At 68.2% G+C, this 57671-nt stretch carries 53 protein-coding genes and 1 pseudogene (1 of these 54 running past the window's edge); 53 read left to right on the plus strand and 1 reads right to left on the minus strand.

The annotated features are described in order from the left end of the window. The 53 genes and pseudogenes from VFU06_06930 to ligD all read left to right on the plus strand — a co-directional run. Nucleotides 1-831: NADH-quinone oxidoreductase subunit D (locus VFU06_06930; protein HEU5209128.1), on the plus strand; the 831-nt coding region annotated here is incomplete at its 5' end. 61 nt (nucleotides 832-892) lie between these two features. After that, a complete protein-coding gene (locus VFU06_06935) occupies nucleotides 893-1573 on the plus strand; it encodes an NAD(P)H-dependent oxidoreductase subunit E (protein HEU5209129.1) in 681 nt (226 codons plus the stop codon). Beyond that, a complete protein-coding gene (nuoF, locus tag VFU06_06940) occupies nucleotides 1574-2872 on the plus strand; it encodes an NADH-quinone oxidoreductase subunit NuoF (protein ID HEU5209130.1) in 1299 nt (432 codons plus the stop codon). A 5-nt stretch (nucleotides 2873-2877) separates the two neighbouring features. Further along, entirely contained in the window at nucleotides 2878-4479 is a 1602-nt protein-coding gene (locus tag VFU06_06945; protein HEU5209131.1) for a 2Fe-2S iron-sulfur cluster-binding protein, read from the plus strand. After that, complete coding sequence (nuoH, locus tag VFU06_06950; protein ID HEU5209132.1) at nucleotides 4479-5786, plus strand: NADH-quinone oxidoreductase subunit NuoH; 1308 nt, start codon at nucleotides 4479-4481, stop codon at nucleotides 5784-5786. The genes VFU06_06945 and nuoH overlap by 1 nt, the downstream gene beginning before the upstream one ends. Continuing rightward, nucleotides 5777-6274, plus strand: a complete 498-nt coding sequence (locus VFU06_06955; protein ID HEU5209133.1) for an NADH-quinone oxidoreductase subunit I — start codon at nucleotides 5777-5779, stop codon at nucleotides 6272-6274. Before nuoH ends, VFU06_06955 begins: the two co-directional genes overlap by 10 nt. After that, the gene (locus VFU06_06960) at nucleotides 6271-6786 is read left to right on the plus strand and encodes an NADH-quinone oxidoreductase subunit J (GenBank protein HEU5209134.1); all 516 of its coding nucleotides are present in this window, start codon (nucleotides 6271-6273) and stop codon (nucleotides 6784-6786) included. The genes VFU06_06955 and VFU06_06960 overlap by 4 nt, the downstream gene beginning before the upstream one ends. A 1-nt stretch (nucleotide 6787) precedes the next feature. After that, nucleotides 6788-7081 (plus strand): NADH-quinone oxidoreductase subunit NuoK, encoded by a 294-nt coding sequence (nuoK, locus tag VFU06_06965; GenBank protein HEU5209135.1) that lies wholly within the window; start codon nucleotides 6788-6790, stop codon nucleotides 7079-7081. Nucleotide 7082: 1 nt separating this feature from the next. Further along, nucleotides 7083-9110, plus strand: a complete 2028-nt coding sequence (gene nuoL, locus VFU06_06970) for an NADH-quinone oxidoreductase subunit L (GenBank protein ID HEU5209136.1) — start codon at nucleotides 7083-7085, stop codon at nucleotides 9108-9110. 1 nt (nucleotide 9111) lies between these two features. Beyond that, the gene (locus VFU06_06975) at nucleotides 9112-10686 is read left to right on the plus strand and encodes an NADH-quinone oxidoreductase subunit M (GenBank protein ID HEU5209137.1); all 1575 of its coding nucleotides are present in this window, start codon (nucleotides 9112-9114) and stop codon (nucleotides 10684-10686) included. A gap of 18 nt (nucleotides 10687-10704) precedes the next feature. Next, nucleotides 10705-12213, plus strand: a complete 1509-nt coding sequence (locus tag VFU06_06980) for an NADH-quinone oxidoreductase subunit N (protein HEU5209138.1) — start codon at nucleotides 10705-10707, stop codon at nucleotides 12211-12213. Between the two features lie 168 nt (nucleotides 12214-12381). Beyond that, nucleotides 12382-14709, plus strand: coding sequence for a hypothetical protein (locus tag VFU06_06985; protein ID HEU5209139.1), 2328 nt, complete (start codon nucleotides 12382-12384; stop codon nucleotides 14707-14709). A gap of 15 nt (nucleotides 14710-14724) precedes the next feature. After that, nucleotides 14725-17469, plus strand: a complete 2745-nt coding sequence (locus VFU06_06990; protein HEU5209140.1) for a UPF0182 family protein — start codon at nucleotides 14725-14727, stop codon at nucleotides 17467-17469. Between the two features lie 29 nt (nucleotides 17470-17498). Beyond that, nucleotides 17499-18455 (plus strand): carbamate kinase, encoded by a 957-nt coding sequence (locus tag VFU06_06995; protein HEU5209141.1) that lies wholly within the window; start codon nucleotides 17499-17501, stop codon nucleotides 18453-18455. A gap of 85 nt (nucleotides 18456-18540) precedes the next feature. Beyond that, on the plus strand, nucleotides 18541-19680 hold the full coding sequence (sucC, locus tag VFU06_07000; protein HEU5209142.1) for an ADP-forming succinate--CoA ligase subunit beta: 1140 nt from the start codon (nucleotides 18541-18543) through the stop codon (nucleotides 19678-19680). Nucleotide 19681: 1 nt separating this feature from the next. Then, nucleotides 19682-20563: a succinate--CoA ligase subunit alpha gene (gene sucD / locus VFU06_07005; GenBank protein ID HEU5209143.1), complete on the plus strand. Its 882-nt coding sequence runs from the start codon at nucleotides 19682-19684 to the stop codon at nucleotides 20561-20563. Between the two features lie 5 nt (nucleotides 20564-20568). Next, nucleotides 20569-21459 carry a CBS domain-containing protein gene (locus tag VFU06_07010; GenBank protein HEU5209144.1) on the plus strand — a complete coding sequence of 297 codons (891 nt, stop codon included), beginning with the start codon at nucleotides 20569-20571 and terminating at the stop codon, nucleotides 21457-21459. Between the two features lie 5 nt (nucleotides 21460-21464). Further along, nucleotides 21465-21893 (plus strand): nucleoside-diphosphate kinase, encoded by a 429-nt coding sequence (gene ndk / locus VFU06_07015; protein HEU5209145.1) that lies wholly within the window; start codon nucleotides 21465-21467, stop codon nucleotides 21891-21893. A 269-nt stretch (nucleotides 21894-22162) separates the two neighbouring features. Then, entirely contained in the window at nucleotides 22163-22672 is a 510-nt protein-coding gene (locus VFU06_07020) for a DUF177 domain-containing protein (GenBank protein HEU5209146.1), read from the plus strand. 18 nt (nucleotides 22673-22690) lie between these two features. Then, nucleotides 22691-22873, plus strand: coding sequence for a 50S ribosomal protein L32 (gene rpmF / locus VFU06_07025; protein HEU5209147.1), 183 nt, complete (start codon nucleotides 22691-22693; stop codon nucleotides 22871-22873). Nucleotides 22874-22884: 11 nt separating this feature from the next. Next, a complete protein-coding gene (gene plsX, locus VFU06_07030) occupies nucleotides 22885-23877 on the plus strand; it encodes a phosphate acyltransferase PlsX (GenBank protein HEU5209148.1) in 993 nt (330 codons plus the stop codon). Between the two features lie 30 nt (nucleotides 23878-23907). After that, nucleotides 23908-24900 carry a beta-ketoacyl-ACP synthase III gene (locus tag VFU06_07035; GenBank protein HEU5209149.1) on the plus strand — a complete coding sequence of 331 codons (993 nt, stop codon included), beginning with the start codon at nucleotides 23908-23910 and terminating at the stop codon, nucleotides 24898-24900. After that, complete coding sequence (fabD, locus tag VFU06_07040; protein ID HEU5209150.1) at nucleotides 24894-25811, plus strand: ACP S-malonyltransferase; 918 nt, start codon at nucleotides 24894-24896, stop codon at nucleotides 25809-25811. Before VFU06_07035 ends, fabD begins: the two co-directional genes overlap by 7 nt. Continuing rightward, nucleotides 25808-26551 carry a 3-oxoacyl-[acyl-carrier-protein] reductase gene (gene fabG / locus VFU06_07045; GenBank protein ID HEU5209151.1) on the plus strand — a complete coding sequence of 248 codons (744 nt, stop codon included), beginning with the start codon at nucleotides 25808-25810 and terminating at the stop codon, nucleotides 26549-26551. The genes fabD and fabG overlap by 4 nt, the downstream gene beginning before the upstream one ends. 20 nt (nucleotides 26552-26571) lie before the next feature. Continuing rightward, nucleotides 26572-26811: an acyl carrier protein gene (locus tag VFU06_07050; protein HEU5209152.1), complete on the plus strand. Its 240-nt coding sequence runs from the start codon at nucleotides 26572-26574 to the stop codon at nucleotides 26809-26811. A gap of 19 nt (nucleotides 26812-26830) precedes the next feature. Continuing rightward, nucleotides 26831-28096, plus strand: coding sequence for a beta-ketoacyl-ACP synthase II (gene fabF, locus VFU06_07055; protein ID HEU5209153.1), 1266 nt, complete (start codon nucleotides 26831-26833; stop codon nucleotides 28094-28096). A gap of 141 nt (nucleotides 28097-28237) precedes the next feature. Continuing rightward, nucleotides 28238-29377, plus strand: coding sequence for an aminofutalosine synthase MqnE (gene mqnE, locus VFU06_07060; GenBank protein ID HEU5209154.1), 1140 nt, complete (start codon nucleotides 28238-28240; stop codon nucleotides 29375-29377). Beyond that, nucleotides 29371-30708 carry a cyclic dehypoxanthinyl futalosine synthase gene (gene mqnC / locus VFU06_07065; protein HEU5209155.1) on the plus strand — a complete coding sequence of 446 codons (1338 nt, stop codon included), beginning with the start codon at nucleotides 29371-29373 and terminating at the stop codon, nucleotides 30706-30708. Before mqnE ends, mqnC begins: the two co-directional genes overlap by 7 nt. Further along, complete coding sequence (purE, locus tag VFU06_07070) at nucleotides 30708-31115, plus strand: 5-(carboxyamino)imidazole ribonucleotide mutase (GenBank protein ID HEU5209156.1); 408 nt, start codon at nucleotides 30708-30710, stop codon at nucleotides 31113-31115. Before mqnC ends, purE begins: the two co-directional genes overlap by 1 nt. 4 nt (nucleotides 31116-31119) lie before the next feature. Next, a complete protein-coding gene (gene ispF, locus VFU06_07075; protein ID HEU5209157.1) occupies nucleotides 31120-31617 on the plus strand; it encodes a 2-C-methyl-D-erythritol 2,4-cyclodiphosphate synthase in 498 nt (165 codons plus the stop codon). Between the two features lie 73 nt (nucleotides 31618-31690). Continuing rightward, nucleotides 31691-32251 carry a DedA family protein gene (locus VFU06_07080; protein ID HEU5209158.1) on the plus strand — a complete coding sequence of 187 codons (561 nt, stop codon included), beginning with the start codon at nucleotides 31691-31693 and terminating at the stop codon, nucleotides 32249-32251. Nucleotides 32252-32268: 17 nt separating this feature from the next. Then, nucleotides 32269-33132, plus strand: a pseudogene (xerD, locus tag VFU06_07085) (site-specific tyrosine recombinase XerD). A 1-nt stretch (nucleotide 33133) separates the two neighbouring features. Then, on the plus strand, nucleotides 33134-33712 hold the full coding sequence (locus VFU06_07090; GenBank protein ID HEU5209159.1) for an aminodeoxychorismate/anthranilate synthase component II: 579 nt from the start codon (nucleotides 33134-33136) through the stop codon (nucleotides 33710-33712). A gap of 5 nt (nucleotides 33713-33717) precedes the next feature. Beyond that, a complete protein-coding gene (locus VFU06_07095) occupies nucleotides 33718-35217 on the plus strand; it encodes a hypothetical protein (protein ID HEU5209160.1) in 1500 nt (499 codons plus the stop codon). 195 nt (nucleotides 35218-35412) lie between these two features. Then, the gene (gene kdsB, locus VFU06_07100; GenBank protein ID HEU5209161.1) at nucleotides 35413-36195 is read left to right on the plus strand and encodes a 3-deoxy-manno-octulosonate cytidylyltransferase; all 783 of its coding nucleotides are present in this window, start codon (nucleotides 35413-35415) and stop codon (nucleotides 36193-36195) included. A 3-nt stretch (nucleotides 36196-36198) separates the two neighbouring features. Further along, nucleotides 36199-37875: a CTP synthase gene (locus VFU06_07105; protein HEU5209162.1), complete on the plus strand. Its 1677-nt coding sequence runs from the start codon at nucleotides 36199-36201 to the stop codon at nucleotides 37873-37875. After that, the gene (kdsA, locus tag VFU06_07110; protein ID HEU5209163.1) at nucleotides 37872-38714 is read left to right on the plus strand and encodes a 3-deoxy-8-phosphooctulonate synthase; all 843 of its coding nucleotides are present in this window, start codon (nucleotides 37872-37874) and stop codon (nucleotides 38712-38714) included. The genes VFU06_07105 and kdsA overlap by 4 nt, the downstream gene beginning before the upstream one ends. Further along, a complete protein-coding gene (locus VFU06_07115) occupies nucleotides 38707-39291 on the plus strand; it encodes an HAD hydrolase family protein (GenBank protein ID HEU5209164.1) in 585 nt (194 codons plus the stop codon). Before kdsA ends, VFU06_07115 begins: the two co-directional genes overlap by 8 nt. After that, nucleotides 39288-40307, plus strand: coding sequence for a KpsF/GutQ family sugar-phosphate isomerase (locus VFU06_07120; protein ID HEU5209165.1), 1020 nt, complete (start codon nucleotides 39288-39290; stop codon nucleotides 40305-40307). Before VFU06_07115 ends, VFU06_07120 begins: the two co-directional genes overlap by 4 nt. Before the next feature lie 8 nt (nucleotides 40308-40315). Further along, nucleotides 40316-40855, plus strand: a complete 540-nt coding sequence (gene lptC, locus VFU06_07125) for an LPS export ABC transporter periplasmic protein LptC (protein ID HEU5209166.1) — start codon at nucleotides 40316-40318, stop codon at nucleotides 40853-40855. Beyond that, nucleotides 40855-42333: a hypothetical protein gene (locus tag VFU06_07130; GenBank protein ID HEU5209167.1), complete on the plus strand. Its 1479-nt coding sequence runs from the start codon at nucleotides 40855-40857 to the stop codon at nucleotides 42331-42333. The genes lptC and VFU06_07130 overlap by 1 nt, the downstream gene beginning before the upstream one ends. Further along, entirely contained in the window at nucleotides 42330-43544 is a 1215-nt protein-coding gene (lptB, locus tag VFU06_07135) for an LPS export ABC transporter ATP-binding protein (protein HEU5209168.1), read from the plus strand. The genes VFU06_07130 and lptB overlap by 4 nt, the downstream gene beginning before the upstream one ends. 5 nt (nucleotides 43545-43549) lie before the next feature. Next, nucleotides 43550-45010: an RNA polymerase factor sigma-54 gene (gene rpoN, locus VFU06_07140; GenBank protein ID HEU5209169.1), complete on the plus strand. Its 1461-nt coding sequence runs from the start codon at nucleotides 43550-43552 to the stop codon at nucleotides 45008-45010. Nucleotides 45011-45061: 51 nt separating this feature from the next. Beyond that, the gene (locus VFU06_07145; GenBank protein ID HEU5209170.1) at nucleotides 45062-46078 is read left to right on the plus strand and encodes a glycosyltransferase family 2 protein; all 1017 of its coding nucleotides are present in this window, start codon (nucleotides 45062-45064) and stop codon (nucleotides 46076-46078) included. Continuing rightward, nucleotides 46075-47244 carry a UDP-N-acetylglucosamine 2-epimerase (non-hydrolyzing) gene (gene wecB, locus VFU06_07150; GenBank protein HEU5209171.1) on the plus strand — a complete coding sequence of 390 codons (1170 nt, stop codon included), beginning with the start codon at nucleotides 46075-46077 and terminating at the stop codon, nucleotides 47242-47244. Before VFU06_07145 ends, wecB begins: the two co-directional genes overlap by 4 nt. After that, on the plus strand, nucleotides 47241-48350 hold the full coding sequence (locus VFU06_07155; protein HEU5209172.1) for a glycosyltransferase family 4 protein: 1110 nt from the start codon (nucleotides 47241-47243) through the stop codon (nucleotides 48348-48350). Before wecB ends, VFU06_07155 begins: the two co-directional genes overlap by 4 nt. After that, complete coding sequence (locus VFU06_07160; protein ID HEU5209173.1) at nucleotides 48347-50857, plus strand: YfhO family protein; 2511 nt, start codon at nucleotides 48347-48349, stop codon at nucleotides 50855-50857. Before VFU06_07155 ends, VFU06_07160 begins: the two co-directional genes overlap by 4 nt. 6 nt (nucleotides 50858-50863) lie before the next feature. Next, on the plus strand, nucleotides 50864-51562 hold the full coding sequence (locus VFU06_07165; GenBank protein HEU5209174.1) for a class I SAM-dependent methyltransferase: 699 nt from the start codon (nucleotides 50864-50866) through the stop codon (nucleotides 51560-51562). After that, nucleotides 51559-52593: a lysylphosphatidylglycerol synthase domain-containing protein gene (locus VFU06_07170; GenBank protein HEU5209175.1), complete on the plus strand. Its 1035-nt coding sequence runs from the start codon at nucleotides 51559-51561 to the stop codon at nucleotides 52591-52593. The genes VFU06_07165 and VFU06_07170 overlap by 4 nt, the downstream gene beginning before the upstream one ends. Further along, the gene (locus VFU06_07175) at nucleotides 52593-53324 is read left to right on the plus strand and encodes a polyprenol monophosphomannose synthase (protein HEU5209176.1); all 732 of its coding nucleotides are present in this window, start codon (nucleotides 52593-52595) and stop codon (nucleotides 53322-53324) included. The genes VFU06_07170 and VFU06_07175 overlap by 1 nt, the downstream gene beginning before the upstream one ends. Continuing rightward, the gene (locus tag VFU06_07180; GenBank protein HEU5209177.1) at nucleotides 53325-53915 is read left to right on the plus strand and encodes a hypothetical protein; all 591 of its coding nucleotides are present in this window, start codon (nucleotides 53325-53327) and stop codon (nucleotides 53913-53915) included. After that, complete coding sequence (locus tag VFU06_07185; GenBank protein ID HEU5209178.1) at nucleotides 53912-54604, plus strand: lysophospholipid acyltransferase family protein; 693 nt, start codon at nucleotides 53912-53914, stop codon at nucleotides 54602-54604. The genes VFU06_07180 and VFU06_07185 overlap by 4 nt, the downstream gene beginning before the upstream one ends. A 530-nt stretch (nucleotides 54605-55134) precedes the next feature. After that, a complete protein-coding gene (gene ligD / locus VFU06_07190) occupies nucleotides 55135-57084 on the plus strand; it encodes a DNA ligase D (protein ID HEU5209179.1) in 1950 nt (649 codons plus the stop codon). A 6-nt stretch (nucleotides 57085-57090) separates the two neighbouring features. Here the strand turns inward: ligD and VFU06_07195 are convergent, their stop codons facing one another. After that, a protein-coding gene (locus VFU06_07195) for a tetratricopeptide repeat protein (protein HEU5209180.1) crosses the window boundary here: on the minus strand, nucleotides 57091-57671 show its 3' portion. The gene runs 223 nt beyond the window's last position; 581 of the gene's 804 nt are visible here — the last part of the coding sequence; its start codon lies beyond the right edge, outside the window; the stop codon is at nucleotides 57091-57093.

Genomic DNA, 57671 nt, shown 5'->3' on the forward strand with positions numbered 1-57671 from the left:
GGCACCACCGCGATCGACGTCGGTGCATTCACGCCCTTCCTGTATGCGTTCCAGGAGCGCGAGCGGATCTACGATCTGCACGAGGCGCTGACGGGTGCCCGCATCACGACGTCCTCGACGCGCATCGGCGGCATGATGGCCGACCTGCCGGACGGGTGGACGGACGCGCTGCGCCACTTCGTGAACACGCTGCCGAAGACGCTGGACGAGATCGAGACGCTGCTGACGCACAACAACCTCTGGGTCGGTCGCAACCGTGACATCGGTGTGATCAGCGCGGAGGACGCGGTGAACTACGGGCTGACCGGTCCGAACCTGCGTGCTTCGGGCGTGCCGTACGACGTGCGCAGGGATCGCCCGTACTACGACTACGAGACGTACGAGTTCGACGTACCGGTCGGCGAGCACGGCGACAGCTACGACCGTTACCTGTGCCGCATGGAAGAGATGCGGCAGTCGCTGCGTATCCTGGAGCAGGCGCTCGACCGGCTGCCTGGTGGGCCGATCAACGTGGATGATCCGCGCGTGATCCTGCCGGGCAAGACGGACCTGATGAGCGACATGGAGTCGATGATCCATCACTTCAAGCTGGTGATGGAGGGGGTCAAGGCTCCGGTCGGCGAGAGCTGGTTCAGTGTGGAGAGCAGCAAGGGCGAGCTGGGCATGTACGTGGTCAGCGACGGCGGCAGCAAGCCGGTCCGCTGGCGCGTGCGGGGACCCAGCTTCATCAACATCTCGGCGCTGCCGAAGATGGTCGAGGGCGAGCTGCTCGCGGACGTCATTGCGGTGAACGCGTCGCTCGACATCGTGCTGGGCGAAATCGACCGGTAGTCAATTGAACGGCGGGCCGGGGCCATGGGCCCGGGCCCGGGCCGGGTGAAAGACGGGAGTAATGGCGGAATCCAAGACAGAACTGCGGGGCGGCAACGACGGCTGGGCGGGGGAGCGCGGCGACTTCGCGCACCTTCCCGAGGCCGACGTGCGCGGCACGTCGTACGTGGGCGTGCGGCCGCCGGAGGGGCGCGCCGCGGGGGGCGCCTGCTCGTACCCGTATCAGCTTGCCGAGAAGCAGCCGGACGCGCCGCTCTTCGAGGGGCCGTACCGGGAGCGCCTCGAGAAGATCAAGTCGCGCTACCCGGATGCGCAGGGCGCGCTGCTGCCGACGCTGAACCTGGCGCAGGAGATCCACGGCTGGCTCTCGCCCGCCGACATGGACCGCGTGGCCGAGGAGCTGGGTCTCTCGCCCGTCTACGTGCGCGGTGTCGCGACCTTCTACACGATGTACAACAAGGCGCCGGTCGGCACGTACCTCGTGCAGGTCTGCACCAACGTGTGCTGCAACATCTGCGGCGCCGACGAGGTGATGGAGGCGTTCCTCGAGCAGACCGGCACCGAGCCCGGAGAAATCTCCGCCGACGGGCAGTTCACGTGCATCCCGGCGGAGTGCCTCGGGGCGTGCGGGTTCCCGACGGTGGTGCAGGTCAACGAGCGCTACTTCGAGAACGTCACGCCGGACGACGTGCCTGCGATCCTCGAGCGGCTGCGCCGTGAGGCGCCGAAGCAGGAGCGCTGAATGGCATACCCGTACAAGCACGAGCGCGAGACGCGCGTCCTGACGGAAGCCTTCGGCGACCCGGCGGCGCGGACCATCGAAGGGTGGAAGAAGTACGGCGGCTACGAGGCGCTCCGGCAGGCGCTCGGCATGGCGCCGAACGACGTGATCGAGGTCGTGAAGGCGAGCGGCCTGCGTGGCCGCGGCGGTGCGGGGTTCCCGACGGGTGTGAAGTGGTCGTTCATGCCCAGGGACGACAGCCGCCAGCCGCACTACCTGCTGATCAACGCGGACGAGTCGGAGCCGGGTGCGTTCAAGGACCGCGAGCTGCTGCGCTGGACGCCGCACCAGGTGATCGAAGGCGCACTGATCGGTGCGCACGCGATCCGGGCGAAGCACGTCTACATCTACATGCGCGGCGAGTTCTTCGAGCCGGCCCAGATCGTGGGACGCGCGATCGAGGAGGCGTACGAGGCGGGCTTCGCGGGGCCGGACATGATGGGCTCCGGGATCGGCATCGACATCACGCTGCACCTCGGCGCCGGTGCCTACATCTGCGGCGAAGAGACCGGGCTGATGAACTCGCTCGAGGGGCGCCGCGGCCAACCGCGCATCAAGCCGCCGTTCCCGGCGGTGATGGGTGCGTTCTCGCGACCCACGACGATCAACAACGTCGAGACCGTCTCGGCCGTGCCGCACATCATGCGGCGCGGTGCGGAGTGGTACCGCAGCATCGGCACGGAGAAGAGCCCCGGGACGAAGCTGTTCAACGTGAGCGGTCACGTCGTACGGCGCGGCAACTACGAGCTCCCGCTCGGCTTCCCGATGAAGGACCTGATCTACGACGTGTGCGGCGGGATCCGCGACGGTCGCGAGCTGAAGGCCGTCATCCCGGGCGGCAGCTCGGTGCCGATCCTCGCGGCGAGCGAGTGCGACATCAACCTCGACTACGAGAGCGTCGCGGCCGCGGGCTCGATGCTCGGCACGGCGTCGGTCATCGTGATGGACGATCGCACGGACATCGTCAAGGCCGTGCGTCGCATGGTCGAGTTCTACTCCCACGAGTCGTGCGGGCAGTGCACGCCGTGCCGCGAAGGTACGGAGTGGACGGCGAAGATCATGCGCCGGATCGAGGCGGGGGAGGGCACGGCGGACGATCTCGACACGCTGCTCGAGGTCGGCCGCAACATGACGGGCACGACGATCTGCGTGCTGAGCGACTCGTGCGCGGCACCGGTTGCCAGCTCGATCGCGAAGTTCCGCGATGAATACATGGCGCGTATCCGGCGCGAAGTGCCGGCCGGCGCGCTCACGGTGTGATGACGATGGCGAACGAGCAGACGGAAAACGTAACCTGCCGCATCAACGGCATCGAGGTGACGGTCCCCAGGGGGACGCGCATCATCGAGGCCGCGGAGCAGGCCGGCATCGGGATCGCGCACTACTGCTACCATCCGGGGCTGTCGGCGCCCGCGATGTGCCGCATGTGCCTGGTCGAGATCGAGGGTGTGCCCAAGCTGCAGCCGGCGTGCGTGTCGACGGTCGCCGAGGGCAACAACATCCTGACCGAGAGCGAGCGCGCACGCGAGTCGCGCAAGGGCACGCTCGAGTTCTATCTGATCAACCACCCGCTCGACTGCCCGGTCTGCGACAAGTCGGGCGAGTGCAGGCTGCAGGACTTCGTGCACGCGGAAGGGCCGAAGCACGGCCGCCTGCGCGATGCCAAGGTCATCTTCGGGCAGGACGACTTCGGCGGGAACATCCTGTACGACGGCGACCGCTGCATCATGTGCACGCGCTGCGTGCGCTTCATGCGCGAGGTCGCGCAGGACGACCTGCTCGGCGTCGTGCAGCGCGGCCATCGCTCGGTGATCGACACGTTCTTCGAGCAGGGCCTCGACGACAGTCCGTTCCACACGAACATCGTCGACATCTGCCCCGTGGGCGCGCTGCTCGACAAGGACTTCCTGCACAAGGCGCGCGTCTGGGATCTGGACCACGCGCCGTCCATCTGCCCGAATTGCTCGCAGGGCTGCAACATCCGGATCGACACGCGTGACAACCTGGTCCAGCGGCTGCGCCCGCGCGCGAACCCGGACGTCAACTCGTACTGGATGTGCGACTACGGCCGCCACAGCTACGAGTGGATGAACGGCACCGACCGGATCGAGGCACCGCTCGTGCGCGACGGGGAGCGCCTGGTCGCGCAGAACTGGCAGCCGGCGATGCTGGCACTGCTGGACCGTCTGAAGCAGCGCGCGGGCAGCGTGCGCATTGTCGGCTCGCCCATGCTGTCCAACGAGGACAACGGCCTGCTCGCGCGGCTCGGAAGCCTGCTCGGTGCCGCGGCGCCGGTCTACCGCTCCGCGCGCGCCGAGGACGAGGTCGTGCTGCCGGGCTTCCCGAAGCTGGCGCGCCGTCGCGAGCTGGCGGCCAACGGCCGCGGCCTGAGCGCGCTCGGCTTCGAGCGCGTCGGCGATGATCGCGCGCAGGGTGGCCTCACCAGCGCGGACGTGCTGATCGTGCTCGGCGACGAGCTGGCCGACCTGCCGGCGGACTTCGGCAGGGACGCGTCGCTCTTCGTCTACCTGGGCCACCGCCTGCACCCGGCCGCGCGCAACGCGCACTTCGTGCTGCCCGTCTCCACGTTCGCGGAACAGGAGGGCACATTCACGAACTTCGAGGGGCGCGTGCAGCGCTTCTGGCCGGCGCTCCAGCCGCCGCCGCTGGCGCGCCCCGCCTGGCAGGTGCTCGGCGTGCTGCTGGCGGGCCTCGATGACGGGCCCGCGCCGGCGGACGCGGCCAACGCCTTCCTGCGCGTCGGCTCCTTCTTCGAGCCCTTCGCAGGACTCACCTACGAGATGATCGGCACGCGCGGCGCGCTCATGAACGAGCCGGTCGCGATCGGCGCGGGCGGAGGCGACTGATGCACGAGTACGCACCCATGTCGCAGACGGCGTGGTGGATCATCACCGTGGTGAAGATCCTGGTCGTTTTCGTCGCCATCCTGATCATCGTCGCGATGTTGACGCTGCTGGAGCGCAAGATCGCCGGCTGGATCCAGGACCGGCTCGGGCCCAACCGGGTCGGCCCGACCGGCCTGCTGCAGCCGATCGCCGACGGGCTCAAGAACATCCTGAAGGAAGAGACACTGCCGGCGCAGGCGAACAAGATCTTCTTCGTGCTGGCACCGATGATCTCGATCATGCCCGCGGCGATCACGTTCGCCGTGGTGCCCTTCGCGGCGCCGCTGCCCACGCCGTGGGGACTGGTCGACATGATCCTCGCCGACCTGCCCATCGGCATTCTCTACATCCTGGCGCTGACCGGGCTGGGCGTGTACGGCATCGTGATGGCCGGCTGGGCTTCGAACAGCAAGTACTCGCTGCTCGGCGGCATGCGCGCGAGCGCGCAGATGGTGAGCTACGAGGTCTCGCTCGGCCTCAGCCTGATACCCGTGTTCATCCTCGCCGGCAACGTCACGCTGACGCAGATCGTGTGGGACCAGCAGGCGGGACTCGGGCTCTGGTATGCACTGCCGCTCGGTCTCTCCTTCTTCATGTTCGTGATCGCGTCCTTCGCGGAAACGAACCGGCTGCCGTTCGACATGGCGGAGGCCGAGTCGGAGCTGGTGACCGGCTACCACACGGAATACTCGTCGATGAAGTTCTCGATGTTCTTCATCGCCGAGTACTCCAACATGGTGACCGCGTCCGCCCTCATGGCGACGCTGTTCCTGGGCGGCTGGGACATCCCGTTCCTGTCGTTCGACAACATGCGGATCATCGCGCCGGGGGTGGTCGAGGGTGCGCAGCCTGCCGTCTGGAAGACGCTGCTCACGTTCCTGTCGTTCGCGATCAAGACGTTCTTCTTCATCGTGCTCTTCATGTGGGTGCGCTGGACCGTGCCGCGGTTCCGCTACGACCAGATCATGCATTTGGGCTGGAAGGTCCTCCTGCCGGTCGCGCTCGCGTACATCGTGATCATGGCGGCTGCCGTGCTCACGCTGGACAGCCTCGGGATCGAGTACGGCTTCGGCTACGGCGTGATCCTGACGATCGTGAACCTGATTCCGACGGGCATCTTTCTTTGGATCATCGACCGCGACCGCGTGATCGCCGGCTCCGCCGGCCCGGGTCTCGAGGGCAAGCGGCGGCCGGGCATGCCGGTGGGCGTGACCGCGACCGCAGTGCGGCCCGCGGCGGAAGCGGCTGAGGAGGCAGCATGGCGATAGGCGTGAAGACGATGCGCCGGCCGACGGCCAACACGTCGTACCTGCGCGCAACCCTGAAGGGCATGGCGCTCACGTTCCGGCACCTGGTGAACCCGAACAAGGTCACCATCGAGTATCCGGACGTGAAGCCGCCGCTCTCGGACCGCTGGCGCGGGACGCACCGCATGGCGGTGCACGCGGATGGCCGGCCGAAGTGCGTGGCGTGCGGGCTGTGCCCGACGATCTGCCCGGCGAACTGCATCCGACTGGTTCCCGGCGAGGACGACCAGGGCAACCGCTACCCGGTCGTCTACGAGATCGACGAGTTCCGCTGCATCTTCTGCGGCATGTGCCAGGAGGTCTGCCCGGTGGAGGCGATCCATGTCGGGCAGGACTACGAGAACGCCGAGTATACCCGTGAGCGCTTCGTCTACGACCTGGACCGCCTGATGGCGCAGGACCATCCGTACTCGTCCCTGTGGGACCCGGCAGACCCGGCGGGCCAATGATCGAGCTGCTCTGGTGGGTATTCGCGGCACTCGCGATCGGCGGCGGCATTGCCATGCTGATGAGCAGGACGCCGGTCGCGAGTCTGCTCTTTCTCGTGCTCACGTTCTTCAGCCTCTCGGCGATCTACGTGCTGCTCGGCGCGTACTTCATCGCCGCACTGCAGGTGATCGTGTACGCCGGCGCCATCATGGTGCTGTTCCTCTTCACGATCATGCTGCTCAACCTCGGCCACGACTACCGCAACGACCTGCGGGGCGCGGGCTGGATCATTGTCGCGTTCACCGCGGCGGGCGTCGGCGCATGGGCCGTGTCGCGTGCGTTCGGCCTCGAGGGCGCACTGGTCGACCGCGGCGGTGCGGAGCGCATCGATGCCGCCGTGACCGAGCTGAACGCGGTCGGCGCCATCGCGATGCCGCTGTTCCGCGACTACATCGTGCCGTTCGAGCTCACGTCGATCCTGCTGCTCGTCGCCATCATCGGCGCGGTGCTGCTGGCCAAGCGGAGGGTCTGAGATGATCACCCAGTCACTCTGGCTGAGTGCGATCCTGTTTTCACTCGGTGTCGCGGGCGTGGTCTTCCGGCGCAACGCGATCATCCTGTTCATGTGCGTCGAGCTGATGCTGAACGCGGTGAACCTCGCGTTCGTGGCGATCTCCCGCAGTGTCGGCATCGACGGCCAGATCTTCGTGTTCTTCGTGATGGCGGTCGCCGCGGCGGAGGCCGCCGTCGGGCTCGCGATCGTGATCTCGGTGTTCCGTCACACCGAGAGCGTCGACACCCGGGACTTCAACCTGCTGCGGTGGTAGCGTGAACGAGTTCCAACCCACGCTTCTCTGGGCGATCCCGCTCCTGCCGCTGCTCGGCTGCCTCATCAACATGGTGGCAGCGTTCGGTGCACCGGAGCGCAAGTCGATTCCCACGCTGGTCGGGCCGACCGTGGTGGGGCTCGCCTTCGTGATTGCCGTCGTCAACTTCGTTGGCATGCTCGGCGCGGACCTGCACGCGCCCGTGGTCGAGCGTTACTTCCAGTGGATGTCGGTCGGCAGCCTGCAGATCGACGCCGCACTGCAGCTCGACCAGCTGTCGATCGTGATGACGCTGATCATCACGGGTGTCGGCTTCCTGATCCACGTCTTCAGCATCGGCTACATGAAGGCGGACCCCGGGTACGCGCGCTACTTCTCGTACCTGAACCTGTTCGTCTTCTTCATGCTCGTGCTGGTGCTCGGCTCCAGCTACCCGCTGATGTTCGTCGGTTGGGAAGGCGTCGGACTCTGCAGCTATCTGCTGATCGGCTTCTGGTTCCGCGACCGGGAAAAGGCGGACGCGGGCAAGAAGGCGTTCATCGTGAACCGGATCGGCGACGTCGGGTTCCTGATCGCGATGTTCATGCTGTTCAGCAACCTGGGCACGCTGGACTTCATTCCGATCTTCGACGCCGCGCCCGCGACGTTCGCGTACGGCGGCGCGGTCGTGACCGCCATCACGCTGTTCTTCTTCATTGGCGCCGTCGGCAAGAGCGCGCAGATCCCGCTGTACGTCTGGCTGCCGGACGCCATGGCCGGTCCGACGCCGGTCTCGGCGCTGATCCACGCCGCGACCATGGTGACGGCGGGCGTCTACCTGGTCGCCCGGTCGAGCGTGCTGTTCGCGCTGTCGCCCGTCTCGCAGATCACGGTCGCGGGGATCGGTGCGCTCACCGCGCTGTTCGCCGCGACGATCGGGCTCGTGCAGACGGACATCAAGAAGGTGCTCGCGTACTCGACCGTCTCGCAGCTCGGGTACATGTTCATCGGCGTGGGCGTCGGCGCCTTCGCGGCCGGCATCTTCCACCTGATGACGCACGCCTTCTTCAAGGCGCTGCTGTTCCTGGGCTCCGGTGCGGTGATCCACGCGATGCACGAGGCGCTGCACCACACGCACAGCCAGGCCGATGCGCAGGACATGCGCAACATGGGCGGGCTCAAGAAGTACATGCCGATCACGTGGGTCACGATGTGGATCGGCACGCTCGCCATCGCCGGCATCTGGCCGTTTGCGGGCTTCTTCTCGAAGGACGAGATCATCTGGATGGCCGCCGCGCACGCGGTCGGTCCCTTCGAGACCTGGTTCCGCGTCATCTGGATCGTGGCGCTCATCGCCGCGATGCTGACCGCGTTCTACATGACGCGCCTGATGGTCATGACGTTCCACGGCGAGAACCGCACGGGCGAGCGCGAGCGTGGCTACCTGCGCGAGGTCCCGCCGGTGATGTGGGTGCCGCTCGCGGTCCTCGCCGTGCTCTCGATCGTGGGCGGCTGGATCAACGTGCCGGAGGCGATCGGCCACATGCCGGTGCTCGGCTGGATCCCGCACAGCGAGTGGCTGCACGACTGGCTGCACCCGCTGACGGAAACGGCCGACGGCATCATGGTGCAGAACGCCGGCGAGCTCGCCGAGCGGTCGCCGCTCGGCGGTGGCGCGGCGATGTGGGCCGCGGTCTCCTTCGCCCTTGCGACGGCCGTCGTCGTGCTGACGGCGCTCACGCTCGGCCGACGGCGCGTCTTGCCCGCGGACCAGGCTGAGGAGGCGACCGGGTTCCGCAGCGTCCTCTACAACAAGTGGTACGTGGACGAGATCTACGACGCGATCGTGGTGCGGCCGGTGCTCGCGCTGTCGCGGTTCTTTGCGCGCTGGATCGACCAGGGCGTGATCGACGGCGTGGCCAACGGCGCAGGCTACGCTTCGCGCGCATTGGGCTGGGTCAACTCGCGCATGCAGACCGGACTGGTCAATGGTTACGCGTTCATGATCGTCCTGGGCGCGCTGCTCCTCCTCGCCTTTATGCTGGGCTAGCATGCTGGAATCGATCGGGTATCCGGGCTGGGCGCTGACGGCGCTCATCGTCGTGCCGCTCCTCGGCATGGTGGCTGTACTGGCCGGCGACGAGGCGCGCGCGAAGCACACCGCCCTCGGCGTTACGCTGCTCACCGCGCTGATCTCGCTGCCGCTCTGGTTCGGCTTCAACGCGGCATCGGGCGGGATGCAGTTCGCCGTGAATGCACCGTGGATCCCCGGCTGGGGGATCTGGTACCGGCTGGGCGTGGACGGCATCAGTGTACTGCTGGTGCTCCTGCTCACCATGCTCATGCCGCTCGCCGTGCTCGGCAGCTATCGCTACATCACGCGGCGCGAGCGTGCCTTCTACGCCAACATGCTGCTGCTCGAGACGGGCGTCGTCGGTGCGTTCATGGCGATGGACCTGTTCCTGTTCTTCGTCTTCTTCGAGCTGATGCTGGTGCCGATGTACTTCATCATCGGCATCTGGGGCGGCCAGCGGCGCGTGTACGCGGCCATCAAGTTCTTCCTGTTCACCGGTATCGGCTCGCTGCTGATGCTGGTGGGCATCCTGTACCTGTTCTTCAAGCATCGGGCGCTGACCGGAGACGCGTCCTTCGCGTACTTCGACCTGCTGCGCGTGCCGCTCACGTTCACAGAGCAGTACTGGCTGTTCGGCGCGTTCGCACTGGCGTTCCTGATCAAGCTGCCGGTGTTCCCGTTCCACACGTGGCTGCCGGACGCACACGTGGAGGCGCCCACGCCGGGGTCGGTGCTGCTGGCGTCCGTGCTGCTGAAGCTGGGCGGCTACGGCTTCCTGCGCTTCCTGCTGCCGCTCTTCCCGCATGCGGCGACGCATCCCACGATCGTCGGGATCCTGATGTTCCTGGCGCTGATGGGCATCATCTACTGCGCGTGGGTCGCCGCGGTGCAGCCGGACGCGAAGAAGCTGATCGCCTACACGTCCGTTTCGCACATGGGCTTCGTGGTGCTCGGCATCTTCGCCCTCACAATCCAGGGCGCGCAGGGCGCGATGATCGTGATGCTGTCGCACGGGCTCTCGACGGGCGCGATGTTCCTCCTGCTCGGCATGCTCTACGAGCGGCGTCATACGCGCCTGATCGCCGACTTCGGTGGACTCGCCGCCGTGGCGCCGCTCATGGGCACCGCATTCATCATCACGGCCTTTGCGAGCATCGGGCTGCCGGGTACGAGCGGGTTCATCGGTGAGTTCCTGGCGCTGCTCGGGACGTTCCAGACGCATCCGTGGGTCGCGATCATTGCCGCGACCGGCGTCATCTTCGCCGCGTACTACATGCTGCCGATGGTCCAGCGCATCTGGTTCAACCGCCTCGACCGGAGCGAGAACGAGCGGCTGCCCGACCTGACCCCGCGCGAGATCGCCGTGCTCGCGCCGCTGATCGCGGGCATGATCTGGATGGGCGTCTACCCGAAGCCGTTCCTCGAGCGGACGGAGCAGACGCTCGTGCAGGTGCTGGAAACCGTGGAGATCCGTACGTCGCCGGGCATGGCGGCGCTCAACGTGCTGCCCCCGTCGCCGCAGGCCGGCGACCCGGGCGCGGCCGTGCAATAGGGCGGAGGACGATACACCGTGCAGGGGCTGACGCTTGATTTTGCGCGCCAGGCGGACTACGCGCTGGCGCTGCTCCCCGAGATCGTGCTCTCGGTCTGGGGAATGCTCGTGCTGATGGTCGACGTCTTCCAGAAGGGCTCGCGTTCCGGGCCATCCTGGCGGGGCCTCGGCTGGTTCACGCTCGTCGGGCTGGTGCTCGCCGCAGCGGCGAACTGGTGGCTGGGCGGAGTGAACGAGGCCAACCTGGCCGGCAGCATCGCACTCGACTCGTTCCGCACCTTCAGCAACTACATCTTCCTGGCGTCGGGCGCGTTCTTCGTGCTCATCGCCGACCGCTACCTCGACGAGGAGCGGATGCTGCTGGGCGAGATCTACGCGCTCATCCTGTTCGCCACCGTCGGCATGATGACGTTTGCCGGCACGCGCGACCTGATGATCATGTTCATCGCGCTCGAGCTGATGTCCGTCTCCGTGTACGTGCTCACGGCGGCGAACCGGCGCGACCCGCGCGGTGCGGAGGGCGCCCTCAAGTACTTCCTCCTCGGCGCCTTCGCGAGCGCGTTCTTCCTGTTCGGCATCGCGCTGGTCTACGGTGCGACGGGCACGACCAACCTGTCGGAGATCGCGGCGTCGATCGGCGTCGATGGCATCGGCGCGAGCCCGCTGCTGCTGCCGGCCATCGCGCTCATTGCCGTCGGCTTCGCGTTCAAGGTCTCGGCCGTACCGTTCCACATGTGGACGCCCGACGCCTACGAGGGTGCGCCCGTGCCGGTCACGACGTTCATGGCCGTGGGGGTCAAGTCCGCCGCGTTCGCGGCGTTCGTGCGCGTGTTCCTGACCGCGTTCCCGGGCGTCTACGACTCGTGGGACGTGCTGGCGATCTGGCTGGCCATCCTGACCATGGTCGGCGCGAACCTGACCGCGCTGGTGCAGGGCGACGTCAAGCGGATGCTCGCGTACTCCAGCGTCGCGCATGCCGGCTACCTGCTGGTCGGCCTCGCCGCGGCCAATGTGCTCGGGGCCGCCTCCGTGCTCTTCTACCTCGTCGTCTACACGTTCATGACCGCGGGGGCGTTCGCCGTGCTCATGGTCGTGGCCGGCAAGGGCGAGGGGCGCACGGGACTGGACTGGTTCAGCGGGCTCGGCTGGCGCTCACCCATGCTGGGCGCGGCGATGACGCTGTTCCTGCTGTCGCTGGCCGGCTTCCCGCTGACCGGCGGCTTCGTGGGCAAGGTGTTCATCCTGCGCGCGGCCATCGACCAGGGGCTGATCGGTCTTGCAGTCGCGCTGGTGCTCGCGTCCCTGATCTCCTACTACTACTACCTGCGCGTGGCGTGGTACATGTGGTTCCGGGAGCCGGATGGGGAGCCGCTCACGCTCACGATCTCGCCCGGGACCAGGGTCGCCATCGTCGCTGCAGTGATCGGCGTGCTCGTGCTCGGGATCTTCCCGGGCGCACTGCTCGATGCGGCCGAGCGGAGCGCCGCCGCACTGATGCACGTGCCGACCATGCTCGGCCGCAACTGAGGCGGACCGGCCGCAGCAGGGTGCGGCGTACGGGCAACGAGGAGGCGGCGGCCGCAGTCGGCGCCGCCTCGTTCGTTCCGGTGCGCAACGTCAGGGCAGGGCATGCACATTGCGGCCGTGTGACGGTCAGACGCCGCACGCCGCGGCACATTCCACAGGTGATTCTACATGGCCAGACCGGATACGATCGAGGTTGACAGCGATCTTCTCGCGCAGGCGGAGGCGGGGATCGAGCAGTACCTGGAGCGCATGCGCGCGAGCGGTGAGCTCGCCGAAAACTACTACGATGCCGCCCGCAGCAACGTCTTCCCGAACCTTCGGCAGTGGGTGACCGATTCCGACATCCGCAGGCTGTCGCCGAACCTGGCAGGCGGTGTGATGGACGCGGTGCGCGAAGGCCGCTGGGAGGAGCTGGTCAACGCGTTCGTGCGCGAGGTCAAGTTCGGCACCGGTGGCATCCGCTCGCTGATGGCGTTCCGCAAGGAGGACATCGAGCGCCTCGCCGCGGAGGGCGTCGATGCGCGCATCCTGAAGGGCCCGAACACGATCAACAACATCATCGTGCTCAAGTGCGCCTACGGCGTCGCACGCTACCTGGTCGACACGATCCGCGACCGCACGCCGCGCGTGGTCGTCGGCTTCGACAGCCGCATCCAGGGCGCCGCCTTTGCCCGCATCATTGCCGAAACGTTCCTCGCCGAGGGCGTCGAGGTATTCCTGTTCGACGAGGCGGTGCCGTACCCGGAGGTCACGTTCGCGATCCCCTCGATGAAGGCGGATGCGGGCGTGTTCATTTCAGCGAGTCACAACGACTACCGCTACAACGGCTTCAAGCTGTCGGGGCCCAACGGCTCGCAGTTCTCGCCCGAGGTGCGTGACCAGATCCTGGCGAAGTACATCGCGCCCGCGAAGCCGAAGGACATCCATCCCGTCGATCTCGACAGCGCCGACGAGGAAACGCTTTCGAATCTGCACTTCCTCGGTGGCAGCGAGCCGCTGCCGGACCACGAGTACTACGGTCGCGAGCTGGTCGACATGCACTCGCAGCACATCGCGCACATGCGCCGCTTCGTGCTGCGGCAACAGGAGCGTGACCCCGGGATCGCGCGCGACCTGAAGATCATCTATTCCGCGTTCAACGGCGCCGGCAGGCGGGCGATCCCGCGCCTGCTGAACGATCTCGGCTTCGAGACGATCTACCGCATCCGGAGCCTGGACACGCTGAACGGCCTGTTCCCCGCGTTCAAGAGCACGCCGGGCGAGGAGCAGCAGCCGGACCCGGGCGACTCGCGGGCTGCGGTGATCGCGCTGCGCGAGCTGGATGCCGAGGCGAAATCACCGCCGAAGGAGTGGGACCGCTATATCTCCTGGGATGATGCCGACCTGCTGGTCGCCACCGATCCCGATGCGGACCGCTCCGCCGTCATCGTGAAGCCGCCCGCAGGGCTGGTAACGGCGCTCGAGGGCAGACAGCGCCCCGGCATGCTGCGCTACAGCGACCGGCACGTGCTCGTCCCGGCCGACGACATGTGGACGCTGATCCTCTGGTACCGGATCAAGTTCGGTGCGATCAAGGATCCGGCGCGCAGCTTCATCGCGCTGAGTCATACGACGACGGACATGATCGCGCGTCTCGCCGAGCGTGAAGGCCTCGGCTGGCTCAAGACGTGGGTTGGTTTCGGCTGGCTGTCGGCGGGTGTCGCGCACGCGTGGCGCGGTGCGGAGCTGCCGTCGATCCGCGACGGGCGTCCCGTCGGTGCGGATCCCGACGAGCGCAGCAAGTGTCACCAGATCTTCTTCGACACGACGGGCATGGAGCCGGGCGGCCGCACGTTCAACGCGGCGACTCTGGAGCAGAGCAACGGCTTCTCGATCCTGGGCGGTCCGCCCGCGGGCTTCCCGGCCGACGACCGTGCACTCGGCACCGGCGGCCACGTGCGCGACAAGGACGGCACGTTCGCCACGCTGCTGACGACGGAGGTCGCCGCGTACGCGAAGGAGCAGGGCATCGACCTGATGACGCTGCTCGCGCGCGAGATCTACGCGGATCCGGATGTCGGCCTGTTCGTGAACTACTACGAGCCCGACCCGTTCGACGGCGAGTACCCCGGCCTGGCGGGCGACTCCAAGAAGAAGGCCATCCTCGACAAGTGCATTGCGCTCTACGAGCGTGCGCAGAAGGAGTCTGTCAGCATTGGCGGGCGCGACGTGACCGACACGCGCTACTACTGGACGGGCAAGTACGACGGCGCGAACTGGACCGGCTTCCCGGACGAGGGGCTCCGTTTCTACCTGGGCGACCGGCTGAGCTACATCACGGTGCGTCCATCGGGAACGAGCAACTCGCTGCGCTTCCACGTCCAGCTCTACGGCGGCCCGGTGGGCGAGGAGCAGGCGTGGGTGCGCCGGCTCGAGCTCGAAGCCGAGGCGATCGGCATGATCGACGACCTGCGCGCGACGCTGGGCGCACCACGGGAGGCAAACGCGCAGTACTGACGCGCGGAGCATCACATGCAGACGGCGAGCAGCGCCCGGCTCAGGCGCATTCGACGGAGCACGGTGCGCTGGCTGCTCATCGCGGCCGGCGCACTGCTGGTCACGCTGCTCGTCGGCAGTGCGGTCGTTCGGCTGTACACCGAGGTGCTGTGGTACTCGGCGCTCGGCCAGGCGGGTGCGCTCTGGACGCGCATCACGACGCAGCTCGTGGTGCGCGCGGTGACCGGCGCGATCGGCGCTGCGCTCGTGCTCGTCAACCTGCTGCACGTCGTGCGGCATCTCGGCCCGGTGCACCTGCGCCGGCGCTACGGCAATCTCGAGATCGCGGAGCAGGTGCCGCGGGCGCACGTTCGCATCGGCATCTTCCTCGTGTCCGTGCTGGCGGGCTGGTGGATCTCCGGGATCCAGTTCGGCAGCCGGGCTTCGCTCGCCGTGCTCGCGTGGCTGCGCAGCGACGCGTGGGGCGTGAGCGACCCGCTCTTCGGCAACGACTTCTCCTTCTACGTGTTCGGCCTGCCGGTCCTCGAGCAGTTCCTGGGCTACCTCATGCTCGTGCTCGTGTGGACCACGCTGCTCGCCGCACTCGGCTACACCCTGCTCGGCGCGATCCGCCTCCGTGAGAACCGGCTCGAGGTGGATGACGGTCCGCGCTTCCATTTCGCACTGCTGCTCGCGTCATTCATCGTCGTGCTCGGGGTGCACTACTGGATCGGCCGCTACGGCGTGTTGCTGAACGGCTCCGGCTTCGGCGGCACGGTCGGGTATGCCGACGTGCATGCGCGGTTACCGGCCCGCAGCATCATCGCCCTGTGCGCGCTGTTCGCGGCGGGCGCGATCGTCTACGGAGCGACGCGTCGCAACTGGCGTCCCGCGCTCGCCGCATCGGGTGTGTTGTTTCTCGCCAGCATCGTGGGCGGCGTCATCTATCCGGCTGCCGTCCAGAAGCTGCAGGTCGAGCCGAACCAGCTCGAGCGCGAGCGCATGTACATCGACTGGCTGATCGAGTATACGCGCAGAGGGTTCGGTCTCGACGAGATCGAGCGGCGCCCCTGGGACCCGGCACGGCGCGCCTCGGAGATGCAGCTCGCCGGCATCGACTGGCTCGGTGACGTGACGCTGTGGGACCGCGACCAGCTCCAGACCGCGTTCGCCGAAGAGACGCGTCGCCAGTATTACGAGTTCAGCGACGTCGACTTCGACCGCTACCGTTCGGAGGGGAGCCCGCGCCACGTTGCGATCGCGGTGCGCGAGTTCAAGCGGAGCGGCCTGCCGGCCGATCGTCAGACGTGGCGCAACATCCACCTGGCGCCGACCTACACGCACGGCATCGGCGCGGTCGTCACGCTCGCGAGCGAGGCCGCGCGGGGCAATCCGGTCTACTGGCTGACCAACGCGGACACGGTGGAACGCGACCGGCTTGCTCCTGCCGATCTGGAGCTGAGCGAGCCGCGCGTCTACTTCGGCGAGGGGATGGAGGAGTATGTCGTGCTCAATCCCGAAGCGGACACGGCCGGCCGCGTAGCGCCGCTCGAGGCCGTGAGCACCGGCATTCAGCTCGACTCCTTCCTGCGCATCCTCGCGTTCTCCTGGCGCTTCGGCGACAAGAACCTGCTGTTCTCGACCGAGCGCGACGAGCGCAGCCGGCTGCTCTTCCGCCGCCCCGTCGTGCAGCGCGTGCGCCAGCTCGCGCCGTTCCTGGCATGGGACGACGACGCATACCCGGTGATCCACCGCGGGCGTATCGTGTGGTTCATCGACGGATACTCCTCGACGGCGAACTTCCCGCTTTCCGAGGCGCTCCCGATGGGGACTGGCTCGACCCGCTACCTGCGCAGCAGTGCCAAGGCACTGGTGGACGCCGTGAGCGGTGAAGTCACGATCTACTCACTGGATCCGGACGAGCCGTTGCTGGCGACATACCGGCGCATCTTCCCCGGCATGGTGCAGCCGCTGTCGGCAATGCCCTCCGAGCTGCAGGCGCACCTGCGCTACCCGCCCGCCCTCGCTGCGGCGCAGGCAGACAAGCTCGCGCGCTTTCATGTCACGGAGGCGGACGTGTTCTACTCCGGGCAGAGCGCGTGGCAACGACCGGTGCAGGGCAGTGCGCAGGCGGGCCCGTACGAGCCGCTGTTCATGATGGCAGCACTGCCGGGGGCAACGCGCGCGGAGTTCCTGCTGAGCACGCCCTTCATTGCGGCGGACCGCCAGACCATGGCGGGACTGCTGCTGGTCCGGAACGATCCGCAGCACTACGGCGAAGCGCTGCTGCTGGAGCTGCCGAGCGCCGATGTCACGCGCGGTCCCAGCCAGATCATTGCACTGATCGAGCAGGACGCCGGTATCAGTGCGCAGTTCTCCCTGTGGCGCAGCCCCGGCGTCGACCTGCAGCTCGGCCAGCTGCGCGTCGTCCCGCTGGACAGCGCCGTCCTGCACGTCGTGCCGCTCTACCTGTCCGCTGCGGGTACCGCGCTGCCGCAGCTGCAGCGCGTCATCGTGAGCGATGGCGTCAGTGTGAACATGGAGCCCACGCTGGCGGCCGCGATCGCGGGACTCGGCGGCGGACGCAGCGTTGCGGCGCGCGCCACGCAGCAGCCGTCACAGCCGGCGCTGCCCGCACCCTGGGCAGCCGAGGCGCTGCGCCTGCAGCAGGCTGCGGATCGAGCGCTGCGCGACGGTGATTTCGCTGCGTTCGGCCGCCACTGGAGCGAGCTGCAGGAGTTGTTGAGGCGCGCCGCGACAGAGCCGGAATCGCCCGACTGATCAGCTTGCCGCCCCCCGGAGCCAATGGTATGATTTCCCCGCTCGAGAGCGGTGGTACGCGCACGATCGTCGTAGCGCTCGGAGGCAATGCGCTGCAGCCGCCGGGCGGACACGGTGACATCCACGAGCAGTTCGCGCACACGCGGGAGTCGCTGGGCGCGGTCGTCGCACTGGCACAGGCCGGCTGGCGGATCGTGGTCGTGCACGGCAACGGGCCACAGATCGGCGACGAGCTGCTGCGCAATGAGCTGGCGCGCTCGCGCCGGCCGCCCCTGCCGCTCGGCGTGCTCGTCGCCTCCACGGCCGGCTGGATCGGCTACATGATCCAGCAGTCGCTGCGCAACGCGCTGGACCGCGCCGGCGTCCGGCGTCCCGTGGTCTCGGTGATCACGCAGGTGCTGGTCGATGCGGCCGACCTCACGCCGCGCAAGCCGATCGGCCACACGATGCCGCGCGAGCAGGCCGAAGAGCTGGCCACGACGCTCGGCTGGGACATCGGCCCCGCGGACGGCGGCTGGCGGCGCATCGTGGCATCACCGCGGCCCCATACGGTCGTCGAAAGCGATCAGATCGAGCGACTGCTCGAGGGCGGTACGATCGTCATCGCATGCGGCGGCGGCGGAACACCGGTCTACCAGGATGACCGGCTCGGCCTCGAGGGCGTCGATGCGGTCGTCGACAAGGATCGCGCCGCCTGTATCCTGGCGCGTGATGTCCGTGCCGAGGTGCTGCTCATCCTGACCAATGTCGACGGCGCCTATCGCGGGTACGGCACACCCGCGCAGCAGCTGCTCGCGCAGGTGCCCGCGGGCGAGGCGGCCGCACTGCTCGAGGCCGGCGAGTTCGGGACGGGCAGCATGGGACCGAAAGTCGAAGCCGCAATCGACTTCGTGCGCGGCGGAGGACGCCGCGCCATCATCGCACGGCTGGAGCGTGGGCTCGAGGCCGTGGAAGGCAGGACGGGAACGACCATCGTCCCCGAGTGAGGTGGCCGGGTGCGCGCACGGTGCCCCGGCCGCGTTTGTTTCCGCCGGCTTCGCACGAGCGAAGCCATGAACGTTACGGAATGCAATGAACATTCATGAGTACCAGGCGCGCGAGATCCTGACGGCGCACGGCGTGCCCGTTCCGGGAGGCACGGTTGCGAGCACGCCCGAGGAGGTCGAGCGCGCTGCACAGCAGTTCGGCTCGACCGTCGTCGTCAAGGCGCAGGTGCACGCGGGCGGCCGCGGCAAGGCGGGCGGCGTCAAGCTCGCGAAGTCGCCGGCCGAGGCCAAGGACGTCGCCGGGAAGATCATCGGCATGCGCATCAAGGACCTGCCCGTCGAGAAGGTCCTGGTTGCACCGGCCGAAGACATCGCGAGCGAGGCCTACGTCGGCATGATCCTCGACCGCGCGAGCAAGCGTGTCGTCGTGATGGTCAGCCGGGAGGGCGGCGTCGACATCGAGGAAGTCGCTGCCACCAATCCCGACGCGATCCGCAAGCTCGCGGTCGATCCGCGCTACGGCCTGCTGCCGTTCCAGGCCTACGCCCTCGCCGTCACGCTGTACGACGACCTGAAGCAGCAGCGTGCGTGCGCGAAGATCCTGCAGCAGCTCTACGCCGCGTTCCTTTCGAGCGGTGCATCGCTGGCCGAGATCAATCCGCTGGTCACCACACCGGACGGTGAGGTGAAGGCACTCGATGCCAAGTTCAACATCGACGACAACGAGCTGTTCCGCCGCCCGAAGATCGAGGCGCTGCGCGATACGGCCGGCGAGCCGGAAGCGGAGATCCAGGCGCGCGAGGCGGGCCTGACCTTCATCAAGCTGGACGGCAACATCGGCGCGTGCGTGAACGGCGCCGGCCTCGCCATGGCGACGATGGACCTGATCAAGTTCTACGGCGGCGAGCCCGCGAACTTCCTCGACATCGGCGGCAGCTCGAATCCCGAGAAGGTCGTCAACGCGCTGCGCATCATCACCGCCGATCCGAACGTGAAGGTGATCTGCTTCAACATCTTCGGCGGCATCACCCGCTGCGACGACGTCGCCAACGGCATCGTCACGGCCACACAGCGCATCAAGATCGACGTGCCGATCGTCATCCGGCTGACCGGTACCAACGAGAAGGAAGCACTGGAGATCCTGAAGAACGCCGGGTTCAGCGCGACGACGTCGATGGACGAGGTCGTGCAGAAGGCGGTCGAGCTCGCGGGGGCGGGGAAGTAACATGTCAATTTTCATCGACCAGAACACCAGGCTGCTGGTGCAGGGCATCACGGGCCGCGACGGCTCGTTCCACGCACGGCAGATGATGGAGTACGGCACGCAGGTCGTGGGCGGCGTGACGCCCGGCAAGGGCGGCCAGACATTCGAGGGACCGGCCGGCAGGTCCTGCCCGATCTTCGACACGATGGAGCAGGCGGTCGCCGAGACGGGCGCGAACGCCAGCGTGATCTACGTGCCGCCGGCGTTCGCCGCGGACGCGATCATGGAAGCCGCCGGCGCTGGCGTGCCGTTCGTCGTCGCGATCACCGAGGGCGTCCCGGTGCTCGACATGACGCGTGTCTACGCGTACGTGCAGGACGCGGGCGTGCGGCTGCTCGGACCGAACTGCCCCGGGCTGCTTTCGCCTGGCAAGTCCAAGGTCGGCATCCTGCCCGGCCAGATCGCTACACCCGGCCCGGTCGGCGTCGTGTCGCGCTCCGGCACGCTGACCTACGAGGTCGTCTACCAGCTCACCAACGCCGGCATCGGGCAGAGCACCTGCGTCGGCATCGGCGGCGACCCGATCAACGGCACCAACTTCATCGACTGCCTCGAGGCGTTCGAGAACGATCCGGAAACCAGGGCCGTCGTCATGATCGGCGAGATCGGCGGCACTGATGAGCAGCAGGCCGCGGAGTTCGTCAGCTCGAAGATGAGCAAGCCGGTCATCGGCTTCATCGCCGGGCAGACGGCGCCGCCCGGACGTCGCATGGGACACGCCGGCGCGATCATCAGCGGCAGCGAGGGAACGGCCGCGGAGAAGATCGAGACGTTCGAGCGCAACGGCATCGGCGTCGCGAAGAAGCCGAGCGACGTCGTCGGTCTCATCCAGGGCGTGCTCTGAGGCCCATGCCTGCCGGCACGCTGCTCACCGAGGTGCTCCCGCGCGAGCACATTGTCGTGCCGCTGCGCGCGACGACGCTGCGCGAGGCACTCGATCAGCTCGCAGCCCGGCTCGAGCAGACCGGCGCCGTGCGCGAACCCGCGGCACTGCGCCGTGCGATGGAGGCACACCGCGCGCGCGACATCGTGCAGATCGGGTCGCGCGCGCTGCTGCCGCACTACCGCACAGAGGCCGTGGACCGGCTTGCGGTCGCGTTCGGCGTGACCGAGCAGCCACTGGTCGTCGACGGGGGACCCACGCGGGGCGTGCGCATCGTCGTCCTGATCCTCGCACCCGCGACCGCGGCCACACTGTACCTGCAGACGATCGCCGCACTCGCCCGCCTCTTCCACGACGACGCGCTCACCGAGCGCATCGTGCACGCCACATCCGCCGACGAGGTTCTCGACCTCGCGGAGATCTCGTCCCTCCGCATCGAGCCGCGCCTGACCGTGCGTGACCTCATGATCCACAGCGCCGACCACGTCAGCGTCGACCAGTCGGTGCGCGAGGCCGTCGACGTCATGGTCCGCAAGCGCGTGCGCGCACTGCCCGTGGTCAACGAGCAGCGCGAGGTAGTTGGAATCGTCAGCGAATGGGACGTGATGCGCGCGCTGCTGCCGCAGATCCCGCGCGCCGGCGACGAGGAAGACGACGCCGCGCAGCCCCAGCAGCCGCTGCGCGTCCGCGACGTCATGACCCGCTCCGTCCTCTGCATCTCCGAGGACATGGGGCTCGTCGAAGCCGCCAATATGATGCTCAACAAGGACGTCGAGCAGTTTCCCGTGGTGAGCGAGGGCAAGTTCAGCGGCCTGCTCACCCGCAGTGACATCATCCGCAAACTCTTTGGACGATAGGATCCATGGCAGGCAACTACACGCTCACGATCATCAAGCCCGACGCCTTCGGCCGCAACCTCGCCGGCCGCATCCTCGCCCACCTCGAGGAGCAGGGCTTCCGCATCCGCGCCGCCCGCACCATGCGCATGACCGAGGCGCAGGCAAAGGCATTCTACGAGGTTCACAAGGAGCGCCCCTTCTACGGCTCCCTCGTCAGCTTCATGACCAGCGGCCCCTGCATGCCCGTCGTCCTCGAGAAGGACGACGCCGTCGCAGCGCTCCGCAAGGCCATCGGCGCGACCGACCCCGCCGAGGCCGACGACGGCACCGTCCGCAAGCTGTACGCGGAATCCAAGGAGCGGAACGCGATCCACGCCTCGGACTCCGATGAGAACGCTGCGCGCGAGGCCCGGTTCTTCTTTGCGGAGGCGGATGTGCTGGGGGCTTCCTAGAGTAGTGAAGCGGGCCCGGGCCTGGGCCTGGGCCCGGGGCCCGGTGGAACGGCGGGTGAGCGGCGCATGCTGCTCGCACTCGACACGGCGCCGTCGGTGCGGAGGCCGGACAGGGGGGCTGGACGTTCTGGGCCACCCCGGCCCCGGGCCCACGGCCCCGGGCCCCGGCCCGCCTCAGCACCGAGGGCATCAGACGCCCAGCCTTGCCCATACGTTTCCACCCGCCAACTCATTGACACTCCACGAGAAATCCAGCAAATTACACGACTATGCTGACAGTCGATCTGGGCCGGCTGCAGCGGTCGGTGAAGCTGGAGATCGAGGGGCAGCTGGACCCGGACGACCCCGCGCTCGCGGATCTGAATCTCCGGCTGGCGGAGCCGCTGCAGGTGAGGCTCGAGGCGCACCAGGCAGGGCCCGACGTGCTGGTCCGGGGGCGTATGCGGGGTGAGCTGGAGCTCGAGTGTGCGCGCTGCCTGAAGCCGGTACGCCACACGCTGGATGAAGAGGTCACCTTCCTCTACGTCGAGGGGGTCGACGAGACGGCCGCGGAGGACCAGGAAGTGTATCCGCTGCCGGAGACGGGCTGGACGCTGGATCTCGGACCGGCGCTGCGTGAGCACCTGGTGCTTGCGGCGCCGGCACATGTCTTGTGCCGCGAAGAGTGCAGAGGGCTCTGCCCGACGTGCGGCACGGATCGCAACGAGGCGCCGTGCGAATGCGAGGCGTCGGACGTGGACGATCGCTGGGCTGCGCTCCGGCGGCTCGGCTCCGAATAGACGGAGAGGACGAGGACGATGGCGGTACCGAAGAAGAAGGTCTCGAAGCAGCGGAGGCGGAAGCGTCGCGGCGCGATGAAGGCCGAGATGCCCTCCGTGCAGCGCTGCCCGAAGTGCGGTGATCCGAAGATGCCGCACCGGGTGTGCCCGACGTGCGGGACGTACAAGGGCGAGCAGGTCTTCGAGGTCGAAGAGATCTGAGGGAGGGCGCCTTGCGCATCGCGCTGGACGCGATGGGCACGGATCGCCACCCGGACATCGAGGTGGCGGGTGCCCTGCAGGCCCTGCGCGAGCTGCCGGCGGATTTCGAGCTGCTGCTGGTCGGCGACGAGCCGCGCATCGCCAGGTCGCTGGCGGAGCAGGAGCCGGCGCCGGCGGGCAGGCTGCACATCGTGCATGCCGAGGAGACGGTAGCTCCGGGGGAGCCGCCGGCTTCGGCCGTACGCCGTAAGCGGAAGAGCTCGATTGCGGTGGGGCTGGGGCTGCAGAAGGAGAACAGGGCGGACGCCTTCGTGAGTGCCGGGTCGACCGGCGCGGTCATGGCGGCGTCCCTTTTTCTTTTGGGCCCGGTGCCGGGTGTCGACCGGCCGGCGGTTGCGACACCGCTGCCGACGTCGGGGGAGCCGCTGCTGCTGATCGACGCGGGCGCAAACGTGGATACCAAGCCGCATCACCTGGCGCAGTTCGCGCACCTCGCGGCCATTTACGTCGAGGACGTGTGGCAGCGCCCGCGCCCGCGCGTCGGCCTGCTGAACATCGGCGAAGAGCCGGAGAAGGGCGACGAGCTGGCGGTCGAGACGTACAGCCTGCTCGAGAAGAGCGGCCTGAACTTCATCGGCAACGTCGAGGGACGCGACGTGATCCGCGGGGTCTGCGACGTGCTCGTCGCGGACGGGTTCGTGGGCAACGTGCTGCTGAAGTTCTACGAGTCGATCATGGTGTTCATGGCCGGGCTGCTGGAGCGGGAGTTCGCGGCGAACGGGGTCGCGATGGACGTGAGCCGGCTGCTGCGCGGTTTCGACTATACGGAGTACGGTGGTGCGCCGCTGCTGGGCGTGAACGGCGTTTCGATCATCTGTCATGGTGGCTCGCCGCCGCGTGCGATTGCCAATGCGATCCGGGTGGCCCGCCAGGCGGTGCATACGAAGATGGTGGGACACATTGCGCGGGAAGTGACTGCGCACGCTGGCGCTGCACATGAGTAAGCGTGCGGCGGGACTGAGAGGAAAGACCGGATGAAGTCACCCAAGCCCATCATCGAGGTCGTATCGACCGGCCGTTACCTGCCGGAGCGCGTTCTGACGAACGCGGACCTCGAGAAGATGGTGGAAACGACGGACGAGTGGATCCGCGAACGCACCGGCATCAGTGAGCGCCGGATCGCAGGCGACGACATGGGGGCCGCGGAGATGGGGGCCAATGCGTCGCGCATCGCGATGGAGCGCGCGGGCGTGCATCCGGGCGAGGTCGACCTGATCGTGCTCTCGACGGCGACGCCGGACCGGCTGCTTCCGTCCACCGCGTGCGACATGCAGGCGCTGCTCGGCGCGACCAATGCGGCCGCGTTCGACGTGAGCGCCGCGTGCTCCGGATTTCTCTACGCGCTTACCGTCGCAGAGGGCTACATCGCGGCCGGTCGTGGCGAGATCGCGCTCGTGGTGTCCACCGAGAAGATGAGCGGCATCGTCGACTGGGGCGACCGCTCGACGTGCGTGCTCTTCGGTGACGGCGCAGGTGCGGCCATCGTGCGCAGGGCGCAGAACGGCCGCGGCGTGCTTTCCAGCTTCATGCGCTCCGACGGCACGCTGGCCGAGCTGCTCTGGCGGCCCGCGGGCGGTGTGAAGGTGCCGATGGACATCGCGGTGCTGGACGAGAAGTCGCACCTGGTGAAGATGGCGGGGCGCGAAGTCTTCAAGGCCGCGGTCCGCTCCATGGCGGAGGCGGCGGACCAGGCGCTGCTGCGCGCAGGGCTGACCGGCGACGACATCGACCTGCTGATCCCGCACCAGGCGAACATCCGGATCATCGAGGCGACGGCGCGCTATGCGGACGTGCCGATGGAGAAGGTCTTCGTGAACGTGGACCGCTACGGCAACATGAGCTCCGCGACCGTGCCCGTCGCGCTGGACGAGGCCGTCGAGCAGGGGCGCATCAAGCCGGGCGACAACGTGCTGATGGTCGCGTTCGGCGCTGGCTTCACATGGGGTTCGGGGGTGATCCGGTGGTAGGGCTGCTGTTCCCGGGACAGGGCTCGCAGTTCGTCGGCATGGGCCGCGACCTGGCGGCGTCGAGCGACGCTGCACGCCGCACGTTCGAGGAAGCGGACGAGGTGCTCGGCTTCGCGCTTTCGCAGCTCTGCTGGGAGGGGCCGGAAGAGGAGCTGACGGCGACCAGCAATGCGCAGCCCGCGATCCTGGTGCACTCCGTTGCGGCATACCGTGCAGCGGTCGATTCGATCGGCGACGTAGCACTCGCTGCCGGCCACTCGCTGGGCGAGTTCAGCGCCTGGGTGACCGCGGGCGCGGTTTCCTTTGCGGACGGCGTTCGCACCGTGCGCCGGCGCGGCGAGCTCATGTACGAGGGCGGGCAGGCGCGGCCCGGGACGATGGCCGCGCTGCTGGGACTCGACGACGCCGAAGCAGAGCGCGTCTGCCGCGAGGCGAGCGGCGCGGACGGCGAGTGCGTACCGGCCAACTACAACTCGCCCGGCCAGATCGTGATCTCGGGTGACGTCGCGGCTGTCGAGCGCGCCATGGTCCTCGCGAAGGACGCGGGTGCAAAGCGCGCGCTCCGCCTGAACGTATCCGGCGCATTCCACTCGCCGCTGATGCGCGTCGCCGAGGACGGGCTGCGTGCGCAGCTCGACTCCGTCGAGATCGGCGCTCCGGCATTTCCGGTGGTATCCAACGTCACGGCGGAGCCGGTTACGAACGCTGCCGACGCACGCCGGTTGCTCGTCGAGCAGCTCACCTCGCCCGTGCGCTGGACGGAGAGCGTCCGCACCATGGTTGCCCAGGGGGTGACCAGCTTCGTGGAGGTCGGCCCGGGGTCGGTGCTCAGCGGGCTGGTCCGGCGCATCGAGAAGGGTGTGCCCACGCGGACGATCGGCACCGCAGCCGAGCTGGAGGCGCTGACATGAGCGCACGCGAGCTGGAGGGGAACGTCGCGCTCGTCACGGGCGCCACGCGCGGCATCGGCCGCACGATCGCCGAGCATCTGGCCAGGGCAGGCGCCCGCGTCGCGGTCGTCGGCCGCACGGCGGAGCGCGCGGAGGAGGCCGCGGACTCGCTTGCCGGCGTGGGCCATCGCGGTTATGCCTGCAACGTCGCTGATCCGGCGGCGGCGGCCGCACTCGTGAAGCAGGTCGAGGAGGACCTTGGCGGCCTCGACATCCTCGTGAACAATGCGGGCATCACGGAGGACAACCTGCTCATGCGCCTCAGCGACGAGGCCTGGGACCGTGTGCTCGAGACCAATCTGAAGGGCCCGTTCAATCTGATCCGCGCCGCCGCGCGCGGCATGATGCGCCGCAGGAGCGGGCGTATCATCAACATCACGAGCGTGGTCGGATTGATGGGCAATCCGGGGCAGGCCAACTATGCGGCCTCCAAGGCCGGCCTGATCGGGCTGACGAAGACGGTGGCGCGGGAGCTGGCCTCGCGGGGCATTCTGTGCAACGCGGTGGCGCCCGGATTCATCGAGTCGGACATGACGGCGGCGCTGCCCGAGGCGACGCGCGCGTCATTGCAGGAGCAGATTGCGCTCGGGCGCCTCGGCACCGGTGACGACGTGGCGAGCGTCGTGCGCTTTCTTGCCGGACCGGGGGCGGGCTACATTACCGGCCAGACCATCGTCGTCGATGGCGGCATGGTGATTTAACAACTCACAGCGAGGACATCATGGCGGATACCGAAGCGAAGGTGAAGGAGATCATCATCAACGAGCTGGGCGTGGAGCCGGAGAAGGTCACGCTCGATGCGTCGTTCGTAGAGGATCTCGGCGCCGACTCGCTGGATACCGTTGAGCTCGTGATGGCGTTCGAAGAGGAGTTCGGGATCGAGATTCCGGACGAGGACGCCGAAAAGCTGCAGAAGGTCGGCGACGCCGTGAAGTACCTGCAGGAGAAGGGCGTCGAGTAGCCCTGCTGCTCGAGACATCATGGCAGCGAATGGACGCCGCCGGGTGGTGGTGACGGGCATCGGCCTCGTCACCCCGCTCGGCAACGACGTCAGGACCACCTGGGACGCGCTCCTGGCCGGACGCAGCGGTGCCGGGCCCATCACGCATTTCGAGGCGACAGAGGATTACGACTGCCGCTTCGCGTGCGAGGTGAAGGGTTTCCAGCCGGACCAGTACATGGACCGGAAGGAGGCGCGGCGCACGGATCGTTTCACGCAGCTTGCGCTGGCCGCCGCACAGCAGGCAATGGAGCGGGCGGGCCTGGACGGCCCGGATGCGAACTTCGAACGGGACCGCACCGGTGTTCTGATCGGCAGCGGCATCGGCGGCATCGCCACGTTCGAGGACCAGGCACGTGTGATGGTGGAGAAGGGGCCGAAACGCATCAGCCCGTTCTTCATCCCCATGTTCATCCCCGACATCGCGGCGGGTCACGTATCGATGCGCTGGGGGCTGCGCGGGCCGAACTACTGCACCGTCAGCGCGTGCGCATCGAGTGCGCACGCCATCGGTGAGGCAGTGCGACTCCTGCAGAACGACGAGGCCGACATCATGGTGGCCGGCGGTACGGAAGCGACCGTCACCCCCATGACGATCGCCGGCTTCGGCAACATGAAGGCGCTCTCGACGCGCAACGAGTCTCCGGAAACCGCCAGCCGGCCGTTCGACGCGACGCGCGACGGGTTCGTGCTGGGCGAGGGCTCCGGTGTCCTGGTGCTGGAGACGCTGGAGCACGCGCAGCAACGGGGCGCGGAGATCCTCGGCGAGATCGTGGGCTACGGCCAGAGCGCGGACGCGTATCACCTGACGGCCCCCGCACCCGAAGGGGCGGGCGCCCAGATTGCGATCCGCAATGCGCTCCGCGACGCGGGACTGGGTACCAACGACGTCGACTACGTGAACGCACACGGCACGTCGACGCCCGCCAACGACATGAACGAGACGGCCGCCGTGAAGGCGGTGTTCGGCGAAGCCGCGTACCGGCTGGTCATGGGCTCGACCAAGTCGATGACCGGCCACCTGCTCGGTGCGGCAGGTGCAGTCGAGACGGTCATCTGCACACTGGTCTGCCGCGAGGACATCATCCCGCCGACCATCAACTTCTCGACGCCGGATCCGGCGTGCGACCTGAACTACGCGCACAACACGCGCGTGGAGCGCGAGGTCAACGTCGCGATCTCCAACTCGTTCGGCTTTGGCGGACACAACGTCTGCCTGGCGCTGCGCAAGTACCGGGAGGCGTAACCGACCCGCAGGGATGCCGACCCGGGGCACCCCGAGAGACCCCGCGCCATCGTCGTATGGCGCGGGGTTTTCGCTTGCAGCGGGTCATTCCCGCGCCTATTCTACCCGGTGGAGAACCTGTTCCCTGAGCCGGATTTGCTGATGACACCGGCACTCGCTGCCGAGCTGCACATAGCCCCGTCGGACCCGTCGCTGGCCCCGATCGCCGAAAAGGTGCTCGAGGGGGTGCGGCTGACCAGGGAAGACGGCGTGGCACTCTTCGAATCGCGCGACCTGCTCGCCATCGGCGCAATGGCGGACTGGGTGAACCGCCGCAAGAACGGCGATCGCGTCTTCCTGTGCGCGAACCAGCACCTGAATCCGACCAACGTCTGCATCCTGCGCGCGACGTGCACCTTCTGCTCCTTTGCGCGCCGCCCGAAGGAAGATGGCGCGTACACGATGGAGCTGGAGGAGGCCTTCCACGAGGCGTCGCTCGCGCGTGACACACCGGTGCGCGAGTTCCACATCGTCGGTGGGCTGCACCCGAAGCTGCGGGTCTCGTACTACGAGGAGCTGATTCGCGGGTTGAAGGAGCGTCATCCGGGTGTCGAGATCAAGGCGCTCACGGCTGTCGAGATCGCGCACCTCGCACGCATCGAGAAGACCACGGTCGAGGACGTGCTGCAGCGGCTGGTCGACGCCGGACTCGACACGCTGCCGGGCGGCGGTGCCGAAGTGTTCGCCAAGGGCGTGCGTGCGACGATCGCCGAGCGCAAGCTCGCGGCGGAGGAGTGGATCGACGTGCACCGTCGTGCGCATCGCATGGGCGTGCGCAGCAACGCGACCATGCTCTACGGTCACGTCGAGACGTACGAGGACCGTGTCGACCACCTGGCCATGCTGCGCGAGCTGCAGGACGAGACGGGCGGGTTCCTGGCGTACATCCCGCTGGCGTACCACCCGGACAACAATGAGCTGGGCGAGCAGCTCGGCCGCACCGGCACGGCGACGACCGGTTTCGACGACCTGAAGAACCTCGCAATCGGGCGGCTGTTCCTGGACAACTTCCGCCACATCAAGACGCACTGGATCATGAACACGGCGAAGGTCAGCCAGATCGCGCTGCACTTCGGGGTCGACGATCTCGAGGGCACGGTGCGGCGCGAGCGGATCTATCATGACGCCGGTGCACACACCCCTGAGGGCATGACGTTCGCCGAGATCGTGCGGCTGATCCGCGATGCGGGCAGGCGGCCGGTCGAGCGCAACGTGCAGTACGAGGAGGTGCGGGAATGGTGAGCCCGAACGGGTCGGGCGACGCCGAACAGCGGCGTCCGGGCATCCGCCTCGTCGACAGTGGCGGTGTCGTTGCGACCGGTGAGCGCGTGATTCCGGACGAGCAGCGGCGCCTCCCGATCCTGCAGACAGTATCGCCGCGCCGGCGCGAGCCGAGTGCGGCCGGCTCGCTGGGCTCGCAGCGGCAGGCACCGGCTCCGGACTACGTGCCGGCACCCGTGCACGCGCGGCCGCACGGCGCCGAGATCGCCGAGTGGCTCGAGGTGAAGCAGACGACGTCGCTGCTCGAGCTGGGCGCACGCGCCGATGCAGTCCGGCAGCAGAAGCACCCCGAAGGCGTCGTCAGCTACATCGTCGATCGCAACATCAACTACTCGAACGTGTGCGTGACCGACTGCCGGTTCTGCGCGTTCTACCGCCGCCCCAAGGACGACGAGGCGTACGTCCTCTCGTACGAGGAGATCGGCGCCAAGATCGACGAGACGAAGGCGCTCGGTGGTGTGCAGATCCTGATGCAGGGTGGTCACAACCCGTACCTGCCGCTCGACTGGTACACCGGGCTGCTGCGCTACATCAAGGAGCACCATCCGATCCACGTGCACGGCTTCAGTGCATCGGAGATCGAGATGATCTCCAAGGTGTCGAAGCTGCCCGTCGATGAAGTGCTGCTGCAGCTCAGGCAGGCCGGGCTCGACTCGATGCCGGGCGCGGGCGCGGAGATCCTGGTCGATGCGGTGCGCGATTTCATTGCGCCGAAGAAGATCGACTCGAGCCGGTGGATCGAGATCCACGAGGCGGCGCACGAGGTCGGACTGCTGACCACGGCCACGATGATGTACGGTGTCGGGGAAGCGTGGGAGGACAGGCTGGAGCACATGCTCAAGCTGCGGGCAGCGCAGGAGCGCAGCCTGAAGCGCGGCGCCGGTCGGTTCACCGCGTTCATCACGTGGTCGTTCCAGCCGTCACACACGGAGATGGAGAGCTGGGATCTCGAGCTCGGCACCGGGATGGACTACCTCGTAACGACCGCACTGGGCCGGCTCGTGCTGGACAACTTCGACAACGTGCAGGTCTCGTACGTGACGCAGGGGCCGAAGATGGCGCAGGTCGCGCTGCGCTTCGGCGCAAACGATTTCGGCTCACTCATGATCGAGGAGAACGTGGTGAGCGCGACCGGCATCGACTTCATCATGCCGGAAACGGAGATCGTGCGGCTGATCGAGGACGCGGGCTTCACGCCGCGTCGACGCTACCAGGATTACACACTCGCAAACCAGGGCGACACGGGGTGCCCGTGCTGCGCGCAGCGCGCGACCGTGGCGGTGGAGGGTTGATGGCAAAGGTTCTGATCATGATGGGCTCGCAGTCCGACCGCGAGCGGATGGACAAGGCGGTGCCGATCCTCGAGGAGGCCGGTGTCCAGACGGAGGTCGTCGTTTCCAGCGCGCATCGCGACCCGGAGCAGACGGCGGCGATCGCGAGCACCGCCCAGGACAAGGGCTTCAGCGTCGTCATCTGCGGGGCAGGGCTTTCGGCCGCGCTGCCGGGCGTGGTTGCCGCGCACACGAAGCTGCCGGTCATCGGGGTGCCGCTGAACGCCGCGCTGGGCGGGCTGGACGCGCTGCTGTCGGTTGCGCAGATGCCCCCCGGCGTGCCCGTCGCGTGCGTCGGTATCGACAACGCCAAGAATGCGGCCCACCTCGCGCTGCGCATTCTGAGACTCGCAGGGCAGCTCGACTGACGCCATGCGCGTCGGCATCGGCTACGATTCCCACCGCTACGCCGCCGGGCGCGCTCTCGTGCTCGGCGGTGTTCGCATCGAATGGGAACAGGGGCTGGACGGTCACTCGGACGCGGATGCGGTCGCGCACGCCGTGACCGACGCGCTGCTCGGTGCAGCGGCGCTGGGCGACATCGGCACCCACTTCCCGCCGAGCGACGAGCGCTGGAAGGATGCCGACTCCATCGGGCTGCTCGCCGCCGCACGCGATCTGCTCGAGGAAGTCAACTACCAGGTCGTCAACGTGGACGTCACCGTGATCTGCGACGGCCCGCGCATCGGTCCACATGCCATGGGGATGCGCGAGCGCCTCGCGGGTGCGCTCGGGATCTCGCCCGCTCACGTCTCGGTGAAGGGCAAGACGAACGAGGGCATGGGCTGGATCGGCCGCAACGAAGGCATCGCTGCCATGGCCGTTGCGCTGATCGACACGGTCCCCGAGATCCCGCCCTTCGCGGCCTGAGTCGACGCCCCCGGAGGGCCCCATCGAAGGCATCATCAACACGCTCGCCGGGCTGCCGCCCGTACTGCTCTACGTGGCGATCGGAGCGGGCGCGGCGATCGAGAACATCGTACCGCCGATCCCGGCCGACACGTTCGTCCTGCTGGGCGCCTTCCTGGCCGCCGCGGGGCATGCCGACCTGTGGCTGGTGTTCGCGTGCACGCTCGTCCCCAACGTCGCGTCGGCCACGTTCACCTACTGGCTGGCCCGCCGCCACGGCACGCGCTTTTTCGGCGGACGCGTCGGTCGCTGGCTGCTGAACGAGCGGCAGCTCGAGCACGTCGGGACGTTCTACCGGCGATGGGGCACCCCCGCGATCTTCGTCAGCAGGTTCCTGCCCGCGCTGCGGGCGGTCGTGCCGATCTTCGCGGGTGTGACCGACGTGTCCGCCCCGCGGCTGATCATCCCGCTGGTGCTGGCCTCCGCGCTCTGGTACGGTGCGCTCGTCTACATCGGTGGCGTGGTCGGCCGCAACTGGGAGCAGATCATGGCGATCATGGACCAGGCGAGTGGCTGGCTGCTGGCGGTCGCCCTCGTGTTCATGGCCGCGATCGCCTGGTGGTGGATCAGGACACGGCGCCACGAGCCGCGATGAAGGAGATCGACGCCTTTCTCGACCATCTCACGCTGGAGCGTGGGCTCTCACCGCGCACGATCGACGCGTACCGTCGCGATCTGAGCGGCTGCTTCGCGTGGCTCGCGGAGCGCGGCGTGCAACGGCCGGGCGACGTCGGCGCGACCGAGCTGCGCGAGTACGTCTACCACCTCAAGGATCGGGGCCTGCAACCGACGTCGATCCGCCGTGCGCTGTCCGCCCTGCGCACGTTCTACGGCTGGCTCGTGGGCGAAGGCCTCGCGCTCATGGATCCGACGGAGCGTGTCGAGCTGCCGCGTACGTGGCGGCGACTGCCCGGCGCGCTGGCCCGCGAGGAGGTCGAACGGCTGCTGGAATCGCCGGATCCGGCCGAGAAGCTGTACTGGCGTGACAAGGCGATGCTGGAGTTTGCGTACGCATCCGGTGTGCGCGTGGGGGAACTGACCACCATCAAGGTGCGCGACGTCCTGTTCGAGGACGGCCTGGCCGTCGTGTTCGGCAAGGGCTCGAAAGAGCGGCTCGTGCCGGTCGGCCGGGCCGCGCTGCGCGCACTGGACGTCTACCTGCGCGAGATCCGGCCGCGCCTCGCGCGCGGCGACACGCAGGGCGTAATCTTCCTCAATGCGCGCGGGCAGCCGCTTTCGCGCATGGGCGTATGGAAGATCCTGCGCAAGCACGTCAGGCGCGCCAACATCCGCAAGCGGGTCACACCGCACACGCTGCGGCACTCGTTCGCGACCCACCTGCTGGAGGGGGGCGCCGACCTTGCCGCCGTGCAGGAAATGCTCGGCCACGCCGACATCGCGACCACGCAGGTGTACACGCACGTCGAGAGGGAGTACCTGCGACAGGTTCACCGCGAATTTCACCCACGGGCCTGAGATGCTGCTGGTCATAGACAACTACGACTCCTTCACCTTCAACCTGGTCCAGTACCTGGGCGAGCTGGGGGTCGAGCCGGTGGTCCGGCGCAATGATGCGCTGAGCGTGGACGAGATCGAGGCACTCGCGCCGGAACGGATCGTGATCTCGCCCGGCCCCTGCACCCCGGCCGAGGCGGGCGTCAGCGTGGACGTGGTCCGGAGGCTCGGCAGCAGCACCCCGATCCTGGGGGTCTGCCTGGGGCACCAGGCGATCGGTGCCGCTTACGGTGCGGAAGTTGTAAGGAACCGTCGAACCATGCACGGAAAGGTGTCGGCAATCCGGCATTCCGGTACGGGCATCTTCGAGGGACTTCCGTCACCACTGCGGGTGACGCGCTACCATTCCCTGGGTATCGCGCCGCACACTGTGCCGGCGGACCTGGAGGTCATTGCGGTCACGGATGAGGATGGATGGGAAGACGAGATCCAGGCGGTGAGGCACCGCAGGCATCCGGTGTGGGGCGTGCAGTTCCACCCGGAATCGATCGCGAGCGAGTCGGGGCACGCGCTGCTGCGAAACTTTCTGACGCTTTCCTGACCCGCATGCGCGCCCGCGCCACCGCGGTCGTGCTGCTCGGCGTGCTCGCGACCGCGGCGTCGCAGGCGGCCGCGCAGCAGGTCGAGCGCACGGGCCGCGGGCTCCACGGCTACGATCAGCAGCTCGACAGCGTCCTGGCCGGGAGCTACACGCTGGTGTCCGCCAACCGCCTGATCGAGAACGGCGAGACCGTGCGCGGCACCGTGCTCGTTGCCGGTGCAACGCTGCGCGTCAACGGCACGATCGACGGCGACGTATGGATTGTTGACGGCAACGTCTTTCTGCGGCCGACCGCCGTCGTAACCGGCACCGTGTATAACCTGGGCGGCGGGTACTTCCCGAGCGAGCAGGCGCGCGTGGCGGGCGTGCAGGACGAGCCGTTCGCGCCCTACGAGGTCGAGCGCCGCGAAGACGGCTCGCTCCGCATCGTCGGCACGCGTCAGCGCTCCATGCTCGTGCTGGACGGGTTCCGCGGCGTGCGACTCCCCACGTACGATCGCGTCGATGGCCTCACGCTCGGCATGGGCGCCGGGTTCCTCACGCCGCCGATCGGCTCCATCGAACCGATGCTGCGCGGCCGGGTCGAGTACCGCTTCGAGCGAGGCGAGTTCACCGGTGGCGGCGAAGCGAGCGCGACCAGGGGGCGCACTACTCTCGCCGTCGGTGCGGAGCGCACCACCGCCACCGAGGACCGGTGGATCCGCGGTGACCTGACGAACAGCATTTCCGTGCTCTGGGACGGCGACGATCACCGCAACTACTACCAGAGCGATCGCGGCTGGGTCGAGCTCAGGCGCGTGCTCGAGGAGCGGCCGCACCGCGATACGGACGCGTTCGTCCGGCTCCAGGTCGAGGACGCAACCTCACTCGAGGCCGGTGACCCGTGGATGATCCGCGAGCCCGACTCGATCCGTCCGAATCCCGCGGTGCCGGAGATCCGGATCACCAGCATCGTCGCGGGCGGCCTCATGTCCTGGGAGCAGCCACGACTCGATGCAGAGCTCGAGGCGGAAGCAGAGTTCGCCATCGACGCGTTTGACGGCGAGCGCAGCTTCAACCGCTTCGTGATCAATGGCGCCGCAGCCGTGCCCGCACTGGCAGATCACACGATCTCGCTGCAGGTCCACTGGCGCGCTCCGCTTCCCGGCACCGACTCGCTGCCGCGGCAGCGCTGGAGCATGGTCGGCGGATCCGGAACGCTGCCCACGTTCGACATCGGCGAGTTCCAGGGCGACCGCGTCGTGTTTGCCGAGATCCGCTACATGATCCCGCTGCCCGAATACCTGCGCATCCCCTACGTGGGCGTTCCCAGCTTCAACCTGCTGCACGCGTCGGGCACTGCATGGACCTACGAGCAGTCGCGTGCCGTCCGACACAACTTCGGGGCCGAGCTCCGCTGGCCCTTCTTCTACGCCCGCGCCCTCTTCGACCCCGAGGAGATCGACGACCCCAAGCTGAACGTGGGCGTTTCCTTCCCGCGCCGGTCGCTGCCGTGGACCCGCTGAGCGGCACCGCCTGAGCGGACCGGCAGCGGGGCAGCGCCATCCTTTCGAGGGTGCGGGCTGCCCAGCCTGCCGGGATGATGCAGCGCCTTTTGACACCGTCCGCCCCGCCGGTTACATTCGGAGTTGGTCTGTACGGCGCGGATCTTGCGTACGCGCCGCCCCTTTTTTTGTGGACACCGGGAGGTCCGGAACGACGTGAGCGGAGGACGTGTGCTCGGCGTCATTCCGGCCAGGCTGGGCTCGGAGCGGCTGCCGCGAAAGCCGCTGCACCTGCTGGCCGGGCGCCCGCTGATCGAGTGGGTGTGGCGCCGTGTCTCCGCGATGGACGTGCTGGACGCCTGCGTGGTCGCGACGGACTCGGAGGAAGTGGCTGCGGCGTGTCGAACGGTGGGCGCGGACGTCGTCCTGACGGCGGCGTCGCATCCCTCCGGTACCGACCGTGTGGCCGAAGTTGCGGCGCGGCCCGAATACACGGATGTTCGCGTCGTCGTGAATGTGCAGGGGGACGAGCCGTTCGTGGCAGCGTCCCACGTGGCGGCTGCGGTCGCGCTGGTCGATGCGGGCTGGCCGGTGGGGACGGTCGCAGCACCGTTGCGCGAGACGCGCGCGTACAGGGACTCGGCAGTCGTGAAGGTCGTGCGGCGCCCGGACGGCGCCGCACTTTATTTTTCCAGGTCCGCGGTTCCGCATGTCCGAGGGCGCGAGCCGACCGACGACGAGCTTGCCTCGGCGCGCTTTCTTCGCCACATCGGGTTGTACGCATACTCGCCTGATGCACTGCGCCGCTGGGTCGACCTGGAGCCGAGTGGGCTGGAGGAGCTGGAGCGACTGGAGCAGCTTCGTCCGCTGGAAGCGGGCATTGCGATCGGAGTTGCCGTCGTCGATGGAGCGGAGGGCGGCGTGGACACGCCGGAAGACGCGCGGGTTGCTGAAGAGCGCCTGCTCAGGATGGAACCGGAAACACCAACCGTGCGCTGACTGATGAGCGACAAGAATCCTACGAAGTACATCTTCATCACGGGCGGGGTCGTTTCCTCGCTGGGCAAGGGCATCGCCGCGGCGTCGATCGGACGACTGCTGGTGGAGCGCGGGCTGCGCGTGACGATCCAGAAGTTCGACCCGTACATCAACGTCGATCCGGGCACGCTGTCGCCGTTCCAGCACGGTGAGGTGTTCGTGACGGACGATGGCGCGGAGACGGACCTGGACCTGGGCCACTACGAGAGGTTCATCGACACGTCTCTCACGCAGTCGAACAACATCACGACGGGGCGGATCTACCAGGACGTGATCACCAAGGAGCGGCGCGGCGAGTATCTCGGCGCGACGGTGCAGGTGATCCCGCACATCACGGACGAGATCAAGGCGGCGATCCGGCGGATGGGTCCGAACCACGACGTCGTGATCACGGAGATCGGCGGCACGGTCGGCGACATCGAGTCGCTGCCGTTCCTGGAGGCGATCCGCCAGTTCCGCCAGGACGTGGGTCGCGAGCACACGCTCTTCGTGCACCTGACTCTGATTCCGTTCATTGCCGCTGCGGGCGAGCTGAAGACGAAGCCGACGCAGCACTCCGTGCGGGAGCTGATGGAGATCGGAATCCAGCCGGACGTGCTGGTCTGCCGCACGGACCGCGAGCTGGGCGAGGATCTGAAGCGGAAGATCGCGCTGTTCACGAACGTGGACATCGACGGCGTGGTCGAGGCGTGCGATGCGGAAACCATCTACGAGGTGCCGCTGCACTACCGGAAGCAGAAGCTGGACGAGTACATCTGCCGCAAGCTGGGCCTGGAGACGGAGGATCCTGACCTGGAGGAGTGGAAGCAGATCGTCGAGCGCATCAAGCGGCCGGCGAACGGCGCGGTGCGCATCGCGGTGGTCGGCAAGTACACGCAGCTGGTCGATTCGTACAAGTCCGTGCAGGAGGCACTCGTCCACGGCGGCATCGCGAACGACGTCGAGGTCGACATCCACTGGCTCTCGAGCGAGGACTTCGAGAGGGACGCCGGCGCGCGTGCGGCCGAGATCCTGACGGCGTATCACGGACTGCTGATCCCGGGTGGCTTCGGGGTGCGCGGCGTGGAGGGCATGCTCGAGGCGGTCCGCTGGGCGCGCACCAACGGGCTCCCGTTCTTCGGCATCTGCCTCGGCCTGCAGTGCGCCGTGATCGAGTACGCGCGCAATGTTGCCGGCCTGGCGGAGTCGCACTCCAGCGAGTTCAGCAAGGACGCATCGCAGCTGGTGGTCTGCCTGATGGACAACCAGCGGCAGGTCACGGACATGGGCGGCACGATGCGACTGGGCGCGTACCCGGCGCGGCTGCGCGAAGGCTCGCGCGCGCACCAGGCGTACGGCGCACTCGAGATCAGTGAGCGGCACCGTCACCGGTACGAGGTCAACAACGCGTACCGCGACGTGCTTGCGGAGCACGGCATGCGCTTCAGCGGCCTTTCGCCGGACGGTCACCTGGTCGAGATCCTCGAGGTGCCGGAGCACCCGTGGTTCATCGGCGTTCAGTTCCACCCCGAGCTGAAGTCGCGGCCGATGCGCGCGCATCCGCTGTTCGCCTCGTTCATTCATGCGGCGATGCAGCGGCGCGGTGCGGCCAACGGCAAGGTCGAGCAGGCCGCCAAGCAGCCGGAGGTGGTGCGCGCATGAGCGCGGACGTCCGCACGCTGTTCACGCCGGGCGGCGGCTTCTTCCTGATCGCCGGCCCGTGTGTGCTGGAGGACGACACGCTCAACCTGCGCGTGGCGGAGGCGCTCGTGCGTACGGGCGAGTCGCTTGGCCTGCCGATCATCTTCAAGGCTTCGTTCGACAAGGCGAACCGCAGCAAGGCGGGCGCAGCCCGCGGCCCCGGTCTCGAGGAAGGACTGCGCCGGCTCGAGCGCGTGCGTGAGGCCACGGGCCTGCCGCTGCTCACCGACGTGCACGAAGCCACGCAGGCGTATGCAGCGGGCGACGTATGTGACGTGCTGCAGATCCCGGCGTTCCTCAGTCGGCAGACGGACCTGGTCGTCGCGGCTGCCGAGACCGGTCGCGCGGTGAACATCAAGAAGGGGCAGTGGATGGCGCCCGAGGAGATGGCCGGCGCCGTGTCCAAGGCGCGCGAGGCGGGTGCTGGCGCAATCGCCGTAACCGAGCGCGGCACCTTCTTCGGCTACGGCGATCTCACCGTGGACATGCGCAGCTTCGCACGCATGCGGGCGGCGACGGGCGTGCCGGCGATCTTCGACGGCACCCACTCCGTGCAGCGTCCCGGCCGCGCGGACGGCGCAAGCGGCGGCGACCGCGAGTTCATCCCGTCGCTCGTACGGGCCGCGGTGGCGGCCGGCTGCGATGCGCTGTTCCTGGAGACCCATCCGGAGCCCGCGAGCGCGCCCTCCGACGGCAGCAACATGCTGCCACTCGACCAGCTCGAGACGCTGCTGCGCCAGGTGCTCGCGGTCCGCGAGGCGCTGGCCGACACAGCAGCCGTGGGAGCCGTGCATGGCTGAGACGACGCACACGTCCGGCATGCCGCGTGACCTGGCAGCGCGCGTGCGCCTCGTCATCTTCGACGTCGACGGCGTGCTCACCGATGCGGGCGTCTACCTCGGACACACCGGGTCCGGCGAGCCGATCGAGCTGAAGCGCTTCGACATCGTGGACGGTCTCGGCCTGCACCTCCTGCTCTATGCGGGTCTGCGTGTCGGCATCGTGAGCGGTCGCGTCTCCTCGGCCAACCGCCTGCGCGCCGAGGAGCTCGGCCTGCCGTACCACGAGGGGCCGGGCGGCCACAAGCTGCAGGCGGCGGAGGCGCTGATCGCGCACGAGAACGTCGGCTGGGACGAGGTCGCCGTGCTCTGCGACGACCTGCCCGATCTGCCGCTGCTCAAGCGCGCCGTTCTCCCCGCGGCGGTGGCGAACGCCGTACCCGAGGTGCACGCGCTCGCACGCTGGCGCACGACCAGGCTCGGCGGACGGGGCGCTGCGCGCGAGTTCTGCGACGCACTCCTGCACGCGCGTGGCGACTACGAACGTGCGCTCGCGCGCTACACCAGCGAGCGCGACGCGGAGGCGGCGACGCGATGACTGCGCGCGACCCGCACCCGACCCACGCGGCCGCCGTTGCCGACGCACCGCCGTCCGGGCCCGAGCTGCTGGAGGCCGCACGGCGGGTGGTGCGGCAGGAGGCCGCAGCCGTCGGTGCCCTCGAAGCGCGCATCGATGGCGCGTTCCACGATGCCGTGGAGCGCATCGCCGCGGCGAAGGGACGTGTCGTGGTGAGCGGGATCGGCAAGAGCGGCATCATCGCGCGCAAGATCGCCGCGACCATGACGTCCACAGGGACGCCCGCGATCTTCCTTCACCCGGTCGAGGGGCTGCACGGCGACCTGGGCATCGTCGGCCGCGACGATGTCGCGATCCTGCTTTCCAAGAGCGGTGAATCCGGCGAGCTGAACGCCCTGATCGAGGTGTTCGAGCGGCTGGGAGTCACGACGATTGCCCTGACCGGACGGCTGGACTCGTCGCTCGCGCGCAGTGCGGACATCGTGCTCGACTGCTCGGTGAGCGAGGAGGCGTGCCCGCACGACCTGGCGCCCACGACGTCCACCACCGTCACCCTGGTGATGGGCGACGCACTCGCCGTGGCCCTGCTGCTCCGGCGCGGGTTCAGCCGCGAGGATTTCGCCCAGCTGCATCCGGGCGGGCTGCTCGGCCGCAAGCTCACGGTCCGGGTGCGTGACGTGATGCTCGACGATGAGCTGCCGCTGCTCTCGCCCGAAGCCAGCATGCGCACCTGCGTCGTCGCCCTCGCCGAGAAGCGTGGCACGGTGGCCGTCGTGGACGGCGCACGCCGCCTGGTCGGTGTCGTCACCGCCGGCGACCTGACCCGGCTCATGGAGCGTGAGCAGGACGTCTTCGGTATCCGGGTCGAGGAAGTGATGAACCGCTCACCCAAGACCACGGAGCCGGATGCGCTGGCTGCCTCCGCCGTGTACGTGATGGAGACACACGGCGTCATGGCGCTCCCCGTGATCGATGCGGAACGACGGGTCGTCGGAATCGTGCACCTGCACGACCTTCTCAGGGCCAGCGTGGTATAATGAGAGGTATGAAGCACTTACGCCTTCTCGCCTGGCTCGCTTTCGCACCCGTCGCGCTGGCCTGCGAGGCCGATGCCGGGCCGGTCGGCGCGGGCTTTCAGCCGCTGCCCTCCGACGTCGTGCTGACCGACGTGACGCACAACATCACGTCGGAAGGCGTGCGTTACGCGAAGCTCGTCTCTGATTCGGTCTACCAGTACCAGGACAGCTCGACGGTCGCACTCTTCGGCGTGGACCTGACGCTGTACGACGCCAGCGGGAACGTGTCGGCCACGGTGACCTCGCTCTTCGGCGACCTGAACGAGCGAACCAACGAGATGGTCGCGCGCGGCAATGTCGTGGTGCTGCGCGCCAATGACACCGAGCGGATCGAGACGGACGAGCTGCACTACAATCCGCAGACGCATCGGATCTGGAGCGACGTCCACACGACGCGCACGGTGGATGGCTGCACGCAGGAGGGTGACGGCGTGCAGACCGACGACCAGTTCCGGTCCGTTACGCTGGAGAACGCGCGCGGCTGTCTGCCGGGGAACATCGTCTTCTGATGTGGGTGCGCTGCGTCCTTCCGGTCTGCGTGCTGCTCGCGCTCCCCGTCGCTGCGTACGCGCAGCAGGGCAGGGGCTGCGAGCTGGTGCGCTCACAGGGGACGACGCGCTCGTTCAACCTGAATACGCCCTTCCAGGTCGACCACATTCCGTATCCCGTCTTTTCCTGCGAAGGCGGACTCAGGATCTCGGCGGACAGCGCGGTGTTCATGCACAGCACCCGCCAGGTCTCGCTCTTCCGGAACGTTCTGTACGCTGACACGACCCGCTCGCTGGTGGCCGACCGCGCGCAGTACAACAGCGCTCAGCGTCACCTCGCCGCCGAGGGCAGCGTCGTACTCCTCGATCTGGCCACAGGCTCGCGCATCGATTCGCCGACCCTGGACTACTTCGAGGCCATGGAGGGGCGTCCGCAGTCGACTGTCGAGATCTACAGCGGCCGGCCGCGCACCAGCGTGGTGCGCGAGGTGGTGGACGAGGGTCTGCCGCGCAGCGACACGACTGTGGTCGATGCCGATGCCCTGACCATCGTGGGCGAGGATGCGTTCCACTACCGTGGCAACGTCGTGATCACCGGGACGGACCTGCACGCCACGAGCGGCTTCGCCGACTTCCTCCAGGGCGGTGCGCGTGTCGAGCTCAGGACGGGCGCGCGCGTCACGTCGGAGGACGTGGTGCTGAACGGCGACACCATCATTGCGCTGCAGGACACCATTGCGGGTGAGCTGCGGGAAGTGGATGCACGGGGCAGTGCGCGTCTCGACTCCGAGGAGATCGACGTCGCGGCGCCCGCGATCCGGACATACTTCGAAGAGGGCGCCGTGAACCGGCTCGTGGCGCTGGGTCGCGGCGGTGCGCCCGGCGCAGCAATCGAGCAGGCGTATGCGTTTTCCGAGCAGTTCAACCTGAACGCTGACTCGATCGATGCGCTGCTTCCCGGTCAGCGAATCGAGGAAGTCACCGCGGTGGGCAACGCCTACGGTGAGCGGCTCGCCGAGGACGACTCGACACGCATCCAGGTCGCACCCGTCACGCCGCAGGACTCCGCCGTTGCACGGCTGCTCGCCCACGACTGGGTGCGCGGCGACACGATCCGCGCGTTCTTCGCGGACGCCGCGCCCGCCGATTCAGCGGGGGCAGCGATCGGCCTGGTGGCTGCGGCTGACACGGGCGCGGCGTTGCCGGACTCGCTTGCGCGGGTCATCGCGGGCGAGCCGGTGGCGACACCGGCCGACACGACAGAGCGCGTGCTCGAGCGCATCATCGCCCTCGGCGCGCCCGCCCGCGCCGCGAACCGCATGGTGAACGAGGATCGTCCCGACGAGCCGGCGGGGATCAGCTACATCACCGCGCAGCGCATCACGGTCGAGATCCGCGACGGTGCGATCGACACCGTGGAGGCGGAGGGGGATGTGAAGGGCGTGTACCTGCAGCCTCCGGGAAACCAGGGCACCGTTGCGTCAGGAGGGCGACCGTGACGCTGGATCGCTTCCTCGAGACGCTCAGTCCTCATGACGCTTCGGTCGCGCTCGCCCTGCGGGAGCTGGTCCGCCGCGCGGACGGCACCGGCTGCCTGGAGCGCGGTGAGTGGATCGCGGCTGTACTGGCCGCCCATGCCAACCTGCCGGGTGCGCATCCGACCATCGCGGATTCCGCCGCGAGCGGCGACCTTCCCGATCCCGGCGAGCTGGACCGGTACCTCGAGGAGCACGTCCTTGGGCGTCTCACGGCGGACGGACTCGCACTGGCGCAGCCCGCGACGGATGCATGGGAGCGGGTGTGCCTGCAGGGCGTCGCCCTCGACGCCCTCGCCGCCCGCGACGCGTGGGTCGAGCGACTGGACGGTGCGGTAAGGAACTTGCTCGAAGGCGACGGGCGCCAGTCCGGGGGGGGGCGGCCGATTGAGCCGCGCCACGTGGAGGACGGCAGCCGCCTCTCGGCCAGCGGGCTGGTCAAGATCTACCGCAAGCGGCGCGTCGTCGCGGACGTGGACGTGGAGGTGCGGCAGGGCGAGATCGTCGGGCTGCTGGGGCCGAACGGGGCGGGGAAGACGACGACGTTCTACATGATCGTCGGACTGATCTCGCCGGACGGCGGGCAGGTGTTCCTGGACGACAGGGAGCTGACCAGGCTTCCGATGTACCGGCGCGCGCGCCTGGGGATCGGCTACCTTGCGCAGGAGCCCTCGATCTTCCGCCGGCTGACGGTGGAGGAGAACATCCTGGCGATTCTGGAGACGATGAAGCTGTCGCGCTCGCAGCGGAAGCAGCGGCTGGACGGGCTGCTCGACGAGCTGGGGCTGCGGCACCTCCGGAAATCAAAGGCGTACTCGCTCTCGGGCGGAGAGCGTCGCAGGCTGGAGATCACGCGCGCGCTGGTCACGCAGCCGAAGTTCATGCTGCTGGACGAGCCGTTTGCGGGTGTCGACCCGATCGCGGTGCACGACATCCAGCAGATCGTCGCGGACCTGCGGCATCGCGGGATCGGCGTGATCATCAGCGATCACAACGTCGAGCAGACGCTCGACATCGTGGATCGCGCCTACATCATGTATGACGGGCACGTCCGTGTCTCGGGCACGGTGCAGGAGCTGGTCTGGAACGACGAGGTGGCCGAGATCTATTTCGGCCCGACACTCACGGCGCGCATGCGCCAGCGATATCAACGTCCTGAAGTGGCAGCCGTATGAGCTCGATGAAGACTGGTCTCTACCAGGGGACACAGCTCAAGCAGGAGATGAAGATCAATCCACGCCTGTACCAGGCGATGGATCTCCTGTACATGCCGCTGCTCGACCTGCAGCAGCATATCAAGCAGGAAATGCTGAACAACCCCTTCCTCGACCTGGAGGAGCCGCAGGTCACGGAGGAGGAAACGCAGGTCAAGGACGAGCAGAAGGAGCGCGAGAAGGAAAAGGAGCAGGAGGAGATCGACTGGGAGGAGATTCTCCTGGACGGTTTCGAGGCCGGCGGCCGGCGCGCGGAGTACGAGGACAAGGAGTACTACGAGCCGGTGCCGGTCGACACGCGGGACCTCTACGACCACCTGCGCGACCAGCTCATGCTGATGCCGCTGCCGCAGCGCGACATCCTGCTGGGCGAGGAGTTCATCGGCAACATCGACGAGAACGGCTACCTGACCTGTCCCGTGGAGGACGTGGTCACGGGGTTGAACACGTGGGTGGCCGAGCACGGTGCCGCGTGGGAGCAGGACTCGGGCGAGCCGCTTCGGCCCTTCACGCTCGGTGAGGGCGAGAAGATGCTGAAGGTGATCCAGGACTTCGATCCGCCCGGCATCGGCGCCCGCGACCTGCGCGAGTGCCTGCTGCTGCAGATGCTGGACGAGGAGCTGGAGGACACGCTCGCCTACCGGATCGTGCACGACTATTTCGACCAGCTCATCAATCACCGCTGGTCGGAGATCTCCAAGGAGCTGTCGATCACGCCGCGCGACGTGCAGAGCGCCGCGGACGAGATTGCCAAGCTGGACCCGAAGCCGGGGCTGAAGTACGCGGCGCCGGGCGACAACTACATCACGCCGGACCTGATCGTCGACAAGATCGACGGCGAGTACCTGGTCTTCCTGAACGACACGAGCCTGCCGCGCCTGAAGCTGTCACGGGCGTACCGCGAGATCGCCAGGGACAAATCCAAGTTCAAGGGCGAGAACAAGGAGTTCATCTCCAACAAGCTGAACTCCGCGAACTGGATGATCCAGGCGATCGAGCAGCGCCGCCAGACGATGCTGAAAGTTATGAACTTCATCGTCGACCGGCAGCGCGAGTTCTTCGAAAAGGGTGTGCAGTACCTGAAGCCGCTGACGCTGCGTGAAGTCGCCGAGGTCATCAACATGCACGAGTCGACGGTCTCGCGCGTGACCAACGAGAAGTTCGTGCAGACGCCCCGCGGCGTGCTGCCGCTCAAGTTCTTCTTCTCGAGCGGCCTCTCGACGACATCGGGCGAGGACGTGAGCGCGCGCGGCATCAAGGCGAAGATCCAGAAGCTGGTCGACGAGGAGGAGCCGAAGAAGCCGCTGACCGACCAGGCGATCGTGAACATCCTGAAGCAGGAAGGCATTCAGATCGCGCGTCGCACGGTCGCCAAGTACCGCGACCAGCTCGGCATCCTGTCGGCTCGCATGCGCAAGCGGGTGTGATTCATCCTGCGCCGCACCGCACGTGGTGCGGCGCTCGTTCATCCCGGATCCATGGCCACGACGCTGGGTGAGCAGACGACGGTGAAGCAGCCGCAGCTGTCGGAGCGGATGCGGCACGACTTCGCCATTGTCGTTCCCGCATACAACGAGGTGGAGAACGTCCCCGAGCTCGTGAGCGAGCTGCGGCAGACGTTCGAGCGGCACGGCCTCTCGGGCGAGGTGCTGCTGGTCGACGACGGCTCGACGGACGGCACGGGCGACCTTGCGCGGAGGGAAGCCGAGCACTGGCCGGCGCTGCGCGTGCTCTCGCACCGTCGCAACTTCGGCAAGACAGAGGCGATGCTGACCGCCGCCGAGGCGACCACCAGGACGTGGCTGGTCCTGTTCGACGCCGACCTGCAGCACGGCACGGAGGAGATCCCGCGGTTCCTGGCGAAGGCAGAGGAGGGGTGGGACATCGTGTGCGGCCGCAAGGTCGGGCGCTACGAGAAGGCGGCCGTCTCGAGCATCTACAACCGGCTGAGCCGCGCGGTCTTCGACATCCCGGTCAGCGACACGAACTCGATGAAGGCGTTCCGCCGCGAGATTCTGGAGGAGGTGCGGCTGCGCCACGACTGGCACCGCTTCTTCGTGGTGCTCGCGTACGCGCGCGGCTACTCGGCCACCGAGATCGACATCGAGCTGCTGCCGCGCCGGCATGGTGTCGCGAAGTACTCGGGTCGAGGCCGCATCCTGGTCGGTGTCCTCGACCTGGTATCCGTGGCGTTCTTCCTGTTCTTCTCCCGCAAGCCGCTCATCCTGTTCGGTGCGAGCGGTCTCATCATGGCCGCGCTCGGCATCCTGGTCGGGCTCGTGACCATCGTGCTGCGCATCGGGCACTGGATGCCGCCCTTCGGCTTCCGGCCGCTGCTGTACCTCGTGATCCTGCTCGAGGTGCTCGGCTTCCTGCTGGTCGGCTTCGGCTTTGTCGCGGAGCTGGTCGCGCAGCAGCAGGCGGAGCTGGACGCGCTGCAACGGAAGCTGTCACGCGCACTGCGCGGTGAACACAGCGACGACGGCCGGGCGTGAGCAGAAAGCAGCGGAAGCCGCGTGTGCTCGTGGTCGCCGGGACGCGTCCCGAGGCGATCAAGCTTGCGCCCGTGATGGAGGCGCTCGTCGCACGCGACGAGGTGGAGACGCGTCTCGCGCTCACGGGCCAGCACACGGACCTCGTCGACCAGGTGCTGGAGGTCTTCGGTCTCGAGCCGAGCTGGGACCTCGGCATCATGCGCGAGGGGCAGTCGCTCTACGACGTCGCCGCAGGCTGTCTCACCGAGCTGCGCGCCGTGTATGCGGAGTACGAGCCGAACCTGGTGCTCGTCCAGGGCGACACGGCGAGCGTGTTCTTCGGCTCGCTCACCGGCTTCTTCGAGAAGACCCGGGTCGGTCATGTCGAAGCGGGACTGCGCAGCCATGACAAGTGGCGGCCGTACCCCGAGGAGGTGCTGCGTCGGCTGACCAGTGTCGTCGCCGACATGCACTTCGCGCCGACGCCACTCGCCCGCGAGAACCTGCTCGCGGAGGGCGTTCCCGACGACATCGTGTACGTCACCGGCAACACCGTTGTCGACGCACTCGGCCGCATTGCCGCGCGCGAGCGGCCGGTGCGCGATCCTGTGCTGCGCAACGTGCTCGCGGACCGCCGGCGGCTGGTGCTGCTGACCGCGCACCGGCGCGAGTCCTTCGGAGCACCACTGCGCGAGGCGTTCGACGCCGTGCGCGACGTGGCGGACGCGCACGAGGACATCGTCGTCGTGTACCCGGTGCACCCGAACCCGCAGGTGAAAGCGACCGCCGAGGCGACGCTCGCAGGTCACCCGCGTGTCCGGCTCGTACCGCCGCTCGACTACTTCGACCTGATCCAGGCACTGCGCGCGTCCACGCTCGTGATCACCGATTCGGGCGGAATCCAGGAGGAAGCGCCCAGCTTCGAGACGCCCGTGCTGGTGCTGCGTGAGGTCACGGAGCGGCCCGAGGGCGTGAACGCGGGCGTGGCGGAGCTGGTCGGCACCGACGGTGACGCCATCCGCACCCGTGCCGCCGCGCTCCTCGCCGACCCGGGCGTCGCCGAGCGGCTGCGGACGGTGGGGAACCCGTACGGCGACGGACGGGCTGGCCAGCGCATCGCCGACATCGTCGTGCACCGGCTGACCGGCGCGGAGCGACGCACCAGCGACTGGAACCCGGCCGCATGAAGGTCCTGCAGCAGTGCATCTACTTTCCACCCGAGGTCGGAGGGCTGGAAAGTCACGCCTGGTATCTCTGTCGCGAGCTGGTGCGCATGGGCGACGATGTCACCATGGTGACGTCGCTGTCGCAGCCGGGGCTGAAGAGGGACGAGGTGAGGGAGGGCGTGCGCGTGGTGCGGCGCTGGATGCCCGGGCGCACGCCGGCCGGGTGGATCGCCCACACGAGCGCGACGTTTCCCGCCTACCTGCGCCTGGCACGCCACGCGGACGTCCTGCACGCGCAGACCTTCGCGTCCGCGCCGCCGGGCATGCTCGCGAAGCGGCTCTATGGTCACCCCCTCGTGCTCACGCTCCATACGTCGCATTTTCTCCGGCTGGCGGGACAGCCGCGCTGGCAGCCCGTGCTCCGCGGGATCATCCGCGCCGCGGACTGGCTGCTCGCCGCGAGTACGGAGATCCGCGACGTCGCACTCGGGCTGTACGAGCATCCGCGCGCGGAGGCGCTCACGAACGGCGTCGACACCACGATGTTCGCGCCCGGTCCTGCAGCGCCTGTGCCGGCCGGGCGACGACGCCTGATCGTGCCGCGCCGGCTGTTCGAGAAGAATGGCGTCGAATACTTCATCCGTGCGCTGCCGCTCGTGCGCGAGCGGCTGGACGTGGAGGCGGTGCTCGTGGGCGACGGGCCGGAACGAGCGAAGCTGGAGGCGCTCACGCAGTCGCTCGGCGTCAGGGAAGTCGTCACGTTCCTCGGTGCGCGCCCGAACACGGAGCTGCCCGGGCTGCTCGCGTCAGCGGAGGTGGCGGTGTTCCCGTCGCTCATGGAGGCGACCAGCGTGGCGGCGCTCGAGGCGATGAGCTGCGGTGTGCCGGTCGCCGCGTCACGCGTGGGCGGGCTTCCGGAGATCGTGGACGAGAGCGTCGGGACGCTGTTCGAGCCGGCCAACCCGCAGGACCTGGCGGCGCGGCTCGTCGCATTGCTGCAGAGCGGGGAGCTGGAGGAGCGTGGCCGGCGCGCGCGTGAGCGCGTGGTCGCGAACTGGAGCGTGCGGCGGCTGGCGGAGCGACATCGCGAGATCTATCAGACCCTGCTGGACGAGAGACGGACGTGAACGCAACGAAGGCCCGTACGGCGAAAAGAGCGACGGCGCCCGCATCCGCAGTGGAGCGCGTGCCGGCATGGGCGCCGCCCGTGCTCTACGCGCTCGCTACGCTGCTGCTGTTCCGCGAGGCCGTCTTCACGGGTGCCGGGATCCTCGGCATCGACACGATGGCGTTGAGCTACTTCGCACGCGACTTCTACACGGACGTCGTGAGGAGCGGCACGTTCCCGCTGTGGAATCCGCTGATCCTGGGCGGGCTGCCCTTCGTCGAGGGGATGCACGGCGACATCTTCTACCCGTTCTCGCTCGCGTTCTTCTTTCTCGACCCGCTGCACTTCTGGACCGTGAAGATGGCCGGCCACGTATTCCTGGCCGGTGTGTTCACGTACCTGTGGCTGCGCCGCGGGCTGGACGTGCGGCGCGGGCCCGCCATGTTCGGCGGCCTGGTCTTCATGATGGGCGCGGACCTGGTCAGCCTCGTCTACCCGGGCGGCGACGGGAAGCTGTTCGTATCTGCGCTCGCACCCCTCGTCTTCCTGCTGGCCGAGCGGTGCATGCGACACCGCCGCGTGAGTGACTTCGCGTTCTTCGCGCTCGGCATCGCGCTCGTGATGTTCACGTCGCACATGCAGCTCGCCTACTTCACCGTCTGGGGCGTGTCGTTGTACATGGTGTTCCGGGCGGTGCAGATCGGCCGGGTGGAGGGTGCAGGGAAGGGCGCCGCGCTGTTCGGCGCCTTCGCGCTGGTCGGCGTGCTGGGCGTCGCCGCCGCGGCCGTGCAGTTCCTGCCGCCGCTCCAGTACCTGCAGGAGTGGTCGCAGCGCGCGGACCGGACAGCGTCCGAGACCGGCGACGCGTATGAGTACGCGACCTCCTTCTCGCTGCACCCCGAGGAGATCATGTCCCTCGTGGTGCCGGAGTTCGTCGGCGACAACGCGCAGACGGAGACGCGCAGCGGCAACACGTACTGGGGCCGCAACCCGATGAAGCTGAACCACGAGTACGCCGGCTTCATCCCGCTGCTGCTCGCGCCCATCCTGTTCCTGCGCAGGCGTGACGCGCGCGCATGGTTCTTCGCCGGCCTGGCACTGCTTTCCCTGGTGTATGCGCTCGGCGCCAATACGCCGTTGTTCCGGCTGTTCTACCTGCTGCCGGGCGTGTCGCTCTTCCGCGCACCGTCGCTGATCATCTTCCTGTACGGCCTGAGCGTCGCAACACTCGGCGCGCTCGCGTTGCAGCGCATGCTCGACTGGGCACACGGTTCGGTCGACGAACAGCGGGCGGTGACGAAGTACCTGCTGATCGCGACGGCCGCCTTCGGGTTGCTTGCACTGGTCGAGTTCGCCGGCGGGGTCACGTCGCTCTGGCGTGCACTACTCTACAGCGACCTCGCACCGCCACGGCTGCAGGCGCTCGCTGCCAACGCCGACAACATCCAGCTCGGCTTCTGGCTGACGTTCCTGTTCGCCGCCATCGTAACCGGGCTCTGGTACGGCCTGTCCCGCAAGCTGTACGGCCCCGTGCTCGCGCTCTGGCTGCTGGTCGGTGTCGCCGCACTCGACGAGTACCGTGTCGGCCGGCCCTTCATCCGCGCCACGGTGCTGCTGAACCGCTTCGCGATGGATCCCGTCATGCTGCAACCGGACGAGTCGATCCGCTTCCTGCAGCAGCGCCAGGCCGCCGGTGAGGTCTTCCGCGTGCACGACCTCGGCTACGCCCTCGGCCAGGCGACATACGGCAGCAACATCCTCGCGATCCACGGCATCGAACAGGTCGGCGGGCATCACGGCAACGAGATGCGCTACTACGACCGGTTGATCGGCAGGCAGGACCAGGTGCCCAACGCCGTCCGCATCCTGCAGACGCCAGAGGGAGCCCAGGTCGAGGACTTCAGCCTGCTGCAACGCACCAATGCGGAGTACGTGGTCACGCCCGGACGCATCCAGCACCCGATGCTCGAGGAGGTGTTCGTCGGTTCGCGCAGCGCCGTGTACCGGTTGCAGGGTGTGCTGCCGCGCGCGTTCCTGGTGGGCAATGCCGAGGTCGTCTCCGATGATGTCGCGCTGGAGCGAATGCTCGACCCGGCGTTCGACGTCACCGGCACCGCGCTGCTTGCCACGCCGCTCGCGTCGGCGCAGTCGGGCGCCGGGGCGGTGCAGGGCAGCGTGGAGATCGCCGGGCGCGGACTGGACGAGATGACCCTGCGCGTGCAGACCGACGCGCCCGCCGTGCTGGTCGTGCTCGACAACTACTTTCCGGCATGGCATGCATGGGTCGACGGGGAGGAGGTTCAGGTGGTGCGAGCGAACCTGGCGTTCCGCGCACTGCCGGTCCCTGCAGGCGAGCACACCGTCACCATGCGCTACGTGCCGGAGTCGCTGCACGCCGGTGTAATGACCTCGGTCGGGTTGATCCTGCTGCTCACCGTCGTCGGTGTGGGTGGACTGGTGCTGGCCCGACGCCGCGACGGACGCGCTGCCCACAGCGTCGCTGATGCCGCGACTGCCGCGGACTGAGCGCAGATGAGCGGACGAACCGCGTACGACGTCGCCGGCCACTACGACGCCGGCTACTACCAGGACCTCGCGGCACGCTACCGCACACGCAACCGGTTCGCACGACAGCGTATCGCCAACGTGCTGTCGCTGCTGCCGCCACTGGACGGCCGCGTGCTGGTCGACATCGGGTGCGGCATGGGCACCTTCACGGTGGAAGCGGCACGGCGCGGGGCGCGCGCGCTCGGCGTGGACTTCGCACCGGAAGCACTGCCGGCGGCCGCGGCCGTCGCGCGCGCGGAGGGTGCGGAGCAGGCGTGGTTCACGCGCGCCGACGCCGTGCGCATGCCGCTCCGCGACCAGAGCGCCGACGTGGTCGTTGCGGCCGACATCACCGAGCATCTCGATGATGCGACGCTGCGCGGCGTGCTCGGCGACGTGCGGCGCGTGCTGCGCAGTGGCGGCTCGCTCGTCGTATACACGCCGGAGAACAGTCACATCTTCGAACGACTGCGTGACGCCGGCGTGATGAAGCAGGATCCGTCGCACATCGGTGTGCGCAGCGCACAGCAGCTTGCGGACGAAGTGCGCGCGGCCGGGCTCGCCGTGGTCGACGTGCGCTGGCTCCCGTCGCACCTGCCGGTCCTCAACCTGCTCGAGCGCGGGCTCGCGCGCTGGGTGCCGCTGCTCCGTCGCCGGATCGGAATCGTGGCGCGCAAATCATGAGCGACGGGACGCGGGAAGTCGGCGCGGGGCGCGCACATCGGCCGCGTCTCCTGATGCGCTTTCTGCAGCTCGCCGTGCTCGTGCTGATCGCCTGGCTGGTTTGGCGCAGCCTGGCGCCGGAGCTCGCGCGGGTCACCCTGGAGGACTTCCTGCAGTGGCGCCCTGCGCTCACGCCGCTGCTGCTGTCGTTCCTGCTGCTGCTCGGGATGTACTCCGCACACGCGCTGCTCTGGAGACGCATCACCACCGACCTGCACGCACCGCGGGCTTCGCTGCGCACGATCTTTCGCGTCTACTTTCTCGCCAGCCTCGGGCGCTACGTGCCGGGGAAGGTCTGGCAGCTCGCCGGGCTGGCCGTGCTCGCGCAGCGTGCGGGGTTGCCCGCCGGTACGTCCATGGCGGCCGCCGTATTCGCACAGTTCGCCTTTCTGACTACCGGCCTGCTCCTGCTCGCCGTGCTGCTGCCCGGATACGCCGAGTTCTGGCCGGCCGTGATCGCCGCGGGCCTGATCGCCGCCGGCGCTCTCGGTGGGTACCTGGTGGTGGCCACCCCGCTCGGGCACCGCGCGCGTGAAGCCGTGCTGCGGCGCGCGGGGCCCGGACGCGCCAGGCTGGAGACAGCGTTCTCGATCGCCGATCGCGTGCGCGTGTCGGACGCGGTGCGCTGGGAGCTCCTGTACGCGCTGACGTGGCTCGTGCTGGGCGGCGCGTTTGGGCTGTTCGTCGGTGCGTTCGTACCGGCAGCATCATCCCCGGCCGATGCCCGCTTTCATGCGGGCGTCGTGGCGGCGAGCTACCTCGCCGGGTACGTCGTGATGATCATGCCCGCGGGCGCAGGGGTACGTGAGCTGACCATGTCCGCGCTGCTGGCACAGCACCCGGCGATTCCCGCGAGCGCGGCGGTGCTCATTTCCGTCGCGTCCCGGGTATGGTTCACCGCGGCAGAGCTGCTGCCGCTCGCACTGGTGCCGGTGCTGCCGGACGGAGACCAGCACCGGCAGATCGAATCCGACGCCGTGAGGACCCGTTGATGGAGACACAGCGCCAGCGTGGGCTGGTGATCATTCCTACATACAACGAGCGCGAGAACCTGCCGCGGATCGTCCCGCTGGTGCTCGAACAGGACGAACGCCTCGAGGTGCTCGTCATCGACGACGCCTCGCCTGACGGTACCGGCGCGATCGCGGACCAGCTCGCGGCGAGCTGCCCGCGCGTGCACGTCATGCACCGGGCAGGGAAGCTCGGACTGGGAACGGCCTACATCGCGGGGTTCCGCTGGGGGCTGGAGCGCGGCTACGACTGGCTGTTCGAGATGGACGCAGACTTCTCGCACGATCCGTCCCACCTGCCGCAGTTCCTCGCGCAGCTCGGGACCCACGACGTCGTCCTCGGTTCGCGCTACCTCGGCGGCCGCGTCACCGTGGTCAACTGGCCGATCGCGCGGCTGCTGCTTTCGTACTTCGCAAACGTATACGCGCGCAAGGTGACCGGACTGCCGGTGGCGGACGCGACCGGCGGCTTCAAGGCGTTCCGCAGGGACGTGCTCGAGGCAATCGACCTGGATCGCATCCAGTCCAACGGCTACTCGTTCCAGATCGAGGTCAGCATGCGCGCCTGGAGGAAGGGCTTCCGCATCTGCGAGATCCCGATCGTCTTCGTCGATCGCAGCCAGGGCGAGTCGAAGATGTCCAAGAAGATCATCCGCGAGGCCGTCTGGCGGGTGTGGCAGCTCCGCTGGCTGTCCCTTACGGGCCGGATGTAGATGGCGATCCGCGATCTCCTGTGGGCGTGTCCCGCGTGCGGCCAGCCGGAGAGCCTGGCGCGCGACGGGCGTGCCGAGAAATGCCGCGCATGCGGCGCGCGGCTCCGCAGGGGACGGCGTGCGACGATCGTGCTCGAGGTGGCTGGCAGGGCGCCGCAGGTCCGCGAGGCCCGGGAATGGGTCGATGCGCTCGGAGACCCCGATGACGGACAGCGTGAGGTCAGCGCCCGTGTCGTCCTGCGCGACGTCGCGCGCTCCTGGCCGCTGCGGGAAGGCGGGGAACTGCTCGGGTTCGTGGAGCGGTTCGGCCCCGACATGACGGGAACGCTGGTCATGAGCACGGATGCGATCCGCTTTCAGCCGGACGCCGGCCCCCTCCGTGCGTGGCCGATCCTCGACGTCACGGCCGTGCAGCCCGCCTCCAGCAAGCTCCAGCTCAAGGTGAAAGGGCACGACGTCGTCACGCTCCGCTTCATCGACAGCTCCGTCCGCCTGTGGGAGGCGCGCATCCAGCGCCGGCTGCGGGAAGCGTGGCGGGCAGCGGGTCGAGGGGAGATCATGGAATTTCAGCCGCGCGTGAGCGCCCGATGAGGCGCGGCTACGCGTTCTACCACCTCGCGGCGTTCCTCGCGCGCAACCTTTTCCGGCTGGCCGGTCGCCTCGAGGTCCACGGGCTCGGCAACATCCCGCAGACCGGACCCTTTCTGCTTCTCGCCAACCACGAGAGCATCCTCGATCCGATCCTGATCCAGGCGGTCTGCCCACGGCCGGTGCACACCATGGCCAAGAGTACCCAGTTCGCCACTCCATTGATGAGCTGGGTCATGCGACACGTGAAATCGTTCCCGGTTCGGCGCTACCAGGTCGACCCCCAGTCCGTCCGCATGGTCCTGCGGCGACTCGAGCAGGGCGAAGCGGTCGGAATCTATCCGGAGGGCGAGCGCAGCTGGGACGGTCGGCTCCAGGAACCGCGCCGGGGAACCATCCGGCTGGTCCTCCGGGCCGACGTCCCGATCATCCCGTGCACCATCGCCGGCAGCTACGACGTCTGGCCTCGCTGGGACCGGGGGATCCGCCGCGGCAACGTCCGTATCGATTTCGGGGAGGCCTTCCGCCTGCCGCCCGCCCGGGACAGAGCAGCGCGGGAAGCGGCTCTGCCCATGGCCACCAGCCGGATCATGGGCACCCTCCAGCGACAGCTCGAGGCTGCAGGCGGAGGGACGTCGAAGTCCGACGTCCACATTCCATCCACACCCGTTTCCACGCTCGAATCAACATGAGATGCAAAGTGCTAACGCATTGTGGTGGTCTCAGTTAGCCACTCATAGCTCGGGTTTTCCACCAGCACGCTCTCCCCAGTATCAACGCTTTCCACAAGCCCTCGTTCGTCGACGGCTCCACGCACGGGTGCGGCTCTTGCTCGCCGCGCGGCGCAGGGCAGGTCCACGACCGCGGAGACGGATGTGGCAGAGAGCGGGACGGTCCTGGAGCATCGCAGGCGAGCTGGCATCGTCGTGCTCGCCGCGGTCGCGTATGTGACGGCTCACCGGCATCGACGGCGTCGCGCACCTCGGGTGGGTTGCCGCCGGCGTTCCGCATCGCACCCCTCGGCCAGCTGGCGGTGTCGTTGCCTCGGCCGCGTGCCGGCCGCGCTGGATCGACCTGTGGCTGCCTGCGTTGTCTGTCGGCTCCGTGCCGACGCCGGCGGAGCAGGGACAGCGTCGCGTCGTACGAGAGCCTTGAGTTTTCCACGGTTTCCCACAACGCAAGTTTACATAATGCATATTATGCGAAGTTCTGGGCGGGCGGGATGACACCCTCGCTGCGCGTGCCTCGGCCACAGCTCGCCACCCTCGTCGACGCCGCTCCCGAGGGCGATGACTGGCTGCACGAGATCAAGTACGACGGCTACCGACTCCTCGCGGTGCTCGAAGGTGGAGACGTCCGCCTGATCACCCGGAACGGCAAGGACTGGACGACGCCGTATCGCGCTGTCGCGGACGAGCTGGCGGAGCTTCCCGCGGACACGGCCATCGTCGACGGCGAGGTCGTGGTGGTGCTGCCGGACGGCCGGACCAGCTTCCAGGCGCTGCAGAACGTGCAGTCCGGCGGATCCGGCGTCCTGCGCTTCATGGCCTTCGACCTCCTCCATCTGGACGGTGTGGACGTCTCGCAGGAGCCGCTGGACGACCGCAAGGCGCTGCTGGATACGGTGCTGGGAGGTCTGCCCGGCGATGTCGTGCACTACAGCGATCACGTCGAGGGCCAGGGTCCGGCCTTCCATCGCCAGGCCTGTCGGCTGCACCTCGAGGGGATCATTTCCAAGCGCCGGAGCGCGCCGTATTCGCCCGGGAGAGGACGTGAATGGGTGAAGGTCAAGTGCTTGCGGGAACAGGAGTTCGTCGTTGTCGGCTATACGGCTCCGCAGGGCTCCCGGACGGGGTTCGGGGCGCTCTGGCTTGCGGCGCACGACGAGGATGGAAGGCTCGTCCAGGTCGGCAAGGTGGGCACGGGGTTCGACGAGGCGGCTCTGCGCGCGCTGCATCGCACGCTCCGAGCGATCCAGGTGTCTGCCCCACCGGTTGTGAATCCGCCCCGAGGTGCCTCGGCGCGCGGCGTGCAATGGGTGAGACCGGAGCTTGTCGCGCAGGTAGCCTACACGGAGATGACGGCGGATCGCAGCCTGCGGCACCCCACGTTCCGCGGCCTGCGCGATGACAAGGCGGCCGGGGACGTCGGCTTCGAGTTCCCCGCCCCGCTTCGCCCGCCTTCGTCCTCTGGAGGTGACATGGCTTCGGGAAAGGCGCGTGCGCGCCGGAGTGCTTCGGCAGGAACGTCGTCTGGCCGTTCGCAGTCCAAGCGGTCGCCGCGAGACCGCGTGGAGATCGCCGGCATTTCGCTGAGCAACCCTGACAAGGTGCTGTACGCGGACTCCGGGGTCACCAAGCTGGACCTGGCGAACTACTACGAGTCAGTTGCCGAGTGGATCCTTCCGCACATCGAAGATCGTCCGCTGACGCTGGTCCGGTGCCCTTCGGGTCGCGGCGACTGTTTTTACCAGAAGCACATCGGGGACAGTGCCCACCCGGCGATCCTGCGTGTCGCGATTCCGGGCGACCCGGAGCCGTACGGCGCCGTTCGCAACGTGACGGGTCTGATCGCCCTGGCTCAGCTCGGCGTTCTGGAGCTGCATACCTGGGGAGCCAGGCGAGATCGCGTGGAACAGCCGGATCGGATCGTCCTGGACCTGGACCCGGACCCTGCCGTCCCGTGGGATCGAGTGGTGGAAGCCGCACGGCAGGTACGCGAGGCGTTTTCGCTTCTCGATTTCGAGAGCTTCGTCAAGACGACGGGCGGCAAGGGGCTGCACGTGGTGGTCCCGTTCCGGCGCGGGCCGGGCTGGGACGAGGTGAAGGCGTTTTCGCGCGCGGTCGCGGAAGCCGTATCCGGCGCCAGTCCTGGCGAGTATACGCTCAATATCTCCAAGGCGAAGCGGCGGGACCGGATCCTGATCGACTACCTGCGCAACGGTCGTGGCGCGACTGCGATCGAGGCGTACTCGACGCGGGCGCGTTCCGGTGCGCCCGTGGCCGTCCCCCTGTCGTGGGACGAACTGGGGCCGGACGTCCGCGAGGATCACTTCACCATCCGCAACGTGGCGAAGCGTCTCGGGTCATTGAAGCAGGATCCGTGGAAAGACTACGCCGCCGTGAAGCAGTCGATCACGGCGGCGGTGCGCAGGAAGGTCAAGTCGTTGTAGCGGCCGTCAGGTCGACGTCGTATCCCCTGCGGCGGCGGTGTCGGCAGCGGCCGGTACTGCGGCGCCGGTGGCGGTGCCTGTTGTATCTGCTGCGAGCGGTGCCGGCGGTGCCGCGTTGGACGGAGCCCCCCCGGTCTGCAGCTCCGCGATGCGCATCTCGTAGAAGCCGCGCTCGGCGGCGTTCTCGTCGATGAGGTCGAGGATCCGCTCGAAGGAGGCGATGGCCGAGGCCGCGTCGCCGGTGGCGGCCTGGACGCGTGCGGCCTCCTCGTAACCGGCGATCTGCTGGAACAGGAACCGACTGTCGCGACCGATGCGTGTGTAGGTCTGGATCGCCTGCTCGGCCTGGCCGGCGGCTTCGTAGGCCGCACCGATCAGCATGGCCGCGTTGAAGCCGAGCGGTGCGTCGACATCGCGACTCAGCGGCGCGAGCACCTCTGACGCCTGCTGCGGCTGGTTCGCCTGCAGGTAGAGCTCGCCGAGCAGCAGGCGCGCCTCGTCTGCCGACTCGGTCCCGCCGTACCGCGACACGAGTGCTTCCCCGTCACGCAGTGCGAGCGGAACGTTGCCGGACGCGACGGTCGTAC

The organism is Longimicrobiales bacterium (genome assembly GCA_035764935.1).
Classification (GTDB): domain Bacteria; phylum Gemmatimonadota; class Gemmatimonadetes; order Longimicrobiales; family RSA9; genus DASTYK01.

Excerpts from the sequence above, each read along its gene's own strand:
- fabG (HEU5209151.1), top strand. The coding sequence starts at position 25,808 with ATGAGCGCACGCGAGCTGGAGGGGAACGTCGCGCTCGTCACGGGCGCC.
- VFU06_06975 (HEU5209137.1), top strand. The coding sequence starts at position 9,112 with ATGCTGGAATCGATCGGGTATCCGGGCTGGGCGCTGACGGCGCTCATC.
- fabF (HEU5209153.1), top strand. The coding sequence starts at position 26,831 with ATGGCAGCGAATGGACGCCGCCGGGTGGTGGTGACGGGCATCGGCCTC.
- VFU06_06985 (HEU5209139.1), top strand. The coding sequence starts at position 12,382 with ATGGCCAGACCGGATACGATCGAGGTTGACAGCGATCTTCTCGCGCAG.
- VFU06_07115 (HEU5209164.1), top strand. The coding sequence starts at position 38,707 with ATGGCTGAGACGACGCACACGTCCGGCATGCCGCGTGACCTGGCAGCG.
- VFU06_06960 (HEU5209134.1), top strand. The coding sequence starts at position 6,271 with ATGATCGAGCTGCTCTGGTGGGTATTCGCGGCACTCGCGATCGGCGGC.
- mqnC (HEU5209155.1), top strand. The coding sequence starts at position 29,371 with ATGGTGAGCCCGAACGGGTCGGGCGACGCCGAACAGCGGCGTCCGGGC.
- VFU06_07165 (HEU5209174.1), top strand. The coding sequence starts at position 50,864 with ATGAGCGGACGAACCGCGTACGACGTCGCCGGCCACTACGACGCCGGC.
- ndk (HEU5209145.1), top strand. The coding sequence starts at position 21,465 with ATGGCAGGCAACTACACGCTCACGATCATCAAGCCCGACGCCTTCGGC.
- mqnE (HEU5209154.1), top strand. The coding sequence starts at position 28,238 with ATGACACCGGCACTCGCTGCCGAGCTGCACATAGCCCCGTCGGACCCG.
- VFU06_07090 (HEU5209159.1), top strand. The coding sequence starts at position 33,134 with ATGCTGCTGGTCATAGACAACTACGACTCCTTCACCTTCAACCTGGTC.
- VFU06_07145 (HEU5209170.1), top strand. The coding sequence starts at position 45,062 with ATGGCCACGACGCTGGGTGAGCAGACGACGGTGAAGCAGCCGCAGCTG.
- VFU06_07185 (HEU5209178.1), top strand. The coding sequence starts at position 53,912 with ATGAGGCGCGGCTACGCGTTCTACCACCTCGCGGCGTTCCTCGCGCGC.
- VFU06_07050 (HEU5209152.1), top strand. The coding sequence starts at position 26,572 with ATGGCGGATACCGAAGCGAAGGTGAAGGAGATCATCATCAACGAGCTG.
- sucC (HEU5209142.1), top strand. The coding sequence starts at position 18,541 with ATGAACATTCATGAGTACCAGGCGCGCGAGATCCTGACGGCGCACGGC.
- lptC (HEU5209166.1), top strand. The coding sequence starts at position 40,316 with ATGAAGCACTTACGCCTTCTCGCCTGGCTCGCTTTCGCACCCGTCGCG.
- purE (HEU5209156.1), top strand. The coding sequence starts at position 30,708 with ATGGCAAAGGTTCTGATCATGATGGGCTCGCAGTCCGACCGCGAGCGG.
- VFU06_06995 (HEU5209141.1), top strand. The coding sequence starts at position 17,499 with ATGATTTCCCCGCTCGAGAGCGGTGGTACGCGCACGATCGTCGTAGCG.
- VFU06_06955 (HEU5209133.1), top strand. The coding sequence starts at position 5,777 with ATGGCGATAGGCGTGAAGACGATGCGCCGGCCGACGGCCAACACGTCG.
- nuoF (HEU5209130.1), top strand. The coding sequence starts at position 1,574 with ATGGCATACCCGTACAAGCACGAGCGCGAGACGCGCGTCCTGACGGAA.
- VFU06_07180 (HEU5209177.1), top strand. The coding sequence starts at position 53,325 with ATGGCGATCCGCGATCTCCTGTGGGCGTGTCCCGCGTGCGGCCAGCCG.
- sucD (HEU5209143.1), top strand. The coding sequence starts at position 19,682 with ATGTCAATTTTCATCGACCAGAACACCAGGCTGCTGGTGCAGGGCATC.
- VFU06_06945 (HEU5209131.1), top strand. The coding sequence starts at position 2,878 with ATGGCGAACGAGCAGACGGAAAACGTAACCTGCCGCATCAACGGCATC.
- VFU06_07035 (HEU5209149.1), top strand. The coding sequence starts at position 23,908 with ATGAAGTCACCCAAGCCCATCATCGAGGTCGTATCGACCGGCCGTTAC.
- VFU06_07155 (HEU5209172.1), top strand. The coding sequence starts at position 47,241 with ATGAAGGTCCTGCAGCAGTGCATCTACTTTCCACCCGAGGTCGGAGGG.
- VFU06_07020 (HEU5209146.1), top strand. The coding sequence starts at position 22,163 with ATGCTGACAGTCGATCTGGGCCGGCTGCAGCGGTCGGTGAAGCTGGAG.
- VFU06_06990 (HEU5209140.1), top strand. The coding sequence starts at position 14,725 with ATGCAGACGGCGAGCAGCGCCCGGCTCAGGCGCATTCGACGGAGCACG.
- kdsA (HEU5209163.1), top strand. The coding sequence starts at position 37,872 with ATGAGCGCGGACGTCCGCACGCTGTTCACGCCGGGCGGCGGCTTCTTC.
- VFU06_07175 (HEU5209176.1), top strand. The coding sequence starts at position 52,593 with ATGGAGACACAGCGCCAGCGTGGGCTGGTGATCATTCCTACATACAAC.
- nuoH (HEU5209132.1), top strand. The coding sequence starts at position 4,479 with ATGCACGAGTACGCACCCATGTCGCAGACGGCGTGGTGGATCATCACC.
- VFU06_07130 (HEU5209167.1), top strand. The coding sequence starts at position 40,855 with ATGTGGGTGCGCTGCGTCCTTCCGGTCTGCGTGCTGCTCGCGCTCCCC.
- ligD (HEU5209179.1), top strand. The coding sequence starts at position 55,135 with ATGACACCCTCGCTGCGCGTGCCTCGGCCACAGCTCGCCACCCTCGTC.
- VFU06_07095 (HEU5209160.1), top strand. The coding sequence starts at position 33,718 with ATGCGCGCCCGCGCCACCGCGGTCGTGCTGCTCGGCGTGCTCGCGACC.
- VFU06_07010 (HEU5209144.1), top strand. The coding sequence starts at position 20,569 with ATGCCTGCCGGCACGCTGCTCACCGAGGTGCTCCCGCGCGAGCACATT.
- VFU06_06935 (HEU5209129.1), top strand. The coding sequence starts at position 893 with ATGGCGGAATCCAAGACAGAACTGCGGGGCGGCAACGACGGCTGGGCG.
- rpmF (HEU5209147.1), top strand. The coding sequence starts at position 22,691 with ATGGCGGTACCGAAGAAGAAGGTCTCGAAGCAGCGGAGGCGGAAGCGT.
- VFU06_07105 (HEU5209162.1), top strand. The coding sequence starts at position 36,199 with ATGAGCGACAAGAATCCTACGAAGTACATCTTCATCACGGGCGGGGTC.
- ispF (HEU5209157.1), top strand. The coding sequence starts at position 31,120 with ATGCGCGTCGGCATCGGCTACGATTCCCACCGCTACGCCGCCGGGCGC.
- rpoN (HEU5209169.1), top strand. The coding sequence starts at position 43,550 with ATGAAGACTGGTCTCTACCAGGGGACACAGCTCAAGCAGGAGATGAAG.
- nuoK (HEU5209135.1), top strand. The coding sequence starts at position 6,788 with ATGATCACCCAGTCACTCTGGCTGAGTGCGATCCTGTTTTCACTCGGT.
- VFU06_07170 (HEU5209175.1), top strand. The coding sequence starts at position 51,559 with ATGAGCGACGGGACGCGGGAAGTCGGCGCGGGGCGCGCACATCGGCCG.
- VFU06_07120 (HEU5209165.1), top strand. The coding sequence starts at position 39,288 with ATGACTGCGCGCGACCCGCACCCGACCCACGCGGCCGCCGTTGCCGAC.